The organism is Glycomyces sp. NRRL B-16210 (assembly GCF_000719515.1).
GTDB lineage: Bacteria > Actinomycetota > Actinomycetes > Mycobacteriales > Micromonosporaceae > Glycomyces.
The window spans coordinates 110,970-163,373 of record NZ_JOGR01000014.1; the positions used below are offsets into that span (position 1 = coordinate 110,970).

Genomic DNA, 52,404 nt, shown 5'->3' on the forward strand with positions numbered 1-52,404 from the left:
CGGGTTCAGCGGACTCGGTCGTAGAACATGGCCAGTTCTCCTTTCTCCCCTGCGGCTTGGCTCGTGAGGGTCCATTGGCCTGCCGGTAGGCCGTCTTCGAAGAGGCGGGGGCCGCCTCCCAGCGTCACCGGGAAGATCATCATTCCCAGGCGGTCGACCAAGTCCTCCGCCAAAAGCGCCTTGATGATGCTTGCGCTGCTCGGGACCAGGATGTCTCCTCCATCTGCGGCTTTCAGCTCGACCGCCACCTCAGCGGTCGGCCTGTCGAAGACCGTCGTTCGTTCCCACGGCGCTGCCGCAAGCGTGGAGGAGAGCACCACCTTCTCCGTGTCCACCAGCCACTTCGCGAATCCCTCGTCCCTGGGATCGACGCCTTCGGCGCCGATCACGGTCGGCCAGAAGCCGAGGAAGCCCTCCGCGTTGGTCCGGCCGAGCAGTGCCGTCGTCGCGTTCTCCCACAGGCTCGTCATGTGGTCCCGTGCGACATCCGTTACGGCGTACGGCTGCACCCAGCTCATGTCCACGGGGTTCTCGGGATCGGCGTAGCGGCCGTCGATGGAGAGGTTCATGTTGGCGATGACCCTGCGGCCACCGTTCAGCGTGTTCATTTCGAACTCCTTGTTCGCGTTCGGGTTTTCGCCTCGCCTGCTTCTGCTCCGAGGATCGTTGCGAGCTTGTCGAGGCTCTGGCCGAAGCCGATCTCGATGCCCGCGATGAAGTCCGCGGAATCGACCGTGCTGTCGGTGATCCGGTAGCGGACGTCCAGACCGGTGCCCTCGCCGGTGGACCGGACCGTGTACTCGACATTCGAGGTGAAGGCGATGCCGCCGTCCGGTAGCAGCGGCGAGAGCCGGTAGGTCAAGCGCTCGAAGGGGACCACTTCGTCGACCGTGCCTTCGGCCCGGCCGACCACCACACCGGACCCGTCGGTGTCCTCGACGTCGCGGTACTCCTGCACGATCCGGCCGCCCGGCTCCGGCTCGAACTCCATATCGCCGACCCGGAGGTCGTCGGGCGTCCACCATTCGGCGAGCAGCGCCGTCTCCGTCAGGTGCCGCCAGACCTGTTCCGGCTCGGCCGCCAGTTCGCGGGTGAAGGTGAAGGTGCGGCCATCGGCCCAGTGCGTCTCCGTGGCGGCGAACCGCTCCGCGTCGAGGCTGAGTCCGTACCGGTCGAAAGTCGAGTCCGGGCCGGTCGCCGCGTCGGCGAAGCGGCCCAGTTCGGCCGCCAGCGCCCGCAGCGGTTCGGAACGCAGCGCGTAGACGCGGCGCTGGCCGCTGCGTTGGGAGGTGACGATCCCGGCGCGTTCGAGCGCCTGGAGGTGCTTGGTCGTCTGCGGTTGGCGCGCCTCGGCGAGCCGCGCCAAGACGCCGACCGAGCGGGGTCGCTCGGCCAGCAGTGCCACGAGCCGCCAGCGGGTCGGGTCCGCCAGCGCGGTCAGAATCGCGTCCATGCGATCAAGTATTCCTCGGAGAGAATATTCTCGTCAAGGAATATGTTCGGCTATTTTCGCGGTGTCCGGTGGGTCCGTTCGAGTTGGTCGGGGCCGTTGCGGTTACAGAAGATCGCCGCAGAAGGACTTGATCGCCCGGTTGACCGTCTCGGGGCGCTCCCAGGGCATGAAGTGCCCCGCGCCCTTGACCCAGAACGGCCCGACCGCCTCGGGGAAGGCGAGCGCGCACTTCTCCTCGATGTGGTCGCCGACCGTGACCTGGTCCTCGCCGATGAGGACGAGCGTGCGGTGCGGGACGGGCCGGTCGATCATCTCCGGGGCCGAGAGTTCCCTGGTGCCCATGACCACCTCGTAGTCGGCGAAGGAGGCGCGCAGCCGGGCGGCGTCGCCGTACGGCTCGGTCAGGTAGGCGAGGTCGGTCTCGTCGAAGGCGTCCGGCGGGCACCACATGCGGTGGCCGTAGAACTCGGCGACATAGCGGCGCCGGCGCTCGGGTGTGTCCAGTTCGGCCACAAGCTCGTCGGCGTGGCGGCCTTGGCGGCGCTGGTAGTCGTAGACGGCGGGCTTGGGCCTGCCCGGCGGGATGCCGGCGGCGGTGAAATCCTCGCCCAGGTCGGGCATCGAGTCGTCCAGGATCACCAGGCGGTCGACGCGGTCGCCGTGGCGGTTGGCCATGTCGATGGCGATCATGGCGCCGAGGTCGTGGGCGGCGACGACCGCGCGTTCCCAACCGAGGACGTCGAACAGGCCGGTGAGGTCGGTGTTGAAGGCGTTGAAGTCGTAGAAGCCGTCGGGCGCGAAGTCGGAGTCGCCGTAGCCGCGCAGGTCGGGGGCGACGACGTCGAAGCCGGCCTCGGCGAGCGGCGCGAGGTTGCGCGACCAGATCCGGCTCGTGCACGGGAAGCCGTGGATCAGCAGCAGCGGGACGCCGCCTTCGCCGAGGCGGCGCACCGCGAGCCTGTGGGTGCCGTGGACGGTGATCATCGCGGGGTCGACGGCAGCGAAAGGAAGACTCATACGCACGTTCTACACGATCGAGCCGCCCGGCACCGCCGCGAATCGCGGGCGTGACCTCTGCGTCGGGTTCGTTTTCGACTGTTCTCGGTTCGATGTCCGGTGTGTCGGTGTTCGAGGTTCCGGTGTGCGGAGCCTCGGTGGGCATCCGATGCGCAGCGGACGTTGCGGGCTCGATGCCCGTGCGGTTCGCGTCCGGGCTCGGGCGATCCGAGGGAGCGCGTCGTGCTTCGTTGCGCCCCAGTGCCTTCGGGCACCGGCGGCCTCTGCAACCGCGCTGCGACCGAAACGGTTTTCGGTACCGATGTAGGTCCCGACCTGGGGAGGGAGTCGGAAATCGGGCGCGGATAGGCTGGGGTGCATGGATGCTGCGTCGTATTTGCGCCATTTCCGGCGCGAGCTTGATGCGTTCGCCGCCTGCCTCGCGGGCGGCGACCTGGACACGCCCATCGAGCACGGCGAGGACGCCGACGACCTGGCCGAGCTCGCGGCCCAGGTCGGTGCGTCCAACCTGTTCGCCGCCGCCGCGGTCTCCGACTGGGACGGCCGCAGCGAACCGCCCGACGGCACCCCGCCGGTGGTCCCCGAGGACCGCGGCGAGCTGATCCGGTGGGTCGACGGCACCGGCGAGGTGCTGCTCATGGCCCTCGACACGGACGCGACCTCGCCCGCCTGGGGCTACTACACGCCGCCGAACGTGGGCCACTGGCAGCGGGCGTGCGCGGTGTCGATGATGCTGCGCCGCTGGGACGCCGAGCGCGCCACCGGAACCGCCGCGCCGCTCGACCCGGAGCTGGCGGGCGCGGGGATCTCCGAGGTCTTCGAAGTGCTGGCGCCCAGGCAGATCGGGCGCGGCAAGGCCTGGCCGCCGGACGCGTGCATCCGGCTCGACGCGATCGACACCGGCGACTGGTGGGTGTTCGGGCCCGGCGACCCGGTCGCCCAGCTCGCCGGCATAGCCGAGGACCTGCTGCTGCTCTTGCGGGGCAGGCGGAGCGCGGACGACCCGGTGTTCACCTGGACCGGCGAGCGCGCCACCGCCCTGTCCGTCCTCAAAGGACCGTTGACCGACTGATCGCCTCGGCGGTCACCGCACAGTGATCACTCCGGGGCGCAAAGTCAGAAAATCCCGTCCCACCCGTATCCTCTGGTTCCCTTGCGTCCCATGCCTACCAGTTCAGGCTCCCACGACGTGCCCCGCTCGCCTATAGTCCGAAGATGAACCCGTCGACCATCCGGCAGTCCCCCTGCCGGCCTTCGGAACGGAGCATCGATGGACGACCCGCTCATGGACGTGGAGGGCGCCAGGGAGCGCCTCGAAGCGTGGAAGGCCAAGGCCGAGCAGCGAGCCGAGGAGACCCAGGCCGCGAGCCGCGGGCTCCAGGAACTGCGCGTCACCGCCTTCGACGACAACCGCATCATCGAGGCCACGATCGACCACGGCGGCAACCTCCTGCACGTCAAGGCCGACCCCCGCATCACCAGGCAGCCGCCCGAGTACACCGCCAATGCGATGGTCCAGGCCTACCGGAACGCCAAGGCGAAACTCGCCGAAGCCGCCGCCGAGGTCGTCCGCGACACCGTCGGCACCGACACGGCCACCGGCCGAGCCCTCCTCGCCGGATTCGCCGTCAAGGAGGAGGACCGGTAGATGAGCGACCGATCCGTCGACCCCGAGGAACTGCGCGACCACGCCAACCACCTTCGCGCCCTGCAAGACCGCTTCGCGGCCATCCGCGCGGCCAGCTCCCACATCGCGATGTCCGACGACGCGTACGGGCAGCTGTGCCAGATGCTCCCGCCGATCATGGAGTCGCGGCACCAGGACCAGGACGCGGGCATGGAGGCGCTGGCGGAGAACCTCGAACTCCTCGCCGAGGCCCTCGGCGACTGCGCCGCCGACTACGAGGCCGCCGACGCCGAGGCCTCCGACGAATTCGCCCAGCTCGAATCCGAACTCTGACACCCCTGGAGTGAGCCGCCTTGAACGACTTGATCGCCACCTCCGACCAGATCCAGCAGGGCCAGTCGGGCTACCGCGACGGCGGTACCGGCTTCGGTTTCTACGAGGACTACACCGGCATCCGCGACGCCGTCGCCGAAGGCAGCTGGATCGACGCCTCCATCGCCGGGCTCGGCGGCGCCATCAACATCGCCTCGACCGCCATCGACCCGTTCAGCAACCTGCTGGCGATGGGCATCGAGTGGGCGATGGAGCAGGTCCAGCCGTTGAAGGAGGCGCTCGACTGGCTCGCAGGCGACCCGGAGACCATCGAGACCGTGGCGATGACCTGGGACAACATCGCCGACGAGCTCTTCGCGATCGGCGAGGAGCTCCAAGGCGCCATCGACTCCGAGCTCGGCGACTGGAACGACGACGCGGCCGAGGCCTACCACGAGATGGCCGAGGTGAACGTCGACCTCCTGGGCGCCTTCGGCGGCACCGCGCTCGGCATGGGCGAGGCGGTGCGCGGCGCGGGCAACCTGGTGACGATGGTGCGCGAGTTCGTGCGCGGCTTCATCGCCGACTGCATCGCGAAGGTGGTCGTGTGGCTCGCCGAGGTGGTCTTCACCCTGGGCGTGGCCGCGCCGGTGGTCGCCGCCCAGATGGCCGCCGCGGTGGTCAAGTGGGTCGGCCGGATCTTCGGCTGGCTCATGGGCCTGGTCACCTCCCTCCAGTCCCTCCGCGCCCTCCTCGACGTCTAGGGGCCCGCGATGCGACGACGACTGGCGGCCGTCCTCACGACCGCGATCATGCTGGGCGCGCTCTTCGGCTACACCGGGCTGCACGCGACCAAACGCACCCCGTCCGGCTCCGGCGGCGGGCCGAGCCGCTCGCGCAAGAGCAACCCGCCGTCGCCGCCGACCGGCGCCGCGATGCGCGCGCAGGCCGCCCGCGCCCAAGGCCCGACGGCCCGGCCCTCGAAGAAGGCCGCCGCGAAAAAAGCCGCGGCCAAGAAGGCCGCGGCCAAGAAAGCCGCCAAGAAGGCGGCGAAGAAAGCGGCCGCCGCAAAGAAGCCGCGCAACAGTCACTTGGCGGGCGGCACCCACCCCAAGACCAACGTGCCCTTCGACAGCAACGGCTACCCCGACTTCTCGCAGTGGCGGCACCCGACCGTCGCCGACGTCACGATCACCCTCACCGGCAACCGCGGCAAGGACTTCACCGCCGCGAACCAGGCCGCGGGACTCAGCTCGACCCCCGCGGGGTACACCTGGCACCATCATCAGACCAAGGGCCTCATGCAGCTCATCGAGACCGGGGTGCACTCGAAGACCGGGCACACCGGAGGGTTCTCGAACTGACGCGCCGGCGGCGCGACGCGGCCTCGGATACACAGGAGGAATCTCAGGTGGCAGGCAGTCTCGACGGACTCTTCAACGAGGAGACCTACTACACCGGCCCCGCGCTCAGCGACGCCATGGTCGCGAGCGCCGAACGGGAGCTGGGGGTGACGCTCCCGGCCGCCTACCTGCGGGTGCTGCGGCTTCGGAACGGCGGTTCGCTCGCGCGGGAGACGTTCCCGACGCCGTTCGCGACCTCATGGGCGGACGACCACTTCGCGGTGCGCGCGATCCTGGGCATCGGCGGGGACAACGGCATCGACTCGCCCGACGGGGGCAGCCGGTACCTGATCGAGGAATGGGACTACCCGCGCATCGGCGTGGTCGTCGCCGAATGCCCCTCGGGCGGGCACGACACCGTGATGCTCGACTACACCAAGCGCAACGCCGACGGCGAGCCGACCGTGGCGTACATCGACGAGGACCGCGAGCCGCGCACCGTCGCGGACGGCTTCGGCGCGTTCGTGGAGGCCCTGCGCTCCGGCGAATGAGCCGAGGCGGCCGCTCGCGTCGTCGCGGCCCAGGCGGGCGTCTCAGGCCTTGAGCCAGGTCGCCCAGGTCGGCGCGGCGTCGAGCAGTTCGGTCAGGGCGACGACGGATTCGCGCACGATCGGGGCGTACTTCGCCTGCGTCGCGGCGTTGACGCCCCGGTGCCCGCAGGAGATCCACAGCTCCCAGGCCGTGGACGACAGCCGGCCGAGGAGCATCCCGGTGAAGGCCGACTCGTCGGCCGCGCCGAGCCGCCCTCCGGCGGCGGCGTACCCGGCCAGGCAGGCCTCGACGGTGCGCCGCTCGGGCCGCATGACGCCCAGGTCGGGGCCGGCGAGCTCGAAGGCGACCGCGACCAGTTCCCACCACGGCACCTTCGCTCCGGCGCTGTCGAAGTCCAGCAGCCGCGGCCCCTCCGGGGTGACCAGGATGTTCAGGTAGCTGAAGTCGCGGTGCATGACCAGGTCGGTCGGCTTCGACTCCAGCGCGGGCCGCACGATCTCGGCGATCCGCACCGCGGCGTCCTTGAGGGCGCGGGCCTGGGCGGCGTCGAGGACGCCCAGTTCCCTTCCCTCGCCGAGCCAGAGGTCCCAGTCGGACTGGAGTTGCAGCGTCTCGTACGTGTCGACGGCCGGGTCGGCCTCGATCCCGAGCCGCTCCAAGGCGGCGACGGTGCCGCCCGCCCATTCGGCGAGCGGCCCTTCGAGCGGCGGCACGGCGTGCGCGCCTTCGAGCAACCTCGCGGCCTTGGCGTAGAGGAGCTCGTCCACCTGGACCCACAGGCCGACCGCGTCGGTCTCGGGGAGGTACGGCTCGGGCATGTCGATGCCCGCCCGCCAGGCCGCGGCCTCGAAGGCCCCGGCCTGGGCGGCGACGCCGTACCAGAAGTCGCCCGCGGGCCGGATGGTCTTCACGACCCAGTGGCCCGATTCGGTCTCGACCTTCCAGACCGGTTGCAGTTCATCGACTTTGAGCGTCTCCACCGGTCGCAGCGGTCGCCCCAGTCCGAGCCGTTCGGCGATCAGCGCGGGATCCATGGACGCCATTCAACCGGTGCGGGCCCACGGGCACAACCGAATTCGCCGTGCGCGGCTAGGAGCGGCGGAGCAGCGCGAGGTCGGCGCCCCAGGCGTCGAGCACCGGGCCGTGGCCCGCAGCGCGGGCCTTCGCTTCGACCTGCTCGAACATGCGGCGCTGGCGCCCGAGGTCGCCGGTCGCGGTGATCGCCCCGACCGCCTCCAGCAACGCCTGAGCGTCCCAGTCCGGGAGCGGGTGCCGTGCCAGTTCCCATTCGAGGTACTTGTTGTACGGGCGCGGGCGCCGGTCCATGGCGAAGAGCAGTTCGAGCAGGGGCCCGACGCTCTCGGCCGCGTCGAGCCGGGACGCGAGCAGGCGGCCGTCGCGGTGGTTCTTGACCGACCGGTAGAGCGAGTTCACGTACGTGTCGAGGAGGTCGGCGGCGAGGCCCCGGGCCTCCTGTTCGCCGAGGCGCCGCTTGGCCGCGGCGATGGCGGCGATCTCGCCGTCGAGGCGGTCGAGGACCACGCGGCCGCGGGCCAGCGCGTAGCGCTCGAACCCGGGCATCCCCGCGGCCCTGAACCCGCTCAGGGGGATCACGACCAGGTCGAGCAGTGCGGTGCGGTGCCCGTGGAGGGCCTGGATCGGGCTGGAGGCGCCGTCGGCGAGCACGACCCACAGGTCGTGGTCGGAGCGCTCGGTGGCCAGGCCGTCGTGGGCGTGCGAGCCGATGAGGACGAGCCCGACGACCGCCGGATCGGCCCGGGCGGTGCGCACGAACTCGTCGTAGGCGAGGGGAGCGGCTTCACTCATGCGCGTCAATGTAGCCCGGCGGCCGAGGAGCGCGCCGCTGCTTAATTCCTCCGCGGGCGGGCGCCGCGTCGCCGATGATGGAGGCATGGCACCGAGTCGCAGCGCCGACATGTCCACCGCCGACGGCGATCCGTCCGGCGAGGGCCCGCGCGAGCCCGGACCGGGGCCGGGCGACGAACGCGCCGTCCTCACCGAATCCCTTCGCCGCCAGCGCCGCGCCTTCGCGGTGAAGTGCGAGGGCCTCGACGCGAGCGCCATGGCGCGCCGCGCCCTCCAGCCCTCGACCATGTCGCTCCTCGGCCTCGTGCGCCACCTCGCCGAGATCGAGCGCGGGACCTTCCGGGTCTTCATGGCCGGGCAGGACGCGCCCTGGCTGTTCTGCTCCCCCGCCGACCCCGACGGCGACTTCGCCGGCGCCGCCGCCGATCCGCGGCTCGTCGAGGAGGCCTGGGCCGCATGGAGGGCCGAGGTCGAGTTCGCGACGCGCTTCCTCGCCGAGGCCCCCGGACTCGACCTCCTGGCCGAGGACGAGCACAGCGATGGGGCGGTCTCGCTGCGCGAGGCGGTGGTCGGCATGATCGAGGAGTACGGCCGCCACCTGGGCCACGCCGACCTCCTGCGCGAGCACCTAGACGCCCGCCTCGGCCGCTAGCGCGGACCTCTCAGGTGAGGCTCTGGGTGACGTACAGGCAGGCGAGGCCCGCGGCCAGGGCGCCGAGGAGCTTGCGCAGCAATCGCTCGGGCAGGCGGGGCTGGATCGCGGCCCCGATGTAGCCGCCGATGAGTCCGCCTATGCCGCAGGCGATCCCGAGCGACCAGTCCGGCGCGACCGGGCCCGGCGCGTTCAGGCTGAGCACCGCGTACGTCAGGCACCCGACGATCGAGGTCACGAAGGTCGACAGCAGGGTCGCCGGCGCCACGAGCACCACCGACAGTCCCGCGCCGACCAGGATCGGGCCGAGGAGCGAGCCGCCGCCGATGCCGTAGATCCCGCCGACGAAGCCCGCGCCGACCGCCAGTGCGAACACCGTGCGCCGCCGCAGGTCGCGGGCCGGTCTCGTGCGCACGCGTCGCGGCAGGAGCAGCCAGAGGCCCAGGGGCAGGAGGATCGCGGCCGCGCAGAGGCGGAACAGGTCGGGGTCGGCGACGAAGTACACACGCGTGATGGCACCGGCGATCACGCCGGGGCAGGTGCCGAGGATGAGCACGGTCGCCAGCGGGGACCGGAGCGTGCCCTGGCGGCGGTAGCGCAGCAGCGCCCCCGGGCCGGCGATGACGTTGTACATCAGGTTCGTCGGCGTCACCGCGGGGTTGGGCACGTGCAGGACGCTGAGCTGCACCGGCAGCAGGAACACCGCTCCCGAGACGCCCGCGGGGGCGGTGACGACCGAGATGAGCAGTGCCGCGAGCAGCCCGATGAGGTCGGTCTGCCAGTTCGCCAAGTCTTCGATGACGAGAGCGTAATCGGAGCCGCGCGAGCACGCTCGCGACGTCTCACGCTCTGGATCGGGCTCGGCGGGCCGGGTGCGTCAGCGCCGCGCTTCGGTCCCGACGTCCGCGGTCTCTATCACCTCGTCCAGGATCTCCCTGGTGCGCAGCAGGTCCGCTATCTGCCGGTCGATGCGCTCGCGCTCGGCCCTGAGCTCCCGGGCGAGGGTGTGGGTCGTGCGCTCGTTCGGGCCGCCGTCGTGGTCGCTCATACACGGCAGCACGTCGTGGATCGTCGCCGAGTTGAGCCCGGCCGCGAACAGGACCTGGATGCGCACCACCCGGTCCACCGCCGCCTCGCCGAACTCCCGGTGGCCGCCGGGCGTGCGCTCGGCGTCCAGGAGGCCCTGCTGCTCGTAGTAGCGCAGGGACCGCTCGCTCACGCCCGTGCGCCGGGCCAGCTCACCGATCCGCATGGCCTGCCTCACATTCCCTTGAACCTGACATTGATGTGAAGTTCTACGGTACGCCCATGACGCACTCACGCGAGGCCGACAGCCTCTTCGCGCCGACCCGCCTCGGGGCCCTGGCGCTCCCCAACCGCCTGGTCATGGCCCCCATGACGCGCAACCGCGCCGAGGACGACGGCACCCCGCCGCCGCTCATGGCCGAGTACTACGCGCAGCGCGCGAGCGCGGGCCTCGTCATCACCGAGGCCGCGATCCCCAGCCGGGTCGGCGTCACCACGCCGAACGTCGCCGGGATCTACACCGCGACGCAGGTCGAGGGCTGGCGCGCGATCGCCGGGGCCGTGCACGCGGCCGGCGGGCGGATCGTCATGCAGATCGAGCACGGCGGCCGCGTCAGCCACCGCGACAACAGCGGCCTGGACCCGGTCGCGCCCTCGCCGATCGCCCTGCCCGGGGGCATCCACACCCCCAGCGGTCGCCGGGAGGCGCCGGTGCCGCGCGAGATGACCGCCGAGGAGATCCGCGCCACCGCGGCCGATTTCGCCGCCGCCGCGCGCAACGGCGTCCGCGCGGGCTTCGACGGCGTCGAGGTCCACGCGGCCAACGGCTATCTGCTGCACCAGTTCCTCGCCGACGGGACCAACCGCCGCACCGACGAGTACGGCGGGAGCGTCCCGAACCGGATCAGGTTCGTGCTCGAAGTCCTGCGGGCCGTCGCCGACGCCGTCGGCGCCGAGCGCGTGGGCATCCGGATCTCACCGGGCAACACCGTCAACGGCATCACCGAGTCCGACACCGAGGTGCTGTACCCGGCGCTGCTGGGGGCGATCGCCCCGCTCGGCCTCGCCTATGTGCACGTCGCCTACGCCGATCCGGACCTGCCGATCTTCGCCGCGATCCGGCGCCGGTGGACGGGCGCGCTCATCGCGAACCCGGTGCTCGGGCGCGACCTGCCGATCCCCGAGGACGGCGGACTGTCCAAGGCCCGCAAGCTCATCGACGCCGGCGCCGACCTCGTCTCGCTCGGCCGGGCGTTCCTCGCCAACCCCGACCTCGTCGAACGCCTGCGCACGGGCGCGGCCCTGAACCCGATGCGCGGCCAGGGACTGGAGTACACCGGCGGCGCCGAGGGCTACACCGACTACCCGACGCTCGACCGGGCCACCGCGCAGAAGGTCGACGCCTGACAACTCCGGGCATCGCAGACCGGCGCAAACCGCCAGGCACCCCGTCGACGCAGTCCCCGCGCCGCTCGGCGGCCGATCACTTGCCGAGCAGGCCCTTGAGCGACTGGAGACTCCGCGCCAGAGCGTTCAGGTGGGCCGCGACCGTCAAGGCCCACTTGGCGATCGCGGCCACCAACTGCTGCGGCACCGGGTCGCCGGAGACCTCCCGCACCGTGGCCCAGACCTTCAGGTGCGAGGCCAGCTCCGCGCCCTGCTCACGCACCAGGCGCAGCGTCGCGGCGATGACCGCGCCCGCACCGTCCACCGCCGCGGCGAGCGCCGCCGCGGTCACGGCGGTGCCGCCCAGCGCGTCGACGTTCTTGTCCATCAACGCCTTGTAGGAGGCATGCGCCTCGCCGGTCCACTCCGGCATCTCCCGGTCCAGATGGCGTTCGAGCGCGTCCGCCACCCGGCGCATCTCGGCAGAGGTCTCGTACCAGGCCCGCGTCTGGTCGGCCACGACCTGCGGGCGCCCCGCGAGCTTCGCCGCCAGCTCCCGCATCGGCGCGAAGTCCGCCAAGACCTCCTCGACCCCCGACGCCGCAACGGGATCGGCGACCAGAGCGGTGAGCCGCTCATCGGCCCAGGACAAGTTCGCGATGCGATCGACCAGCGGCTGGATCTGCTCGGCCAGCCGCGGGCCCGGGTTCGCCTCGGCCACCGGCGTCGAACTCCCCTCCGGGGCCCAGTACGCGGCGCTCGCCACCTCGTCGCGGCCGGGCGCCCCGGGACCGCCCTCGTAGGCGTCCGCCGAGAGCCGCAGCCGCACCGCCGCCTTCCGGAAGTTCTCCATCACGAAGTCGAGCAGCTCGTCCTGGCGCGCGAAGCGCTCCTCGATGAACTCCCCCAGCCAGGCGCACAGCGACCCGTACGTCAGATCGTCGCGGGCCATGAAGGTGCTGGTGAACCGCACGGCCTCGAGCCGGTGGCGGAGGTCTTCGAGCCCGTCGGCGTGGCCGCGCAGGGCCGCGGCCACGGCGCCGTCCTCGGGCGCGTCTCGTCGCTGCATCAGGGGTTCCCGGTGGGGTTCGAGGTCCGCCCGCGAGGGAGGACGGTGGTTCGGGACTGGTCCGTCTCCAATGGTCGGAAAAGGGAGGTCGAGCGGGTCCGCCGCGGACGCCCCAGGCGGGCAGGCGATCCTGGCGCGACGCCGAATGCGGACGGTGTCCGCGGAGGCTCCCCGCGGCGAGTCGGCGCCCGTCTTCGCGCCCGCTCCCGGCCGAGAGTCTATCGACCGCGGGCAAACCGGGCCGACCCCGCAATCGGGACACGTTGGAACGTGACCAGTATCGCGGGGTATCGGTGCTGCTCATTCCGGTTGCGTCGCAAACCACACCATATATACCGACCTGATAACAAATTCGGTCCAGTTCGGGTGTGGCGGCATCAAAATTCACTTTCACCGGCGAACATCCATCTATGCCTTCTGAATCGAGTCGGCCTGCGACCGCGCGCAGGAGCGCCGGCATCACCGACCGTGGCGTCACGGTCGGCGACAACGCGGTGGTCAGCCAGATCATCACGCCGCTGCGCCGGTATATCCCCGTGGGCTGGTTCGATTGGGAACCGTTTGCCAAGCGTCCGAAGAGCTGGTGGCCCGACATCTTCATGTTCCTGGGCTTCCTCGCGCTGGCGTTCTTCGTGAGCTACCCGTCCTGGCTGGTGCGCCTGGACTGGGAGGTGCGGCTGTGGGCGGTCGACGCCAACGACGTGGAGTGGCTGTGGGACCTCGCCAAGGCCGGGGCCGAGCTCGGCCAGGCCCGCACGGTCGCCACCGTCACGCTGTTCATCGCGATCTGGTGCGCGCTGCGGTCGCGCTCGATCCGGCCGCTGCTGATGTACGTGATCTCGTTCATCACCCTCGCCTCGATCCTGGGCATGAAGCACCTGCTGGGCCGCCCGCTCTCGCAGCACCCGTTCGCGCTGGAGAAGGTCTCCCCCGAGGGCCCGCTGCTGTTCACCTACCACCCCGAGGGCGGCGGCGGCATCCCCGACGCGACCGCGTTCCCCTCAGGGCACGCGGTGAACTCGATCCTGCTGTTCGGCCTCATCGTGATGCTGATCGGCGGTGTGCTGCCCGCCTGGGCCCGCTGGACGCTCCTGCTGGCCCCTCCGGTGATCGTCCTGTGCTCGCAGGTGTTCCTGGGCCAGCACTGGCTCTCGGACGAGCCGGCGGGCTTCCTGCTGGGGCTGATCATCATCCGCAGCGCCAAGCGGGTCGCGTGGCACCGGATCCCGCTGGGGCCGCTCAAGGTCTTCGACCCGGCGACGCGGCGGACGATCCTCATATCGACGCTGCTCATCGTGGGCGTCATGATCACGCCGACGCTGCACCTGATCCCGGCGCTGATCTCGGCGGCGGTGCTGCCGACGCTGGGCCTGATCTGGCTGTGGCTGAGCATCAAGGCCGCCGAGCGGCACGGGATTCAGGAGGCGGCGGCCCTGGAGGCGGCGCTGGAGGCGTCGGCGCCCGCACCGATGATCGATGCGGGCGCGGAAGCGGAGCCTGAGATCCCTATCCAGCCGTCAGATAGTCGCCGCTGAGCTTGACGCCCGCGCCGCCCTCGACGACCTCGCCGATGGTCCAGGCCTCGACGTGGCGCGCGGTGAGCACGGCCAGCGAGCGGTCGACCTGGTCGGGGGCGACGACGGCGACCATGCCGATGCCCATGTTGAAGGTCCGCTCCATCTCCTCGGCGCCGATGCCGCCGACGCGCTGCACGACGTCGAAAACCGGGTTCGGGGCCCAGGTGGAGCGGTCGACCTCGATCTGGAGGCCCTCGGGGAGGGACCGGACGAGGTTCCCGGCGATGCCGCCGCCGGTGATGTGCGCGAAGGCGTGCACGTCGCACTCCTTGGCGAGTTCGAGGCAGTCCTTGGCGTAGATGTGGGTGGGGGTGAGCAGTTCCTCGCCGAGGGTGCGCTGGGAGTGCTCGGAGGTGGCGAACTCGGGGACGACGGTGCCCAGGTCCATGCCGCCGACGCCGAACAGGGCCTCGCGCACGAGCGAGAAGCCGTTGGAGTGCAGGCCGGAGGCGCGCATGGCGATGGCGACGTCGCCGGGCTTGACGCGCTCGGGGCCGAGCAGCTTGTCGGCCTCGACGACGCCCACGCCGGTGGCGGAGATGTCGTAGTCGCCGGGGCGCATGACGCCGGGGTGCTCGGCGATCTCGCCGCCGATGAGGGAGCAGCCGGCCCAGCGGCAGCCGTCGGCGATGCCCGCGCCGATGTCGGCGATCTTCTCGGGCACGACCTGGCCGGTGGCGATGTAGTCGAGGAGGAACAGCGGTTCGGCGCCGCACACCACGAGGTCGTCGACGACCATCGCGACCAGGTCGATGCCGACCGTGTCGTGGATGTCGAGCTTCTGGGCGATGACGAGCTTGGTGCCGACGCCGTCGGTGGAGGAGGCCAGCAGCGGCTTCTTGTACTTCTCGGTGTCGAGGGCGAACAGGCCGGCGAAGCCGCCGATGCCGCCGACGACCTCGGGACGGGTGGTCTTGCGGATCGAGGGCTTGAGCGCCTCGACCGCCCGGTCCCCGGCGTCGATGTCGACGCCCGAGGACTGGTAGGAGATGGTCCTCTGAGTGGTGGAGCCGCTGCTCACGCTGTGGTCCCTTCCCGCACTGACGTGCTCGCTTCGGTGGTTCGCGGTGACTGGCGCTGGGGTTCGGGGAGAGGTTCCATGAGGTGCTTGCCAATGAGGTCGGCGGCGGGCAGCTCGATCGGGTACCGGCCGTCGAAGCAGGCCATGCACAGGCGCGAGGCGGGCTGCTCGGTGGCGCGCACCAGGCCCTCCATCGAGACGTACCCGAGCGTGTCGGCGCCGATCTGGGCGCGGATGCCGTCGGTGTCGAGCGAGCCGGCGATGAGCTCGGCCCTGGTCGCGAAGTCGATGCCGTAGAAGCACGGCCACTCGACCGGGGGCGCGGAGATGCGGACGTGGACCTCGACGGCCCCGGCCTCGCGCAGCATCCGCACGATCGCCCGCTGGGTGTTGCCGCGGACGATGGTGTCGTCGACGACCACGAGGCGCTTGCCGCGGATCTGGTCGACGAGCGGGTTGAGCTTGAGGCGGATGCCGAGCTGGCGCAGGGACTGCGAGGGCTGGATGAAGGTGCGGCCCACGTAGGCGTTCTTGGTGAAGCCCTGGCCGTAGGGGATGCCCGACTCCTCGGCGAAGCCGATCGCGGCGGGGATGCCGGACTCGGGGACGCCGATGACGAGGTCGGCCTCGACGGGGTGCTCGCGGGCGAGGACGCGGCCGACCTCGACGCGGGTGGCGTAGACGTTGCGCCCGGCCAGCTTCGTGTCGGGGCGGGCGAGGTAGACGTACTCGAACAGGCAGCCCTTGGGCTCGGGGTTGGCGAAGCGGGTGGAGCGCAGGCCGTGCTCGTCGACGGTGATGAGCTCGCCGGGCTCGACCTCGCGGACGAAGGTCGCGCCGATGGTGTCGAGCGCGGCGGTCTCGCTGGCGACGGCCCAGCCGGAGGCGAGGCGGCCGAGGACGAGCGGGTGCACGCCCTGGGGGTCGCGGGCGGCGTAGAGGGTGTTCTCGTCCATGAACACCAGGCAGAACGCGCCGCGGAGCTTGGGGAGGACCCGCACGGCCGCGGCCTCGACGGACTCGTCGGGGTGGGCGGCGAGCAGGGCCGTGATGAGGTGCGTGTCGGAGGTGGTGGCGCCCATGTCGATGCCGAGGTTGTCGACCTCCTTGAGGAGGTCGGCGGTGTTCACCAGGTTCCCGTTGTGGGCCAGGGCGATCGCGGTGCCCGTGGTGGTGGACCTGATGGTCGGCTGGGAGTTCTCCCAGGTGGGGGCGCCGGTGGTGGAGTAGCGGGCGTGGCCGATGGCCAGGTGGCCCTGGAGGGGTGCGAGCGTGGACTCGTCGAAGACCTGGGCGACGAGGCCGAGGTCCTTGTAGACGACGGTGCGCGCGCCGTCGGAGACGGCGATGCCGGCGGCCTCTTGGCCGCGGTGCTGCAGCGCGTAGAGCCCGAAGTAGGTGAGTTTCGAGACCTCTTCCCCGGGGGCCCAGATGCCGACGACGCCGCAGGCGTCGCGTGGACCAGGGTTGTCGGGATCGAGTTCCGTGGTGAGTCGACCGTCACCTCGGGCCACTGCAACTCCTCGGTTGGCTGGACTTGGTCATGGCACGGAGAAGTCGCCATGGGCGGCGGCGCCTCGGCTCGCGGGCCTCGCCGACGCGGATGCGTCGGAGCCGCCTTTCACAGTCTATCGGACCTGCGGGAAGTCGCCACCCGCCAAAACAGCGGGTGTGGGCCGTGACGCCCTGCCGGGTGGGGTGGGAATGCCGGGTGTGGCCGCAGTTGCGGTGCCTGTGGAGGGGGCCGTCCCAAACCCCCACCCGCCCAAGAGGGGAAGAACATAGCGCCCATCATGTCGCGCGGGTACGACAAGAACGGACCGCGCCGGCGATCGTGTCACCCGAACGTGTAGGACAAAGTGAGCGGGAAACGGACGCCGCGACGGGCTCTGCCCGTCGCGGCGTTCGTTGTCGCTGTTTCAGTCTCGTTCGCGGTTACCAGGATCGAGGGCGGTCGTCCCATTCGCCCCAGCTGCGGCGCTCGGTGCGCCGGGAGTCGGGCTCCTCGCCCTCCCCCTCGCGGTTCGGCTCGCTCCCGTACGGAGCGGCCGGCGGCTGCGACTGGTCGCCGTACTGCGGCATCGCACGCGTCGCGCCGAACTCACCGCTCGGCTGCGCGGGCTGCTCCGGCGGCGCGTACGGGTCGCGCCGCATCGACTGGCCCGGGTACTGGTCGCTCTGCGGCGCCGGGGGCTGCGCCGAGTGCGAGCCGTAACCGGTGCTCGGCTGGCTCCCCGGCTGCGACCCGAAACCTGCGTTCGGCTGGCTGCCCGCCTGAGGCCCGAAGCCCGTGTTCGGCTGGCTTCCGGCCTGCTGGCCGAAGCCCGCGCCGGGCTGGCTCCCCGGCTGGCCTCCAGGCTGACCTCCGGCCTGCGGGCTGTAACCCTGGGTCGGCTGCCCGCCCTGCGGGCTGTAGCTCTGCGAGCCCGGCCCGAACTGCGAGGCGCTCTGAGGGGCGCTCTGCGGCGCCGAAGGCGGCCCGGCCGGCGGGGCGCTCGGGGAGCCGTGCGAGCCGTATCGCGGCTCGGACGGCGCCCCAGGAGCGATCCCCGGGTTCTGCGGGTCGAACATCGAGCCGGTCGCCGGCGGCGGTGTCGGCGCCGGGTGCGGCCGGGTCGCGCCCGGGTCGGCGCCGTACGGGCTCGGCCCCGGGTGCGGACGGGTCGCGTTCGGGTCCGCATAAGGGCTCGGCGGGGCCGAGGGCCCCGGGTGCGGGCGGGTCGCGTTCGGGTCGGCGTACGGGCTCGGCGGAGCCGCCGGAGGCGGACCGCTGAGGTTCGCCTGCGGCATGATCTGCGTGGCGTCGGCCCCGCCGGGACCGCCCGGCTGCTTGACGACCGGAAGGATCGTGGTCGCGTCCGGGTTCGGGGCGGGCGGCGCGCCGAAACCGGCCTGCGGCATCACCTGCGTGGAGTCCGACTCGCCGCCGTAGGCGGGGCCGAACTGGGTCGGGGCCGCGTTGTCGACCAGGCCGCCGGGGTGGAGCATCGTCGGAGCGTCCGAGCCGGGCGCGGGCCCGGCCTGGTACACGCCGGGCGAGCCGACCTGGGCGGCCGTCGGCGTGTGGTCGGGCGGGCCGTCGGGGGCGAAGCTCTCCTCTTCGTCCTCGTCCTTGTCGTCCTTGCCGCCGCGCAGCAGGAACACGATGCCGACGATGCCGCCGATGACCAGCAGCGCGCCGACGATGATGAGGAACACGAGCGTGCCGGAGATGCCGCCCTCGTCGGCGGCCTCAGTGGGGCTCGGCGCGGCCTCGGTCGTGGCGGCCTCGGTGGTCGGCGCCTCCGTGGTCGCCTCCTCGGTCGCGACCTGCCTGAGCGTCAGGTTCGCGTTGAAGGTCGAGTTCGAGGAGACGTTGATGTCCTGGGAGGCCTCCTCGAAGCCCTCCTTGGTGACCTTGATGGTCATGTCCCCGGGCGCGATCGGGTTGTCCGAGGACCCGTCGAAGCGGAACCCGCCATCGCCGCCGGTGGTGGTCTCGTGGTTCTTGCCCTCGGCGTCGGTGAGGACGACCTTGGCGCCCTCGACCGGCTCGGCGTCGGAGGTCACGGTGCCGGTGATGTTCGCGGCGGTCGCCGTGACGGCGGCGCCGACCACGGTGACGGAGGTCGACTGGTCGCTGCCGCCGTTGAGCTTCGCCTTGAACTCGCCGGACTTCTGCTCGCCCTGCGGCAGGTCCGACTCGCTCATCGGGGTGACCGCGAACGTGATCGTCCGCGACTCGCCCGGCAGGATCCGGCCGCAGCTCACCGAGGAGTCGCCCGAGGGACTGCACCCGCCGCCGTCGGCGATGCCGACGTACGCGTAGTTGTCGATCTTGCGCAGGACGCCCTCGACGTTCAGGTCCTTGCCGTTCGGATCCTGGTGCGTGGCCACGACGGTGACCGAGATGTTCACCGGGGCGCCGCCGATGTCGATCCACGGGTTCTGCGTGTTGATCGTCATCGCGAAGTCGCCCTGGGCGAACGCCGCCTGCGGGAACGCGAGGACGCCGAGGAGCACGCCGGCCGCGGCCGCGAGGCCGGCCAGGCGCGCACGCAGGCCACCCCCTCGCCTGCGGCGGGACCCCAGGACGTTAGTCTGGGTCCCGCTCGGTTCGGCCGCTACGGTCATCTACATCCCCTCCTGGGCATGTGCCATCCAGCGCTCACTCGCGGCGTTCCGCCACGGACGGGCACGACGAACCCACGGAAGCGGGCCGTCGTCGCCACTATGCCTGGTCTCAATTCGGTTACGGGACCGGGGTGCGGACGCCGCAACGCACGGCCGAGCTAGGCGGACGGGCGCTCTGTCGTTCACGCACGGCCGCTCGCGCGGCGCTTTCGGCGATATGCCGCATCAGGAAGTCTAACGTGGTTCGGAGGTCTCCCCGTGAACGCTGTGGCCGACGCCATCGCCGCGATCGACGCCGGCGAGGTCCCCGACAAGGAGACCCTCAAGGCCGCCGTGCGAGTGCTCCTCAAAGCCCTGGCGGACAAAGCACCAGGTCACACCGTGGAAGTGCGGGTGCCGCCGTACGGCGCGGTGCAGTGCGTGGCGGGCCCCAGGCACCGCCGGGGCACTCCCCCGAACGTCATCGAATGTCAACCGCTCGTGTTCGTGGCACTGGCCGCCGGGCGGACCTCCTTCGCCGAGGCGGCGGCCGCCGGGAAGCTCGCGGCCTCGGGCCAGCGCGCCGACCTTACCGAGCACCTGCCTTTGACCACGCCCGAAGGCGAACTCCTCGTCGACGAGTGAGCGCAGCCGCAAGCGTCGGCCGGAGCGACCGGGGTTGACCTCGGTCCCTTGCGAACACGGCCGGGACTGCGAAGGACCGGGAATGACCACGGGCCCACGTAATCGCGGCCGGGTATGGGCACAGCGGCGAGCACAGCCCTGAGCGCGCTCCCCGCTATCGCGCACCTCTATATATGGCACTGCCCGGCAATGGCATCGCCCGGCACCGGCGCGATCCGGCACAAGCCCTCGCGCCCGACCGCGAACGAACGCATCAGGCAGGCGGGCGACGTTCCGGCCCTCACTCCCAGCCCTCGAACAAAGAACCGCCCCGGCGCCGAAGCACCGGGGCGGTCAAGCGAATCCGCTGGAACTACTCGCCGAGGCGAGCGCCGATCCGGCCCCTCCAGGCCGCTTCGAGCTCGGCGCGGCCGAGGTCGAAGTGGTCCCGCAGGTGCAGGCCGTCGGTGTTCGCGTCGGTGACGCCCAGCGGCGTGATCGGCAGGCCCCGCTGCTCGCACGCGGTGCGCACGGCCAGCTCCTGGCCCCGCGGGATCACCACGAGCACCCGACCCGAGGACTCCGAGAACAGGTACGTGAACGGGTCCACGCCCTCCGGCAGGAGGATCTGCGCGCCGAGACCGGAGTGGCAGATCGCCTCCACCAGCGCCTGCGCCAGGCCGCCTTCGGAGAGGTCGTGCGCGGCCGCGAGCTGCTCGGTCCCGGCGAGGCGGGCGAGCAGTTCGGCGAGCTTCATCTCGTGGTCGAGGTCGACCTTCGGCGGCACGCCGCCGAGGTGGCCGTGCTTCACCGCGGCCCACTCGGAGCCCGAGAGCTCCTCGGCGGTCGAACCGAGCAACGCGATCGTGTCGCCGGTGCGGCCCAGCCCGAGCGGGATTCGGCGCGCGACGTCGTCGAGCACGCCGAGCACGCCGATGACCGGCGTAGGGTGGATCGCGTCGCGGCCGGTCTGGTTGTAGAACGAGACGTTGCCGCCGGTGACCGGGATGCCCAGCTTCTGGCAGCCGTCGGCGATGCCGGTGACGGCCCGCTCGAACTGCCACATGACGTGCGGGTCCTCCGGCGAGCCGAAGTTCAGGCAGTCGCTGACGGCGATCGGGGTCGCGCCGGTGACGGCGACGTTCCGGTAGGCCTCGGCCAGCGCCAGCTGCGCCCCCGTGTACGGGTCGAGCCGCGCGAAGCGGCCATTGCCGTCCAGCGAGATCGCGATGCCCACGCCGGTGCGCTCGTCGAGGCGGATCACACCCGCGTCGTGCGGCGCGCCGAGCACCGTGTTCCCGAACACCGACGAGTCGTACTGCTCGGTGATCCAGGACTTGTCGCACAGGTTCGGGCTCGCGGCCATGTCGAGCACGGTCTGGCGGATCTCCTCGTCGGTGCTCGGACGCGGCAGCGTCTCGGCCCGGTCGACGGCGATGAGCGCGAGATCGTTCGGCTCCGCGATCGGCCGGTCGTAGACCGGGCCCTCGTCGGCGAGCGACTTCGGCGGCACGTCCACCACGGTCTGGCCGTGGAAGTCGATGACCAGGCGGCCCGATCCGGTGACCGTCCCGATCGCCGTGGCCAGCAGTCCCCAGCGGTGCGAGCGGGCCAGCACCTCTTCGGCCTTGGCCGGGTCGACGATGAGGAGCATCCGCTCCTGCGACTCCGAGGCGAGGATGTCGTGCGGTTCCATGCCCTTGGCGCGCAAGGGAACGAGTTCGAGGTCGACGTGCATGCCGCCGTCGCCGGCCGCCGCGGTCTCGCTCAGGGCGCAGGTCAGGCCCGCGCCGCCGAGGTCCTGGACGCCCACGACGAGCCCGGCGTCGAACAGCTCCAGGCACACCTCGATGAGCAGCTTCTCGGTGAACGGGTCGCCCACCTGCACGCTCGGGCGCGCGTCGCCCTCACCGGACTCGGAGAAGGTCGCGCTGGCGAGGACGGAGACGCCGCCGATGCCGTCGCGGCCGGTCTTGGCGCCCAGCAGGATCACGATGTTCCCGGCGCCGCTGGCCTGCATGGACTGGAGGCGCGAGCGGGGCATGACGCCGACCGAGAGCGCGTTGACCAGGGGGTTGCCCTGGTAGCACGGGTCGAAGTAGGTCTCGCCGCCGATGTTGGGCAGGCCCACGCAGTTGCCGTAGTGGCCGATGCCGTCGACGACGCCCGGAAGCACCCGGGCGGTGTCGGGGTGGTCGATGGCGCCGAACCGCAGCGAGTCCATGACGGCGATGGGCCGCGCGCCCATGGCGATGATGTCGCGGATGATCCCGCCGACGCCGGTCGCCGCGCCCTGCTTGGGCTCGACGTAGGACGGGTGGTTGTGGGACTCGACCTTGAAGGTGACCGCGATGTGCTCGTCGATGGCGACCACGCCGGCGTTCTCCCCGATCCCGGCCAGCAGGCGCGGGGTCCGCGGGTTCTTCTCGTTGAACTGGCGCAGGTGCACGCGGCTGGACTTGTACGAGCAGTGCTCGGACCACATGATGGAGTACATCGCCAGCTCGGACTGGGTGGGGCGGCGGCCGAGGATCTTGCGGATGCGCTCGTACTCGTCCTCCTTGAGCCCCAGTTCGGCCCAGGGCTGCTTCTCGTCCGGGGTCGCGTCGGCCACGCCGACGGTGTCCACGGTCATCGCGAGTTCTCGGGTCATCGGTTGGCTCCCTGCGGTTCGCCGGCCCCGCTGAGGTGGGCCAGCACTGAGGCGACCACGCCGAGCCCGTCGGTGGACGGCCCGGTGAGCGCCTCCACGGCGTGCTCGGGGTGGGGCATGAGGCCCACGACGTTCCCCGCCTCGTTGGCCACCCCGGCGATGTCGCGCATCGAGCCGTTCGGGTTGTCGAGGTAGCGGAAGACGACGCGGCCGCTTCGCTCCAGCTCGTCGAGGGTGGCCTCGTCGGCGACGTACCGGCCCTCGCCGTGCTTGGCGGGGAAGACCACTTCGGCGCCGGCCTGGAACCGCCGGGTCCACGCGGTCCGGTCGGTCTCGACGCGCAGCCGCGCGGGGCGGTTGCGGTAGCGCAGGTGCGCGTTGCGCACCAGGGCCCCGGGCAGCAGGTGCGATTCGCACAGCACCTGGAAGCCGTTGCAGACGCCGAGGACGGGCATCCCGCGCTCGGCGGCCTGCGCGATCGCGTCCATCACCTGCGAGAAGCGGGCGATGGCGCCGCACCGGAGCGCGTCGCCGTAGGAGAACCCGCCGGGCAGGAACACCGCGTCGACCCCCGCGAGGGCCGCGTCGTCGTGCCACAGGCCCACCGGCTCGGCCCCGGCCAGGTGCACCGCGCGGGCGGCGTCCCGGTCGTCGAGCGAACCGGGGAAGGTCACGATCCCGACGCGCGCCGTCACGGCGCCTCGATCGGGCTGGGCTCGATATAGATGGTGAAGTCCTCGATGACGGGGTTGGCCAGGAGCTGGTCGGCGATCACCCGCGACTGCTCCTCGACGTTCCGGGCGTTCTCATCGAACTCGATCTCGACGCGCTTGCCGATCCGCACCGACGCCACCTCGGTGACGTTCAGGCGGGGCAGCGCCCCGAGGACGGCCTCGCCCTGGGGGTCGAGGATTTCTGGTTTCAGCATCACGTCGACCACTACACGGGCCACGGTCGCACTCCTGTCGGTCACATGGACGGAACAGGCCAAGCATATTCACGGGGCGTGACCTGGGCCAGCGCCGCGCGGCGGGGACGGTGCCAGGTCACAGCCCGTCAGAGGATGTCGCCGGGCCGGTACGCGGCCGCCTCAGGGTGCGATTTCGCCGCCGCGGCGACCCGTTCGACGACCCGGTCGACCTGATCGCCTGCGGCACCGGTGAATTCACCCGTATTCGCGACGAGCGCGTCGAGGCCGGCCCGGTCCAGCGGCAGCCGCGGGTCGGCGGCGAGGCGGTCGAACAGGTCGTTCTCGCGCTGGCCGGACTCGCGCATGGCGCGGGCGACGGCGACGGCGTGCTCCTTGATGGCCTCGTGGGCGTCCTCGCGGCCGGCGCCCTGCTTGACGGCCTCCATGAGGACCTTTGTGGAGGTGAGGAAGGGGAGGTAGCGGTCGAGTTCGGCGTTGACGACGGCCGGGTAGGCCCCGAAGTTGTCGAGGACGGTGAGGAAGGTCTCATAGAGGCCGTCGACGGCGTAGAACAGGTCGGGCAGGGCGACGCGGCGGACGACCGAGCAGGACACGTCCCCTTCGTTCCACTGGTCGCCGGCGAGTTCGCCGAGCATGGCGGCGTAGCCGCGGGCGACCACGGCGAGGCCGTTGACGCGCTCGGAGGAGCGGGTGTTCATCTTGTGCGGCATGGCCGAGGAGCCGACCTGGCCGGGCATGAAGCCCTCGGTGGCGAGTTCGGCTCCGGCCATGAGGCGGATGGTGAGCGCGGCCGAGGAGGGGGCGGCGACGGTCTGGACGAGGGCGGTGCCGACCTCGTAGTCGAGCGAGCGCGGGTAGACCTGGCCGACGGAGTCGAAGACGCGCTCGAAGCCGAGGTGGGCGGCGACGCGGCGTTCGAGTTCGGCGAGTTTGGCGGTGTCGCCGTCGAAGAGGTCGAGCATGTCCTGGGCGGTGCCGACGGGGCCCTTGATGCCGCGCAGGGGGTAGCGGCGCAGGAGGTCCTCGAGTCGTTCGTAGGCGGCGAGGAGTTCCTCGGCCCAGGTCGCGAAGCGCTTCCCGAGGGTGGTGGCCTGGGCGGGGACGTTGTGGCTGCGGCCGGTCATGACGAGGTCGCGGTACTGCTCGGCGCGGGCGGCGAGGCGCACGAGCGCGGCGACGAGGCGGGCGCGGACGAGTTCGAGAGACTGCCTGACCTGCATCTGCTCGACGTTCTCGGTGAGGTCGCGGCTGGTCATGCCCTTGTGGATGTGCTGGTGGCCGGCGAGTTCGGAGAACTCCTCGATGCGGGCCTTGACGTCGTGCTTGGTGACGCGCTCGCGCTCGGCGATGGAGTCGAGGTCGATCTGGTCGATGACGCGCTCGTAGGCTTCGGCGACGCCGTCGGGGACGGTGACGCCGAGCTCGTGCTGGGCCCGGAGCACCGCGAGCCACAGGCGCCGCTCGGCCTTGATCTTGCCGACGGGGTCCCAGATCTCGCGCATTCGGGCCGAGGCGTACCGCTCGGCGAGCACATTCGCAGTCACGCGGCCCATCATGGCAGCAATCTCACTCGCCGGAGAGCCGAGCCCACCTGGTCAGGGCCTCGTTCACAGTCCGGGCCCCTGGAGCTTTTCTCGCGGGCAGGCGATGCGGCGCTCAGATCCGGCCGGCCGGAGGCCGGCCGGAGGCCGGCCGGGCCCTGCTCTAGCTTTGCTTTGCTCTGCTTTAACTTTTTTGCACTGCGCTGCACTGCACTGCCTTAGCTTTCTAGTGCTTAAGGCCGTAGTGCCATCCCTATCCCCCACCCTCCCAGAAGGGGACCGAAGTCTGGGGCCAAGCGTTGCTCGGGGGTGTGACAAAAACAGCGCTCAGCGACGGACTTGTCACCCGATCGTGCGTCGTCCCGCGTAATGAGTGCCACCCGGCGTGGCGGTTAACCAGCACGTATCCGCACCGTAAACTGGCGGGGTGCGAGTACTCCTGATCGGCTCCGGCGGCCGCGAGCACGCCCTCGCGGCGGCCCTGGCCGAGGACGAATCCGTCACCAAGCTCATCTGCGCCCCGGGCAACCCCGGCATGGCCGCACTCGGCGAGTGCGTGCCGGTGAACCAGACCGACCCGGCCGCCGTGGCCTCCCTGGCGGTGACCTCCGCGGCCGACCTCGTCATCGTCGGCCCCGAGGCCCCGCTGGTCGCCGGCGTCGCCGACGCGGTCCGCGCCAAGGGCATACCGGTGTACGGCCCCAGCGGCGCCGCCGCCCGGATCGAGGGCTCAAAGGCCTTCGCGAAGGAGATCATGGCCGCCGCCGGCGTCCCCACCGCCGCCGCCCGGGTCTGCAAGACCCGCGAGGAGGCCGAGGCCGCGCTCGACGAGTTCGGCGCGCCGTACGTGGTGAAGGACGACGGCCTCGCCGCCGGCAAGGGCGTCGTCGTCACCGAGGACCGCGAGCAGGCCCTCGCCCACGCGGTCGAATGCGAGCGGGTCGTCATCGAGGAGTACCTCGACGGCCCCGAGGTCTCGCTGTTCGTCGTCAGCGACGGCGCCACCGCGAAGGCGCTGCTGCCGGCGCAGGACTTCAAGCGCATCGGCGACGGCGGCACCGGCCCCAACACCGGCGGCATGGGCGCCTACAGCCCCCTGCCGTGGGCCCCGGACGACCTGGTCGCCGAGGTCATGACCCGCGTCGCCGAGCCGACCCTGGCCGAGCTGGCCGGGCGCGGCCTGCCGTTCGTCGGCACCCTGTACTGCGGACTAGCGCTGACCTCGAAGGGCCTCAAGGTCGTCGAGTTCAACGCCCGCTTCGGCGACCCGGAGATCCAGGCGGTGCTCGCGCTCCTGGAGACCCCGCTCGGCACGCTGCTGCACGCGGCCGCGACCGGGAGGCTCGACAGCGTCGGCTCCCTGTGGTGGCGCGAGGGCGCGGCCGTCTGCGTCGTGGTCGCCAACGAGGGCTACCCGGGCGAGACGGTGACCGGCCGCCCGCTGTACGGCGCGGACGCCGACGGCGTCTTCCACGCCGGGACCGCGATCGACGCCTCAGGGCAGCTCATCGCCACCGGCGGCCGGGTCCTCGGCTGCGTCGGCACCGGCGAGTCCGTTGCCCAGGCCCGCCAGGAGGCCTACTCGATCACCGAGAGCATCAAACTCGAAGGCGGCTACTTCCGCAAGGACATCGCCGCCAACCTCTAAGCAGCACAAACGGAAAGCGGCCGCGACCCGACGGGTCGCGGCCGCTTTCCGGTCCTGCGCGTCGTGTCAGAGGGCCTCTCGGATCGACGGGCAGGACATGCACCTGGGGCCGCCTCGGCCGGAGCCGAGTTCGGAGCCGGGGATGGTGAGGACCTTGATGCCGGCCCTTTCGAGGCGGGCGTTGGTGACCGTGTTGCGCTCGTAGGCGACCGCGATCCCCGGCGAGAGCGCGAGGGTGTTGTTGCCGTCGTCCCACTGCTCGCGCTCGGCCGTGACCACGTCCCGCTCCCCGGTGTGGATGATCTCGATGCGCTCAACGCCGATCGCCTCGGCCGCGGCGTCGAGGAACCGCCTGGGTGCCTTGATGTCGAGGCTCGCGCCGCCGTCGGCGCTGGTGAGCGTGTACGCCTCCAGGCGCTGCTCGGCCGGGGCGTACATGACCATCCGGTCGCGGTCGACCATCGTGCAGACCGTGTCCAGGTGCATGGTGGCGCGGCGCTGGGCGATGGGGACGGCCAGGACCGTGCGGATCGTGCCGCGTTCGAAGACCTTGCGCGCCAAGCGCTCCGCTCCCGCGGGCGTGGTGCGCTCGCCCACACCGACGGCCAGGACGCCCGGCGCGAGCGCCAGCACGTCCCCGCCTTCGAGGTGCTCCAGCGACGGGTCGTAGAGCTTCGGGACGGCGGCGAAGCGCGGATGGTGGTGGTAGATGATCCCGGTCAGAGTCGTCTCGCGGCGGCGGGCCGGCATCGCGAGGCTGGTCACGGCCACCGCGTCGCCGATCCACACCGAGGAGTCCCGGGTGAACATCATGTTCGGCAGCGGGTCGATCACGAAGTCGGTGGGGCGCATCATCTTGTGCCGCAGGCTCCGCGAGCGCCCGAACTCCTCTTTGGTCAGTCCTTCGATGAGGACCGCGGCGAGCCGTTCGGGTTCGAGGTCGGCGAGGTGGGCGGCCAGCTCGCGTCCGAGGGTCTGGCCCAGGCGCGGGTCGGCGGTGACCGAGACGGTCACGGCCTCACGGGCTTCGGGCGACTCGAAGCACTCGGCGAGGAGCGCGGCGACGTAGAGGACCTCGACGCCCTGGTCGAGGAGCGTGGCGGCGAACCGGTCGTGTTCGGCCTGGGCCCGCTCGACCCACGGGATGCCGTCGAACAGCAGCGCGCCGCTGTTGCGGGGGGTGAGGCGGCGCAGCTCCCCTCCGGGGCGGTGGAGCATGACACTGCGCAGGCGCCCCACCTCGGAATCGACACCGAAAGCGGGCGCGTCGTTGGCACTCATGACCCGAGGGTAGACGCGCGGGGGACGAAGATCAACTTTTCTCTGTTAACGTGGACCGACTGAGCGTTACGACTACCCCCGGGACGCCCATTGACGCAACTCGAACTCGTCATCCCGCTCCGCGCGAATCTGCCCGGGCCCGACGGCAGGAGGCTCGACCCCGCGCTGTCCACGTGGCGCACCGCGGTGATCGCGAGCGCCGACGCGTGCCTGCTCCTCGCGGCCGACACGCGGATCGTCGCGATCTCTCGCGAGGCGAGGCAGCTGCTCGGGTTCGGACCCGAGGTCGACACGGCGATGCCGCGCTTTCTCGATGCGGGCCTTCGGTTCCTGGACTTCACGGCCGGCGGCTATCCGCTGGTGGACGCGGAGCTGGCGCGGCTCGCGCCGGTGCAGGCGCTCCAGACGGACGCGCTCGAGCGCAGCCTGATGCGTATCGAGGGCCGCGGCGTGCACCGGACCTTCGACGTCACGGCCTCCCCGCTCCACTCCCCGCCGCGGCTCGACGCGGTGGGATCGCTGGCCTTCTTCACGCCGATGGGACCGATGTGAGGATTAATCGCGTTTCGGGCGATGTCGTACCCCGCGGGTATTTTTGAACCAGGGGTCCCCTAGGGGACATATCCGTAATTTACGGAATATCAGCTCTTAGTCGGCGGCTCAGGGGTTGAGGTCGTAGACGATCGCCGTTTCGGTCCGGAGGACTTCCACGCCGAAGGGATCGGTCTCGGTGTCGATGCCCGCCCAGTCGCTTCCCGACAGCGCACCGGGTTGCACCACCACGGTCTCGATCCCCGCCTCCCGCAGCGACGCGATCGCGTCCGGGTCGGGGAAGTCCATCGACATCGACCGCAGGCCCGCCTGCTCGTTCGGCGTGAACGCCGCGACCCCGTTCGCGACCTCCACGAACCCGTCGATGCTCCAGTACTGCACCTTCGTGTCGCCACCGCCCGAAGGCAGGAACAGCACCGGACCCTCCAGTTCGGACATGTCCACCGGCGCCTGCGGCACCGCCACATACGGCGCCACCGTCAAACCCTCCCACAGGACCAGCGCGACCGGCAGGAACAGCAGCGCGTGCACCCGCCTGGGCGCCTTCACCGTCAGGCGCTTGTCCACACGGGCGCGGTGCGCCACCTCGTCGGCCTCGTCGGCGATCCGCGTCAGCGTCCCCGCCGCGAGCACCGCCAGGATCAACGTCAGATACAGGACCAATCGCCCTGGCGTGCGGATCGCGTCCCACCCCGGCGCGTACGCGTACAGCAGCGCCCACGCCCACGAACCGTGGTCGAGGAAGTTGGGGCCCATGCTGATCGCGAACACCACCGCGCCGCCGAAGGCCAGCCAGAACCGCTGCCACCCCGACCAGCACGACCAGATCAGACCCGCCACCGCCAGCGCCATGAGCGTGAAGCCCACCAGCAGCGCCTGCTCGGGCGCCCACGTCAGGTCCGCGCGCGCCGCCTCGTGCGCCGCGCCCCAGGCCCGCGACTCCTGCGGCGCGATGATGAAGCTCTGCCAGGTCGGGCTGAACCACGCGATGTAGTCGGCGTCGCGCACCGACTCCGGATAGGTCTGGGCCACGACGGCGTGCTTGTCGGCGATCCACAGCACCCCGAGGCTGAAGACGCTGCCGCCGAATCCGTTGGCGGCGAGGGTCTGCCAGCGCAGGCGCGGGCGCAGCACGAGCCAGTGGAGGCCGACGACCACGCCGATCCCCAGGAGCAGGTAGACGAACGGGATGCCGAGCCCCGCGCCGATCGTGAACTGCCACAGGGCGGTGAGCCAACCGGCGATGATCCAGCCGGGGCGCTGGCGGTCGGCCCGGAAGCCCTCGCGCATGGACCAGCCGTGGCCGCGGGCGAGCATGGCCAGGGCCAGGGCGATGCCGCCGCAGGAGAGCACCTGGAGGTGTCCGGCCTGGCCGAGTTTCCAAGGGGCGTAGGCGAAGGCGGCGGCGCCGAGGGCGGAGCCGGCGACGCGGGCGCCGAGTTGGCGCAGGAGCGCGTAGGCGCCGAGGAAGGCGAGGGCGAAGGTGCCCATGTAGAGGACGTTGTAGACGATGAGCGCGTTCTGTGGGGTGGTGGCGAAGAGCGCGGCGGGCGCGTAGCCGAGGAGGGTGTCGGTGAAGAGGTAGGCGTCGGTGAGGGGCCAGAAGCTGTTGGTGTCCCAGATCCCTGCCGGGTCGTTGACCAGGGCGTGCCCGACCCAGCCGAGGATGTAGGTGAGCAGGAGCGGGTCGCCGGTGTCGTGGGGGATGACCGAGTCGAGGTCTTTGGCGAGTGGCCAGGTCATGGCGACGGCGAGGAGGGCGCTGAAGAGTCCGGCGAGGGTCCATTCGGAGCGGGCGGCGCGGCGCAGAGCGCGGCCCGCGGCGCGCAGGCGTCCGGGCGGGGCCGCCTCGGGGGTCGCGGGGTCGCCCGCGGCGAAGCGCCGCCAGCGTTCGGGGTCGTCCACTGCGGGGGCGGCGGGGTCCGTTGCGGGCGCAGCGGCGGGGCCGGGCGCGGCCGGGTGGGCCTCGGGCTCGCGCCCTTCCTCGGATTCGGACTCAAGTGTCGCCATGGGGTACTCGCGGTCTCGCTCGGTGCTGTCTGCGCACATCCTACGGACGGTCGGCACGGGCGGTATCGGGGCATGTGCGCGGCGGGGAATCGGTCGGGGCGCGAACCGTCACCTTTCGCGCGCCGGTTCGTTGAACGGGGTTGAGACCTGATTCGCGCGGCCCGTCGGCCGTGGCCCGCATCGAAGACGCAGTTGGAGAGACGAAGGCATGGGAAGACACAACACGAAGCTCGGTCACCAGTCCCGGGCTCAGACGCGTCCTCCACTGCCGTACCCGGTGAACGACGGCCGGGTCGCGCCGGCGGTGCAGGAGGCGGCCGAGCGCCGCTCGCAGCGGCGCCGTTCGCGTCTGGCGGCGCTGTCGGCGGCGACGGTGCTGGCCATCGGCGGTGCGGCCGGGATGAGCATGGCGACCGCGGACGAGCCTGAGGCGAGCGGCGGGGGCGAGATCGTCTTCAGCGGCAGCTGCGGCACGCTGGGCCTGCTGTCGGCCACGTCGAGCCCGGACTCCTCCGAGGTGACGGTGGTGCAGGGCTCGCAGGTGCGCTACCGCAACGAGCTCGGCACGAAGGCGAAGCTGCATGTGGGCGACGAGGTGTACGACATCGGGTCGGGCGCGACGCAGGTGTTCGTGATGAACCGGTCGGCCGAGGTGGCGATGGTCCCCGCGTGCGCGGGCCTGTTCGCCGATTACGAGTCGGCGCAGGTGCGGGTGGTCGAGCCGCAGTCGGAGGGCGTGCCGGCCGACGAGGAGGAGCCGGCAGCCGAGGCGCCCGCGGTGCACGATCTTCCCGCTCCGGACGAGGGCGGCGCGGAGCTCGAAGCGCCCAGCGGCGACCGTCCGGCCGGCGGCGGCGACTCGGCCGCGGGCCGGCAGGGCCACGGCGAGGACGCGGCGGCGCTCGACGAAGCGGAGGACGCCGAGGACGAGGCGGCCGCCGAAGACGAGGTGAACGCGTTCGGTCCTCCCGCCGGTTCGGAGGAGGACACGGCGGCCGGCGGTGACTTCGCGGGCGCCGACGAGGAGTTCGTGGCGGTGGACCCGAAGGCGGTGGCCGACGGGGCGAACGGCCTGCTGGCGCTGGTCGCGATCATCTGCCTGGTGGGTGTGGCCGCGGCGGTGGCACGCACCCTGCTCAAACAGCGGGCGATGGCATGAGTGCCGTCGCCGCACAGACCCCGGCGCCGCGAGCGGTCGCCGCGTCCGGTCCCGCGCACGGCTCCCCGGCTTGGCCGGGCGGGCGGGTGCGGAACCGGCGCGACCGGCCGCGGGCGGCGCGGGCTGCATTTCACGGTGCAGTACCGGGCTCGTTCCCGGCCCGTCCGGCGCGTGAAGCGCGCGTGAGGCGTTCGGATCAGCAGGCGGTGTCGCCGCGGCCACAGTCGCTCGAAGCACATGCTTCCGAGCGGCCGCGTCCGCCGGCGAAGGACCCTGCGGCGGTGTCGGCGGTCAAGGCCGGCGTGCCGTCTCCGGAGGCCGCCTCGCGGGGCGAGTCGGGGCCCGGCTCGGTGGAGTCTCCGTGAGGCACTGCGGATCGGGCGGTCGTTGCTGGATATTTCCTCCCCAGGTCCCACATCGACGACCCGGACCAGTGCCTCACGGCCTCAACTGAAGGCCCTCGACCGCGACCGCGTCCCCCGCGGTGTCCAGGACGGCGCCCGCCGGTCGGCGGGCGCTTCGTCGTTTGCGGCGGCGGTCCATTCGAGGGACGATTGGGGCGGCAGGGGCGTAGCGGCGCTCACACGGTATGTGTTGTGGAACCGTTACCGAACTCTCGTTTGACCCTGCTTGTGGTCACTTAGGTGACTGCTTTAGCGTGGGCCGCAGCACTTAGTCCGCGTCCCCCCGCATTCAAGAGTCAGGTTCATGCCGTGTCCTCCACGCCCACCACCTCGCGGCGGCTTTGGCCGTACCTCGCCGTTCCGGCGTTCGCCGTGCTCGTGGCCGCGACGATCTACCTCGGCGACTTCTCGCGCGCCGACGGCGGCACGGGCGGTTCCGCGGACGAGAGCCTGCCCGGTTCGCAGGCCGGGGAGTCGGAGCTGAGCACCTCCACGTTGCAGCCCACTGACGAGGAGCTGCGGCTGGCCGCCCAGGCCCAGTTGCAGACGGCGCTCGACCGGGCGGTCGGCGAGTACGTCGCGGGCCTGGAGGACGAGAACTTCTACGCGGCGGTCGCGGTCGACGACGGCGAGTTCCGCCTCGACGTCGAGGGCGAGACGCAGTACGACACGGCCTCGATCGTCAAGGTCGAGATCCTCACGATGGTGCTCCAGGAGTACGGGACGCTCGATGAGGTGCCCGGCTGGCTGCTGGCGCGCGCCGGGCAGATGATCCGCGACTCCGACAACGACGCCACGAACGAGATGCTCTACGGCGGGACCTTCGACGACGGCCATGAGGCGATCGCCCAGGCGCACATCGACTTCGGGCTCGAGCACACGAATCCGAACGAGACCGAGCAGTGGGGCAAGACCCAGACCACCTCGGTCGACCAGCTCCGGATGCTGGAGCTCGCGCTCTATGAGGGCGTGCTCGACGCCGAGCAGGTCGAGTTCACCCGTTCGCTCATGGGCGACCTGTCCGAGTCCCAGCAGTGGGGCGTGTCGGCGGCGGCCGGCGAGGGCGAGACGGTGTGGATGAAGAACGGGTGGGACACCCGCGACGTCATGGGCGGGGAGTGGATCGTCAACTCGATCGGCGTCATCGGCGGGGACACCGAGCAGCCGATCTCGATCACGATCCTCACCGGCGGCTCGTACTCGCTCTCCGAGGGGATCGAGCGGGTCGAGGAGCTCGCGCGGATCATCCGCGAGGTCATCGACACCGACCCGTACGCGTGACCCTCGCGTTCCCTCACGCGATCGGCTGACCTTCACGCCTTCCCGGGCGCTGAGGGCCGCTTTTTGTCGTACCCGCGCGGCATTGTGGGCGCAGGTCCCCTGGGTGGGCGGGGGCTCGGGATGGCCTTACCCTTCCGGAATGAGCGATCCGATCTCCGCCCTCACCGAGGCGGGCCTGGCGCCGGTCACCGATCCGGACGTCCTGGCCGCCCACGCGGTCGACCACGCCGGGCTCGTGCCGCCCGGCCGCGCCCTGGCGCTGGTGCGCGCCCGATCGACCGAGGAGGTCGCCACGACCGTGCGCGTCGCCGCCGAGTACGGCGTCCCCGTCGTGCCCCAAGGGGCCCGCACCGGCCTGGCCGGCGCGGCGACGGCGGTCGACGGCGCGCTGCTCCTCGACCTCTCCCCCATGGACCGGATCGTGTCCATCGACCCGGTCGACCGGCTCGCGGTCTGCCAGCCGGGGGTCCTCAACGCCGCCGTCTCGGCAGCCGCCGCCGAGTTCGGCCTGCGCTACAGCCCCGACCCCGGGTCCTGGCAGATCTCCACGATCGGCGGGAACATCGCCACGGCCGCCGGCGGCATGTGCTGCGTCAAGTACGGCACCACGCCCGAATACGTGCTCGGCCTCGAAGTGGTCCTCGCCTCCGGCGAGGTGATGCGCTGCGGACGGCGCACCGCAAAGGGCGTGGCCGGGTACGACCTGGTGCGGCTGTTCTGCGGTTCCGAAGGGACCCTGGGGATCATCACCGAGGCGACTTTGAAGCTCGCGCCGATCCCGGCCGAGCGGCTCACCCTCGCGGCGGTCTTCGACACGACCGCCGACGCCGGGCGGGCGGTCACCGACATCATGGCCTCGGGCGCGCAGCCGAGCCTGCTCGAACTCATCGACAACACCCACCTGAGGGCCCTCGAAGCCCTGCGGCCCATGGGACTGCCGACCGAGGCCGCGGCGCTCCTGCTGGTCTGCGCCGACGCGAACCCCGTCGAGGAACTCGCGGCGGTGGAGCGGTTGTGCGCGGCCGCGGGCGCCTCCGAGGTGCACCGCGCCACCGACGCAGAAGAGGCCGACGCGCTCCTGGAGTCGCGGCGCAGCGCCTACCACGCCATGGAGAAACTGGGAACCGTGCTGGTCGACGACGTGGCCGTGCCGCGCTCGCGACTGGCCGAGGCCCTCGACGGCGTCCAGGCCGCGGCCGAGCGCCACGGCGTGCTCATCGGCGTCATCGCCCACGCCGGCGACGGGAACCTCCACCCGAACATCATCGTGCACCCCGAGGACCCCGCCTCGCTCGCGGCGGGCAGGGCCGCGTTCGACGAGATCCTGGAGATGGCGCTCGCCATGGGCGGCACCATCACCGGCGAGCACGGCGTCGGACTGCTCAAACGCGACTGGCTCGAAAGGGAACTGGACCCGGTGAACCTCGCGGCGCAGCGGCGCATCAAGGACGCGTTCGATCCGCTCGGCATCCTCAACCCCGGCAAGGTCCTCACGCGCTGAAGAAACGAAAGTCGTTGCGCGCCAATGCGAAATGGAATCGGTGCGGCGTGCGGATACGCGGCTCGAACGGCCCGGGAAATGCGCCGGGGCGCGAACGCCACTGGCGCCGATACGGTTTCGTGTCGGTCCTGTGACACATTAATGGGGCCGCAGCGCTTGCCCATTCGCTGCGGCCCCGATAAAGTGGAGGAGCTCCACTTTTCATTGGCACCAGTAGGGCTGTGCCCGATTGCCCTTACTGGCTTGTGCCCCCGGATTGTTCCGTGCCTCCCGGAAGACTGCCCATGTCGATCCGTTCGGCTTGTCGGCGTGACCGGAACACTCATTACTATGAGGACCGTCTCTGAACGTGGCCTGTGCCGAGCCTGGGAACTACCTGGGAATCGATGCCGAACCGTTACGATGGCACTGCGAAACCCGCGAGTTTGTCCAGCTCAGCCGTGACGTCCGGGCGCTGCGCGAGCGGCTCCCCGTCGATCTGAGTGATGAAGGCCACACCCCGGACCGAGGAGCTGAGCCAGGCCGCCTCGGCGTTCTTCAGGTCCGCCACCGCGATCAGCCGCTCGGCGGTCCGCAACCCGGCCTTCGGCGCCTGCTCCAGCAGGTGCGCGCTCGTCGTCCCCGGCAGGATCCCGGTCGCGACCGGCGTGGTGCACAGCGTGTCCCCGTCGAGCCACAGCAGCGAGGACGTGGGCCCCTCCAGCGCGAACCCGTCGGCCGAGACCCACAGGGCGTCGTCGGCGCCCTGGGACTTCGCCCAGCGGGTCACCGCCATCATCGAGGCGTACGAGAGCGCCTTCACCCCGCCTAGAAGCCACGGGGCTTCGCCCCGCGCGTCGGCATTCACCCCCAGGCTCGCCGTGGCGATCCTCAGACCGTCCCGGCGCGGCAGGATGCGCTCGCGCGGAACGGGATCGACCGTGGCGTAGACGGTGAGCGGCCCGCCGTGCTCGCGGCCCCTCGTGGCGACCAGGCGCAGCGCGCCCTCACCCTCGGCCCGCTCGCGCCAAGCGGCCAGCGCCTGCTCGGCGAGGCCGGCCATGTCCGCCTTCGCGGGCAGTTCGAACTCCATGCGGCGCGCCGAGTTCGCCATCCGGTCGAGGTGCTCCGACAGCAGGAACGCCTGGCCGTCGCGGACGTTGATCGTCTCGAAGACGCCGTCGCCCCGGAGGACTCCGAGGTCGTCGGCGCACAGGAGCGGCTCGTCGGAGTCGACGACGCCGCGGTGCAGTACTGCGGTTACAAGTGCCATGCGGTCATTGTGCCCCTCGGCTCCGAGCGGGCGGCGCAGCACGCGTCCGCTCGCGTGCGGGCGCAGTACCATGCAGACATGCCCACCGAAGCCGAGGCGGAAACCGAACTGGCCGCGGTCCTGCGCTCCAAGGGCCTGCGCATGACCGCGCAGCGCCAACTCGTCCTGGAGGCCGTCCGCACCCTCGGGCACGCGACGCCCGAGCAGATCCACGAGCAGATCCGCGGGCAGGTCGAGGGCGTGAACATCACGACCGTCTACCGGACCCTCGACCTGCTCGAGGAGCTCCTCCTCGTCTCCCACACGCACCTCTCCCACGGCGCCCCCACCTACCACCTGTCCGGCGACAGGGGCCACGCCCACCTGGTGTGCCACCGCTGCGGCCGGATCACCGAAGTCGAGCCGTCGCTGTTCGCGAACGCACGCGACGACGTCGCCGACGCCACCGGTTTCGTCATGGACGTCGGCCACGTCGCCCTGTTCGGAACCTGCGCTGAATGCCTGGAGAAGCACGCATGACCGAGAACGCACCGTCCCCGCTCCTGTCCCTGCCCGGCGCCGTCGCGACCGAGGCCTCCGAGACGCAGACCGGGCGCACCGCCTGGCACTACGGCGGTCCGCTCGCCGAGCAGAAGAAGGCCGTCGAGTCCGGCGCGCTGTTCGACCGCTCCGACCGCGACCTCATCGCGATCACCGGCGCCGCCCGCCTCGAATGGCTCCACTCCCTCTCCACCCAGCACCTGACCAGTCTCAAGGCCCACCAGGGCACCGAGACGCTCATCCTCTCCCCCACCGGGCGCATCGAGCACCACGCGAACCTCTTCGACGACGGCGCGACCGTCTGGCTCGACACCGAGCCCGGACGCGGCGAAGCCCTGCGCAAGTACCTGGAGCTCATGAAGTTCCGCACCGAGGTCGACGTCCGCGACGCCTCGGGCGAGTGGGCGCTGTTCACCCGCACGCTGCCCGAGCCGGCCGACTCCGAAGCACCGGTGACGCAGCCGGTCCCGGTGGCCAAGTTCGCCGCGAAGGACCTCCTGGCCGTCCCGACCTCGGTCCACCCCGGGTCCGCGCTGGAGGCGAGCCCCGGCTGGACGCGCCGCACCGACGCGCTCGGCCTGCCCACCTACGACCTGCTGGTGCGCCGCGAGGACATCGAGTCGGCGCTGCTTCGCGGCGACGCGGTCCCCGCCGGCACCTGGGCGTACGACGCGCTCCGCGTCGCCGCGAAGGTGCCGGCCTTCGGCCGCGACACCGACGAGAAGTCCGTCCCGCATGAGGTCGCGCACTGGCTCGCGGCCGCCGTCCACCTCGACAAGGGCTGCTACCGGGGCCAGGAGACCGTCGCCAAGGTCCACCACCTCGGCCAGTCGCCCCGGCGGCTCGTCCAGATCCACCTCGACGGCTCCAGCGAACAGCCGCCCGCCCACGGCACGCCGGTCACCTTGGACGGCAAGGAGGTCGGCTACATCGGCACCGCCGTGCAGCACTACGAGCTGGGCCAGATCGCCCTCGCGGTGCTCAAGCGCTCGGCGGCCGAGAAGACCGACGCGGATCTCATCGCGGGCGATCAGGCCGCGCGCCAATAACGACCGCATTAGCCTCGCGGTATGACAGCTTCCTACCGCGGCGGCGAACCCGTCGCCGAGATCGTCCGGTCCGGGTTCGCCGAAAGCCTCCACCGGGGCAGCGTGGCCGTGACCGACCCCGCGGGCGAGCGCACCGCCGCGATCGGCGACGCCGACGCGCCGGTCTTCCCCCGCTCGTCCAACAAGCCCATGCAGGCGGTCGCGATGCTCCGCGCCGGATGGGAGCCCGACAGCGAGGCCGACCTGGCGATCGCCGCCGCGAGCCACCGCGGCGAGCCGTTCCACCTCGCCCGGGCCCGTTCGGTCCTCGACCACGCGGGGGTCGGCGAGGACCGCCTCCAATGCCCGCCCGACCTGCCCGGCGACCCGACCGCCCGCCGCGACGTGCTCGCCGCCGGCGGGGAGCCGCGGCGCCTGTACATGAACTGCTCGGGCAAGCACTCCGGGATGCTCGCCGCGTGCGCGGCCGCCGGATGGGACCTGGACACCTACCGCGACATCGACCACCCGCTCCAGCGGCTCATCACCGCCACCGTCGAGGAGCTCACCGGCGAGACCGTGGCCGCGGTCGGCGTCGACGGGTGCGGCGCACCGGTCCTGGCCCTGTCCCTCACCGGCCTCGCCCGCGCCTTCACCCGCCTCGTCGAAGCCCCCGAGGGCACCCCCGAGCGGCGCGTCGCCGACGCCATGCGGGCGCACCCGATCCTCGTCGACGGCACCGAAGGGCCCGACCACCGGTCCATGACCGCCCTGCCCGGCCTGCTCGCCAAGGGCGGCGCCGAAGGCGTCCACGTCCTGGCCGCACCCGGCGTCGGCGCGGCCGCCGTCAAGATCGACGACGGCGGCGGGCGCGCCTCCACGCCCGTGGCCCTGCGCGCGATGACCCGCCTGGCCGGGCTCCCGATCCCCGACGAGGCCAAACCCGAGGTCGAGCGGCTCTCCTGGCCCGAGGTCCTCGGCGGCGGGCGGCCCGTCGGGCGCCTGCGCACCCTCCTGTGACCGGGCCCCGCCGAGTGGCCTGAGACTCAAGCGGCCCAATACCCCGTGGCGGGCCGAACCCCAGGCAGGGTAATATCGTCGCGTCGCAAGTACTGACACTCGCGCGAGTGGCGGAATGGCAGACGCGCTGGCTTCAGGTGCCAGTGTCCGAAAGGACGTGGGGGTTCAAGTCCCCCCTCGCGCACGCAGGGTTCCTCAATCGAACCCGTGGCAATCGCAACCGGTGGCGGCGATCCTCTCCGAAGGGTCGCCGCCACCGGCGTCTCCAAGGTCGAATCCACGATCGAACCGCCCGATAACCTCCGGGCCGGCCGCGATCTCCTCGGGGATCGAACCGATCCGGGTTGAGGCTGCGGGAAGACGTTCGACTGTCGGGTCAGACGCATTCCCTTCCGATCGGCGGTCAGCGCACCGCGACTCATCTCGAGAACTGGTCTGGTCCCCGAAGAGCGAGAGGGGCTTCGCCGGGTCGGCCAGTGTCTCGGAGTTCTGGGCGAGCCATGGGCTGCGGCCGCACGCAGCAGTCCGGCGGCGTCGTCCCCGTCGCGGTCGCAGCCGGCGCGCGGTCACACCGCCGTTTCGAGGTCGCCGATGATGAGCCACCGAACCGTCGTCGGCGGGTCCTTGGAATCACTCCGTCGTCGGGCTCGCCGGTTCGGTCGCGAACGGGTCGACGGCCTCGGTGGTGTCAGCGGTCGGCGGGTGCATGAGAGCTCCCGCAAGCGCGTCGTCGATCGTGACCGATCCGCCCGCCGGCGGGAGGTAGTCGGGTTTGTCGAAATCAGGGGTCTGCGGCACGCAACCGGTCTGGAGTGTCAAAGAGACCCCCTTCGCGGCAGTCCACCAGAGGTTCACGCCGTCAGGTCGTTCAGCCTCGATGCTGCCGACTCCGGTGGTCTCGTCGATGTCGTCCCGGTGAACGTCGTACCCGGCCTCCTGCCACGACTCGCGCAAGAGGTCGGCGTATTCGGTGCGGACGAGAGGCAGTGCCGAGTCGGCGCCGCTGAATCCGTATCCGATCTCTATCGCCACCCAGCCCTCGTACCGGCTGCCGAGCGCTTCGCCGCAATCCTGAGGCCTCATGTACCACCGGGTGTTGAATCCGGGGAAGTCGGGCAGACCGGCGACGATCTCGGCCGCCGCCTGCTCCAGGACCAGGTACGCCTCGGCTTCGTCGAACTCGGTTGCGGGAGGCGGATCCTGATCCATGAGACTGCATCCTCCGAGAGCCAGTGCGGCGAGGGCGATGGAGACGACGGCGGACAGCACACGTGTGATCATGAGGCGAGACCTGTTGGTTTGACCGGTGATGATGAGCGCCATGGTGTCCCGGGCGGTGTTCGGCTCGTTGCCGTCGGACTTGAAGTACGCGCTGTCGTCGATCTCGACGGCCTGCTCGGCGCAGACGGCCAGGTACTCGCCGAGGTCGCCGACCAGGCTGGTGAAGCCCTTGACCCGCTGATGGGACCAGAAGTCAAAGGCCGTCGTCAACGCCGCACCGACAGCGCGTTCGAACATCCTGGCATATTCGCGGCCGATGCGGGGAACCGCTCCGTTCGTCGCCATTGTGGGATCTTGTCGCGATGCGGCGACCAGGCGGCCTTTTCGCTGTTCGCGAACGGCCGTGCTCACTTCGGGGGCATGGGGCCGAGCGGGAACAGGGGCCGTGGGGTTCGCGTTAGGCTCGTGGAAGAGGAAACGCGGCGGGCGCCGGTTCCGGCGCCGCCGAGACGACCATCCCATCGACACGACAGCGGGGTCACGCCGACCATGAGCGAAGCGAACACCAGCCCGGAGCAGGACGGGTACGAGGAGCGGCAGTCCGAGGACGACCCGCTCATCGTCGACGCCGACGGCAACCCGATCACCGCCGAGGACGCGGCCGCCCACGAGGCCGAGGACCGCTACGAGTCCGACCCGACCAAACTGGTCCCCGAACCGGCCAAGGTCATGCGCGTCGGCTCCATGATCAAGCAGCTCCTCGAAGAGGTCCGCGCCGCCGACCTCGACGACAAGGGCCGCCAGCGCCTGCGCGACATCCACGCCCGCTCCATAGCCGAACTCGAGTCCGGGCTCGCGCCCGAACTGCGCGACGAGCTCGAGCGGCTCTCACTGCCGTTCAGCGCCGACGAGATCCCCACCGAAGCGGAGCTGCGCATCGCGCAGGCCCAGCTCGTCGGCTGGCTCGAAGGCCTGTTCCACGGCATCCAGGCCGCCCTGGTCGCCCAGCAGATGGCCGCGCGCCTCCAGCTCGACTCGATGCGCTCGGGCGAGCTGAAAGCGCTGACCGCGGGCGGGGAGGACCTCCCGCCGCAGCTCCGGGCCGTGATGGCCGAGCGGGCCGCGCGCGGTGACGACCGCGACCACCATCCCGGGCAATACCTGTAGCGCAGGCAGATGCCTTAGACTCGGCCCGGGCATGGCGACGCTTGCGAGCCGTGGACGACCTTCCTCCCGCCGCCGGGGTGAGACCACTGGAGAGCTGAACACGGTGCTGTACAAGACGCTGCAATGGACGGCCGCGCCGACCATCAAACTCATATGGCGGCCGTGGATCGACGGACGGGAGAACATCCCCGAGACCGGACCGGTCATCCTGGCGTCCAACCACCTCTCCGTCGCCGACCACTACTTCCTCGCGCTCGCCACCAGGCGACACATCGCGACCATGGCGAAGATCGAGTACTTCACCGGCGCGGGCCTCAAAGGGAAGCTCATCTCCTCGACGGTCAAAGCGCTCGGGCAGGTGGCCGTGGACCGCTCGGGCGGGCGCAAGAGCGCCTCGTCCCTGGAGCCGTCGCTGGAGGTCCTCGAGGAGGGCCGGGTGTTCGCGATCTTCCCCGAGGGCACGCGTTCGCCCGACGGGCGCCTCTACCGGGGCAAGCCGGGGGTCGCGCGGCTCGCGCTGGCCTCGGGTGCGCCGGTGATCCCGGTGGGCCTGATCGGGACCGAGAAGGTCCTGCCGATCGGCGAGTCGCGCCCGCGCGTCGCGCCGGTGGGCGTGCGGGTGGGCAAGCCCCTGGACTTCACGCGGTACAAGGGCCTGGAGAACGACCGGGTGGTGATCCGCGCGGTGACCGACGAGGTCATGGACGCGATCCGGCGCCTGACGGGCCAGGAGTACGTCGACAAGTACGCCAAGCGCAGCGCCGGCGACAAGGACAAGGGCGACGACTGACCGTTCTTAGGAGGCCGTCTCGCTCGGGGTCTCCCCCGCCGTCGTGGTCGCATCGGTCGGCGTCGTTCCCGCGGCTTCCGTGGGGGTTTGGCCGATCGTGTCGGGCCCGGTGGGCAGGTCGGCCAGTTCGGTGACCTGCACCCCCCAGATCTCGACCGGCACCGGCGGGGCGCCGTCGGATTCGACGGTCTCGGTGAGCGCGGCGATCGCGTCGAGCACCTCGTAGCCGTCCACGATGCCGCCGATGACGCTCACGCCCGCGGTCGGCACGGCCGCGCCCCGGATGAGCGCGAAGGCGCTGCCGGCGCGGCCGCGCTCGTCGGTGACCAGCGCGAGCACGTCCGCCACGTCGTTGCCGGCCATGGCCGTCTCGGCCTGGAAGCGCCAACCCGGACCGAAGGTCGCACCGGACTGAGCATCGGATTGGGCATCAGACTGGGCATCGGATTCGGGGTCGGCGCCGGGGCTGCCGCAGCGCAGGATCGCGGTCGGATCGACCGCCCGCGTGGTCAGCCGGTCGCACTCGTGCGCACTGTAGAACCCCGACTGCGCCAGGTGCGCGAAGGCCTCCACGCCGCAGGGGGCCACATCGCCCCACAGCAGGACGGCGATGTCGCCGTAGTTGGTCTGGACGGTGGCGATCAACCGGTCGGTCGGCGCGCCCGGCTCGAACGGGTCGACCCGCGGCCCCGCGTCCTCGGCCTCGGTGACCGTGCACCGCTCCGAGAGCACCTCGCCGTCGGCGTCGGCCGCGGCACCGGTTTCGCGGAAGGCCAGCCAGACCATCGCCGCGATCGAGGCGGCCGTCAGCAGCACCGCGCCGATCCCGGCCAGGCCCCGCCTCCATCCGCTGCCGCGCTGCCACGGCGGCGTGCCGCGGTAGGGGTTGGCCGCGACCGCCTCGCCTGTCAGGCGCTCGTGCTCGGTCTCGCTTCGGGGGCGGCTGGGCTCCATGCCTGTGCATCGTACGGTGCCTCGTCTCGCGCCAGGTAGGCGTATGCGACACAGATCAGACCGTAAGAGAGCGCCACGCCGACGAGCGTGCCCGGCGCGTACCCGTTCTTGGGGACCACGAGCGCGGCCGCGAACAGCCCCGCGAGGTACCCCACGTTGTACACCGTGTCGTTGACGCTGAAGACCCGCCCGCGGTAGGCGTCCTCGATGCCGTGCTGGATCCCGGTGTCCACGGTGATCTTGAGCCCCTGCGAGGCGATGTTCACCAGCAGGACCGCGACGGCGAACATGACCGGCTTCATGGTCCCGGCCAGGGCCGCGACGACCACCGCGCACAGGGCCATGAGCACGACCACCCAGTTCTTCGGCCCCCACACGCGCGTCGCGCGCGGGGTGGCGATCGCCGCGGCGAGCACCCCGACGTTGCCCAGGACCGCGAGCACCAGCAGCCAGGAGATCGTCGTGGTGCGGGTCGGATCGGACTCGATGTCCCAGAAGAAGCCCATGAACAGGGCGATCGCGATGATGAACACGATCCCGTACAGGAACCGGTGCAGCCCCTGCACGGCCATCGCGAGCGCCGGCCCGCGCCGCCGGCCCAGGTGCTTGAACCCCTCCCACATGCCCTCGGTGGTCGCGGCGATCCCCCGCCACAGGCCCCCGCTCTCGGCCTCGTCCTCGGCCGGCCCCAGGTCGGAGCGGCGGAACGAGGCGCTGACCAGCAGCGCCGAGGCGAGGTACCCGACCCCGGCCGCGAGCGCCAGCATCGAGTACGAGACGCCCGAGTCGATGAGCTTCGCGACGCCGGTCGTGGCGAGCCCGAGCCCGTAGGCGAGCGCCCCGAGCGTGGAGGCCAGCGAGTTCGCCGTCACCAGGTCCCGCACCGGCACGACCTGCGGGTGGGCGGCGGCGAGCCCGGCGAGCACGAACCGGTTGGCCGCCAGCACCAGCATCGCGCACAGCACCCACGTCCAGTTGAAACCGGTGACGAGCGTCAGGCAGATGACGATCATGAGCGCCGCCCGCGCCAGGTTCGCGCCCGCGATGAGGTTGCGGCGGCTGAACCGGTCGAGCACCGTCCCGACATAAGGGCCCAGCAGCGAATAGGGACCCAGGAGGACCGCGACGGCCGCGGCGTAGCGGAACGGGTCGCTCGCCTCGCCGAGCGCGGGGTTGAAGAACACCGACAGCGCCAGCGAGGCCTGGAACATGCCGTCGGCCGCCTGCGAGGTGAGGCGCACGGCGAGCAGGTGCCTGAAGCGGCGGTTGCCGGCCAGGTTCCTCACGTGCCCTTCGGTGCGCATCGTCCGAGGATAACTCCGGCGAATGCCAAGGGGGACCCCATTTTGCGTGACACTCGATCACCATGGGGTCCCCCTTGCGGTGGGCTGCTTCGCGTTCTTACAGGCCCGCGATGAAGTTCTCGACCAGGAGGCGGGCCTCTTCGTCCGAGTACTGCTTGGCCGGGGACTTCATGAAGTAGCTCGACGCGCTCTCCACGGGGCCGCCGTGGCCGCGGTCGAGGGCGATCTTCGCCGCGCGCACCGCGTCGATGATGACACCGGCGGAGTTCGGCGAGTCCCACACCTCGAGCTTGAGCTCGGCGTTGAGCGGCACGTCGCCGAAGGTGGTGCCTTCCAGGCGGATGTACGCCCACTTGCGGTCGCTCAGCCACGGGACGTGGTCCGACGGGCCGATGTGGACGTCCGCGCCGCGCATCTCGTGCGGGATCTGCGAGGTCACCGACTGGGTCTTGGAGATCTTCTTGCTCTTGAGGCGGGTGCGCTCCAGCATGTTCATGAAGTCCATGTTGCCGCCGAAGTTCAGCTGGTACGTGCGGTCCAGGCGCACGCCCCGGTCCTCGAACAGCTTCGCCAGCACGCGGTGCACGATGGTCGCGCCGACCTGCGACTTGATGTCGTCGCCGACGATCGGGATCCCGGCGTCGGTGAACTTCTGGGCCCATTCGGGGTCGGAGGCGATGAACACGGGGAGGGCGTTGACGAACGCGGCGCCCGCGTCGATCGCGGCCTGCGCGTAGAACTTCGCGGCGGTCTCGGAGCCGACCGGGAGGTAGCAGACCACGACGTCGGCCTTGGCGGCCTTGAGCGCGGCGACCACGTCGACCGGCGCCTCGGAGGACTCGGTGACCATCTCGGTGTAGAACTGGCCGAGGCCGTCGTGGGTCGGGCCGCGCAGGACGTTCACGCCGGTCGGGGGCACCTCGGCGAACTGGATGGTGTTGTTCTCCGAGGCGTTGATGGCGCTGGCCAGGTCCTGGCCGACCTTCTTCGCGTCGACGTCGAACGCGGCGACGAACTCGATGTCGTTGATGTGGTAGTCGCCGAACTGGACGTGCATGAGGCCCGGGACGCGGTCCTCGGCATGGGCGTCACGGTAGTACTCGACGCCTTGAACCAACGAAGAGGCGCAGTTGCCCACGCCGACAATGGCTACGCGCAGCTTACCCATCGCGCATGCCTCCTTTGCCTTGTTTATTTGAGTCTCCGGCACTCTCAGCCGGATCGGGTGTTCCCTGGACCGGGGCGGCGCCAGGCCGCCCCGTCTCGGCGAAGGGCTCGCCGAAATCGGTGTGCTGCCGCGGGCGGCGGCCCTCCTCGGAGGCGATGAGCTCGTTGAGCCAGCGCACTTCCCGCTCGGCGGTCTCCAGCCCGTGCCGCTGGAGTTCGAGCCCGTAGGCGTCGAGCCGCTCGGCAGTGCGGGAGAGGGCCTCCCGGATCCGCTCGCGGCGCTCCTCGACGCGGCGGCGCCGCGCCTCGAGGATCCGCAGGCGGGTGGCCGGGTCGGTGCGGGAGAAGAACGCGAAGTGCACTCCGAACAGGGCCTCGTCGGCCGCGTGGGCGGAGTCGGCCCCGGCCATGAGCTGGGCGAAGTGCTCTTTGCCTTCGGGTGTGAGCCGATATACCTTCCGGGCCCTGCGGCCCGTGAGCAGCGGTTTCTCGGGCGGGGCCTTCGCCGCGGCGCCCTTGTCGACGCCTCCGCCCGGGGTCTCCTCCACGATGAGTCCACGCTGACGCATCCGCTTGAGGGTGGGGTAGAGGGAGCCGTAGCTGAACGCGGCCCGGATGGCCCCCAGGAGGGCCAGCAGGCGTTTGCGCAGCTCGTAACCGTGCATGGGGGATTCGTGCAGGAGTCCTAGAATTGCCAGCTCGAGCATCGCGTCCCTCCTCTCACACGGCGATCTAACCAGTCGATGTATCGGGGCGATACATCAGGACAACCTTAACCTCAGGTACAGATCACGTCAAGGTGCGGGTTCGCGCCCTGGTCAGCGCTGTTCAGATCCGATAGGCTCGGCCCCACCAAGCGATCTCGCAGAGATCGCTCAGATTCGGTGTGCGAGACTGCGAGGCGACCGGCCACCCCCCATGCCGGGAGTAGACCTTTGCGAGCGCCGGTCTGCCGGGCGCGTCCCCCTCGGGATGCCGCGTGCCGGGCGCGCCGGTCCGACCGGCGGGCTCCGGCCCCCGTCCGGGTTACACATCACGTGGATGGTTGAGCATGAGCGACTACGGTTATCGTCCGGCCCCGCCCCCCGAGGACGGGCGGGATCACGGCCGCGGCGCCGGTCGGCAAGGCGGCCGCGCCTACGGCAACGCGCCCGCCGACGGTGGCCGGAGCGGCTCGGGCGATCCCGACTACGGCTGGGGCGGCGGCCGCCAGCAAGGCGGCCCCGCGCCGCGCTCCCGTTCCGGACAGTACGGCACCCCGGCCTCGGGTTCGGCCTCGGTCGGGCGCGCCTCCGGCAGCGCCTCGGTCGGCCGGGCCTCGGGCTCGGCGTCGGTGGGTTCGGCCTCGGTCGGCGGCCCCGGACGGCCCGGCCGCGCCTCGGTCGGCTCCGCTTCCGTCGGCTCGGCCTCGGTCGGGAGCGCTTCGGTGGGCAGCGCCTCGGTCACCGCCCCCGCCCCCGCGCGCACCCGGCCCGGCACCTCGGGCCCGGGCGACGCGGGCGAGCGCGGCGGACGCCGCCGCGCCGGCAAGGGACCGCTCAAGGACCCCGAGACCGGCAAGAAGAAGAAGCGCCGGTTCGGACGCAAGATGCTCGCGGTGGTCATCGCCCTGGGCATCCTCTTCATCGCCGCCGTGACCATTGTCGGCTCCTACTTCTTCGTCGACGTCGAGCAGCCGGGCAACCTCGCCCGCGCGGGCGAGTCGAGCTCGTTCACCTACGCCGACGGGGACACCGAGGTCGGCGGCTACGGCGAGTCCCTGCGCCTCCAGGCCGACCCCGACGAGATCCCCGACACCGTCAAGAAGGCGCTGGTCGCCACCGAGGACCGCAAGTTCTACGACCACGGCGGCGTCGACGTCACCCGCACCCTCGGCGCGTTCGTCAACAACCTCGGCGGCGGCGACACCCAGGGCGCCTCGACCATCACGCAGCAGTACGCGGGCATGGTCATGGCCATCCGCGACGAGATCTCCTACGACCGCAAGGCCCGCGAGGCCGCCATGGCCATCAAGATCGAGTCCAAGTTCGAGAAGGACGAGATCATCACCGCCTACCTCAACCTCGCCTACTTCGGGCGCGGGGCCACCGGCATCGAGGCGGCCGCGAAGGTCTACTTCGACAAGGAGCTCCTCGACCTCGACTACGACGAGGCCGCCTACATCGTCATGCAGGTCAAGTCGCCCAACGGCCTCTACGACCCGTACTACGGCGAGGGCAACGGCGACATGTACAGCGAGGAGGCCACCGTCGACCGGTGGAACTACTCGATGCGGTCGATGGTCGAGACCGGGGCGCTCACGCAGGCCGAGCGCGACGCGTACGAGATGCCCGTCCCGATCGACTCGTTCAACTCCGCCGGCTCCTGGGGCGGCAACACCGACCTGGGCTTCATCGTCAACGAGCTCGACGGCTACGTCTTCGACGAGTTGGAGGCCCGCTACGGCATCACCGCCGACATGCTCGGCGGCAAGAACGGCGAGAACGGCGGCTACAAGGTCGTGCTCACCATCGACGAGGACATCCAGGACTCCCTGGTGAGCACCGGTTCGCGCGGCGACGTCAAGCTCAAGCAGGACGACGAGGGCAACTACCTCGACAAGGAGGGGAACCCCGTCGACTCCGCCAACGAGGCGGCGATCGACGAGACCTCCGAGGGCTACGCCCAGTTCGTGAACGACAATCCCGACGCGGCCCTGGTCGACTACAAGGCGTACATGATGACGGCCATGGTCGCCATCGACCCCGAGACCGGCGCGGTCCTCGGCTACTACGGCGGCGACGACGGCTTCGGCGTCGACAAGGCCGGCGCCGAGTCCCCGCACCCGCCGTCCTCGACGATGAAGCTGGTCACCGCCGCGACCGCCATCGAGAACGGCGACTCGATCGAGTCCTGGTTCAACGCCGGCTCCCCGCGTGAGTTCGACTCGCTCGTGCTGGAGGAGTCCGAGTCGTGCATCGGCGGCGGCACCTACCCCAAGTGCACGCTGCGCAACGGCGACCAGACGCAGACGAGCCTGGAGATGCAGCTGTCGGACGCGGTGGTCAACTCCAAGAACACCCCGATGTACTCGATCGCCGAGCAGTACGGGGCCGACGCGATCCTGCGCTACGCCACCGCCATGGGCCTGAGCACCATGAACCAGCCGCTCCAGGTCCGCGACGACGAGGGCGAGTTCCACTCCCCGCAGGTGAACTACGAGTTCATCCAGGACGAGGCGGGCGAGTACCGGTACATCCTGCACGGCTTCGCGGTCGACGCCGAGGGCAACAACGTCACCAACGTCTCGGGCAACCTCGACGACTGGGCGCTGGTCGAGGTCGACGAGAACTGCAACCCGAAGATCCGCACCGACGGCATGTTCGTCGAGGACACCGACGGCGTGCCGACCTCGTGCCCGATCGGCGGGACGAACCACGACAAGAAGACCGACCCGTTCTACTACCACCTGTCCTTCGGCCAGTACCCGACGAGCGTGAAGGACATGGCCGCGATCTACGCGACCATCGCCAACGACGGCTACTTCCACGAGACCCACTACGTCGAGAAGGTCTACGACTACCGGGGCGAGGAGGTCCCCGAGCTCAACCCGCTCGCCGAGGGCCAGGTCATCGCCACCGAGACCGCCCGCGACCTCCAGTGGGTCGGCTCCCAGATCAAGGGCGAGTCGAAGGTCGGCGAGGACCTCACCCGCGACTTCTTCGGCAAGACCGGGACGTGGGAGGCCGCCGGCAAGGACGAGAACGGCCAGGACTACCCGTCGGGCTGGAACGCCCACGCCTGGTACGTCGGCGCGATCCCGCAGCTCTCGATCGCCGCGTGGGTCGGCAACCTCTCCTCCGAGTCCGATCCGATCGCCGGTCCCGACGGCAGCAACAACAACGTGTTCGGCGGCAACACCGCCTACCCGGTGTGGCTCACCGCGATGGACCGCATCCTTTCGGCCAAGGGCGACAACGACCACTGGAAGCCGGTCGACTGGGAGGGCCCGGTCAAGAAGGGCTCGGCGACGACCTGGGACCTCGAGAAGTTCGGCGGCCCCTCGGACGGCGGCGCGTTCTGCGCGGCCAACCCCGAGGACGCCCTGTGCGAGGGCCAGGCGCTCCAGCAGGCGCAGGAGGAGTGCGAGGCCGGCGGCGGCACCTGGGACGGCCAGGCCTGCCAGCAGGAGCAGGAAGAGGACGACAACGACTGGGACCCGCCGACCACCGATCCCACGACCGATCCGGGCGAGGGCGAGTCGGGCGAGGAATGCGACACCTGGCCGTTCAACTGCCCGGACGACCCGACGACGGACCCGGGCGACGGCACCGAACCGACCGAGGAGGAGAGCACCCGGGGTTGGGGCGGTTAGCGCGCCACTCGGCCGGTAACGACTCGACGGCGGCATGGGCCACAATAAGGCCCATGCCGCCGTCTTCATCTGAGCCGCCGCCCTCCCCCGGGCGTCCCCCCGCCCGGGCGTTCGCCGCCCCCAGCCGCACCGACCCCTTCGTCCGCTTCGCCTCGGGCTTCATCGGAGGCCCGTTCGGCGACCACGCCGTCGCGCCGCCCAGGCGCCGATTCTGGTCGGCGTTCGTGGTCATCACCTTCGTCGGCCTCGTCGTCTTCGCGATCAGCTGGCTCCAGAAGTACCCGTGCTCGGCGGGCGGCTGGATCGACTACCAGCAGTACACGAACGCCTGCTACACCGACATCCGCGCCCTGTGGGGGGCCGAGCGGCTCAACGAGGGCGCCGTCCCCTATCGCGACCACCCGGTCGAATACCCGGTACTGACCGGATGGTTCATGGGGATCCTCGGGCAGATCGCCTACCGCCTCGGCTCGGTCTTCGACACCGACGGCGGCCCGATCTTCTACCACCTCAACGCCGTCGTGCTCTTCGCCTGCGGCGCCGCCGCCATCGCCGCGCTGTTCGCGATCCGCAAGGACAACCGCCGCACCGACCTTCCCGATACCGAACCGGCCGCATCCACCGCTCGCGAGGATCACCGAAGGGACCCGGCCCTGGTCTACGCCCGGCCCTCCCGGCCGTGGGACGCGATGATGCTCGCCGCCGCGCCGGTCATGCTCGTGACCGCCACCGTCAACTGGGACCTGTTCGCCATCGCCCTGTCGATGCCGTTCTTCCTGTACTGGCAGCGCGGCAGGCCCGTGCTCGCCGGGCTGTTCCTCGGCCTCGCGGTGGCCGCGAAGTTCTACGCGCTCCTGTTCATCGGCCCGCTGCTGATCCTGGCCCTGCGGCAGCGGAAGCTCCTGCCCTCGCTGTACACGACCGCGACGGCGGCCGTGGTGTGGGCGGCGATCAACGCGCCCGTCGCCTACCTGTGGCCCGAGTCGTGGCTGCGGTTCTTCGAGCTCAACTCCGAACGGCCCGTGGACTGGGGCACCGGCTGGTACGTGCTGCGCGGCCTCACCGGCTGGGACCGGCTGTGGGACGCCGACTTCGTCAACGACCTCTACCTGGTCGGGTTCGCCCTGTCCTGCATCGCGATCGCCTTCCTCGGCTACTTCGCGCAGCGCAAGGTCGCGAGCGGCGACGGTCCGGCCTGGACCGCGGACGCGGCGCCGCGCCTGGCGCAGCTGTGCTTCCTCGTGGTCGCCGCGTTCCTGCTGTTCGGCAAGGTCTGGTCGCAGCAGTACGTGCTGTGGCTCATCCCGCTGGTGATCCTCGCCCGCCCCAAGTGGGGCTACTTCCTGGTGTGGCAGGCCGCCGAGGTCGGCTACTTCCTCGCCTTCTACGGCAAGATGCTGCAAGTGTCGGCCGAGGACGGGCGCGGCATCCCCGAGGAGCTGTTCCTCCTCGCCGCCGGGGCCCGGTGGATCGCCGTCGCGATCATGTGCGCCCTGGTCGTCCGGGAGGTCCTCAACCCGCGTCTGGACGTGGTGCGAGCCCTTCCCGCGCCGCCCAGGCCAGCAGCTCGGCCTCCGCTTCCTCGCGGGGCATCGGACCCCGCTCCAACCGCAGCTCCTTGAGATGGGCCCACGCCCGGCCCACCTCGGGGCCGGGCGCCAGGCCCAGCAGCTCCATGATCGCGTTCCCGTCGAGGTCCGGGCGCACCGCGCGCAGATCCTCGGCGGCGCGGATCCGCGCGATGCGCTCCTCGAACGCGTCGTAGTCGCGCCGCAGCCGGTCGGCCTTGCGGCGGTTGCGGGTCGTGCAGTCCGAGCGCACCAGCGCGTGCAGGCGGTCGAGCTGCGCGCCGGCGTCGGTGACGTACCGGCGCACCGCCGAATCGGTCCAGCCCGTCTCACCGCCGCGGCCGCCGTCGCCGTACCCGTAGAACCGCAGGTGCAGGCTGATGAGCAGCGACACGGCCTGGACGTCGGCCTTGGGGAACTTGAGCTCGCGCATCCGCCTGCGCGCCAACCGGGCCCCGGCCACATCGTGATGGTGGAAGGTCACCCCTCCGGCGGCGGTGACGTCCTTGGTCTCGGGCTTGCCGATGTCGTGCAGCAGCGCCGCGATCCGCAGCAGCAGGTCGGGGCCGTCGGTCTCCAGGTCGATCGCGTTGCGCAGCACCTGGAGCGAATGCTCGTAGACGTCCTTGTGCTGGGCGTGCTCGTCGATCTCCATGCGCAGCGCCGGCAGCTCGGGCAGGAACCGCTCGGCCAGGCCCGTGTCCACCAGCAGGCGCAGCCCGGCGACCGGGTCGGGGGCGAGCATGAGCTTCACGAACTCGTCGCGGATCCGCTCGGCGGTGATGCGCCCCAGCTCGGGCGCCATGCGCCGCATCGCGTCGAGGGTCGCCGGCTCCACCGCGAAGCCGAGCTGCGCGGCGAAGCGCGCGGCCCGCAGCATCCGCAGCGGGTCGTCGGCGAAGGACGACTCCGGCGAGGCCGGGGTGCGGATGGTGCGCCGCGCGAGGTCCTCGATGCCGCCGAACGGGTCGGTGAACTCGTGGCCGGGCACCGACACGGCCATCGCGTTCACCGTGAAGTCGCGCCGCTGGAGGTCATCGACCAGATTGTCGCCGTAGCGGACGATCGGGTTGCGACTCACCCGGTCGTAGGCGTCGGCCCGGAAGGTCGTCACCTCGACCTGCTCGCCGCGGAACCGCCCGCCGATCGTCCCGAAGTCCGCGCCCGTGGTCCACACCGTCGAGCAGCACCCGCGCAGGATCGCCTCGGTCGCCTCCGGGCGCGCGTCGGTCGTGAAGTCCAGATCGCTCACACTCCGGCGCAGCACGGCGTCCCGGACCGGGCCGCCGACCAAGTGCAGCCCGTAGCCCTCGCCGGCGAAGACCCGACCCAGTTCATCGGCTATCGGCGGGACCGTGATTTCCTTACCGCTACTGTTGTCAGACATCGCCGGGCAAGCTTAGCGGAGAGTGCGAGAATGGCCGAACCTAGCGCGAGACCGGGACCGGGCCCCGCCTCCTCGCCGTCTGGCCCCCTTCGAGGCCCCCACCCCCACGCGAC

General features: G+C 71.1%; 46 protein-coding genes and 1 tRNA gene. 23 read left to right on the forward strand and 24 right to left on the reverse strand.

The annotated features are described in order from the left end of the window. Positions 1–5: 5 nt before the first annotated feature. From IF12_RS0120350 to IF12_RS0120360, 3 genes are all read right to left on the reverse strand, one after another. On the reverse strand, positions 6–608 hold the full coding sequence (locus tag IF12_RS0120350; RefSeq protein ID WP_030161749.1) for a dihydrofolate reductase family protein: 603 nt from the start codon (positions 606–608) through the stop codon (positions 6–8). Beyond that, on the reverse strand, positions 605–1,453 hold the full coding sequence (locus tag IF12_RS0120355; protein WP_030161751.1) for a metalloregulator ArsR/SmtB family transcription factor: 849 nt from the start codon (positions 1,451–1,453) through the stop codon (positions 605–607). The genes IF12_RS0120350 and IF12_RS0120355 overlap by 4 nt, the downstream gene beginning before the upstream one ends. A 102-nt stretch (positions 1,454–1,555) precedes the next feature. Then, on the reverse strand, positions 1,556–2,470 hold the full coding sequence (locus tag IF12_RS0120360; RefSeq protein WP_081913790.1) for an alpha/beta fold hydrolase: 915 nt from the start codon (positions 2,468–2,470) through the stop codon (positions 1,556–1,558). Positions 2,471–2,828: 358 nt separating this feature from the next. Here IF12_RS0120360 and IF12_RS0120365 point away from each other — a divergent pair, with 358 nt between their 5' ends. The 6 genes from IF12_RS0120365 to IF12_RS0120390 all read left to right on the forward strand — a co-directional run bounded on the left by IF12_RS0120365 (position 2,829) and on the right by IF12_RS0120390 (position 6,303). Further along, the gene (locus IF12_RS0120365) at positions 2,829–3,542 is read left to right on the forward strand and encodes a hypothetical protein (protein WP_030161753.1); all 714 of its coding nucleotides are present in this window, start codon (positions 2,829–2,831) and stop codon (positions 3,540–3,542) included. 198 nt (positions 3,543–3,740) lie between these two features. Beyond that, positions 3,741–4,118 (forward strand): YbaB/EbfC family nucleoid-associated protein, encoded by a 378-nt coding sequence (locus IF12_RS0120370; protein WP_030161754.1) that lies wholly within the window; start codon positions 3,741–3,743, stop codon positions 4,116–4,118. After that, on the forward strand, positions 4,119–4,430 hold the full coding sequence (locus IF12_RS0120375; protein WP_030161755.1) for a type VII secretion target: 312 nt from the start codon (positions 4,119–4,121) through the stop codon (positions 4,428–4,430). Positions 4,431–4,450: 20 nt separating this feature from the next. After that, positions 4,451–5,173: a WXG100 family type VII secretion target gene (locus IF12_RS0120380; protein ID WP_051704670.1), complete on the forward strand. Its 723-nt coding sequence runs from the start codon at positions 4,451–4,453 to the stop codon at positions 5,171–5,173. A gap of 9 nt (positions 5,174–5,182) precedes the next feature. Next, the gene (locus IF12_RS25875; protein WP_035749782.1) at positions 5,183–5,773 is read left to right on the forward strand and encodes an HNH endonuclease; all 591 of its coding nucleotides are present in this window, start codon (positions 5,183–5,185) and stop codon (positions 5,771–5,773) included. Positions 5,774–5,820: 47 nt separating this feature from the next. Then, positions 5,821–6,303, forward strand: a complete 483-nt coding sequence (locus IF12_RS0120390; protein WP_030161758.1) for an SMI1/KNR4 family protein — start codon at positions 5,821–5,823, stop codon at positions 6,301–6,303. A gap of 42 nt (positions 6,304–6,345) precedes the next feature. On the opposite strand, the gene IF12_RS23400 is transcribed toward IF12_RS0120390, so the two are convergent. Together IF12_RS23400 and IF12_RS0120400 are read right to left on the reverse strand one after the other, a co-directional pair. Next, complete coding sequence (locus IF12_RS23400) at positions 6,346–7,338, reverse strand: phosphotransferase (RefSeq protein ID WP_035749785.1); 993 nt, start codon at positions 7,336–7,338, stop codon at positions 6,346–6,348. Positions 7,339–7,393: 55 nt separating this feature from the next. After that, positions 7,394–8,131: a hypothetical protein gene (locus IF12_RS0120400; RefSeq protein ID WP_030161761.1), complete on the reverse strand. Its 738-nt coding sequence runs from the start codon at positions 8,129–8,131 to the stop codon at positions 7,394–7,396. Between the two features lie 85 nt (positions 8,132–8,216). Here IF12_RS0120400 and IF12_RS0120405 point away from each other — a divergent pair, with 85 nt between their 5' ends. Next, the gene (locus IF12_RS0120405; RefSeq protein WP_081913792.1) at positions 8,217–8,783 is read left to right on the forward strand and encodes a DinB family protein; all 567 of its coding nucleotides are present in this window, start codon (positions 8,217–8,219) and stop codon (positions 8,781–8,783) included. 10 nt (positions 8,784–8,793) lie between these two features. Here the strand turns inward: IF12_RS0120405 and IF12_RS0120410 are convergent, their stop codons facing one another. Then, positions 8,794–9,573: a sulfite exporter TauE/SafE family protein gene (locus IF12_RS0120410; RefSeq protein ID WP_030161766.1), complete on the reverse strand. Its 780-nt coding sequence runs from the start codon at positions 9,571–9,573 to the stop codon at positions 8,794–8,796. Between the two features lie 87 nt (positions 9,574–9,660). Beyond that, positions 9,661–10,035, reverse strand: coding sequence for a MerR family transcriptional regulator (locus tag IF12_RS0120415; RefSeq protein ID WP_030161773.1), 375 nt, complete (start codon positions 10,033–10,035; stop codon positions 9,661–9,663). Positions 10,036–10,091: 56 nt separating this feature from the next. Between IF12_RS0120415 and IF12_RS0120420 the strand changes: the two genes are divergently transcribed. Beyond that, positions 10,092–11,216: an alkene reductase gene (locus tag IF12_RS0120420; RefSeq protein ID WP_030161775.1), complete on the forward strand. Its 1,125-nt coding sequence runs from the start codon at positions 10,092–10,094 to the stop codon at positions 11,214–11,216. Positions 11,217–11,292: 76 nt separating this feature from the next. On the opposite strand, the gene IF12_RS24430 is transcribed toward IF12_RS0120420, so the two are convergent. Further along, positions 11,293–12,264, reverse strand: a complete 972-nt coding sequence (locus IF12_RS24430; protein WP_051704671.1) for a hypothetical protein — start codon at positions 12,262–12,264, stop codon at positions 11,293–11,295. Between the two features lie 410 nt (positions 12,265–12,674). Here IF12_RS24430 and IF12_RS0120435 point away from each other — a divergent pair, with 410 nt between their 5' ends. Beyond that, on the forward strand, positions 12,675–13,799 hold the full coding sequence (locus IF12_RS0120435) for a phosphatase PAP2 family protein (protein ID WP_030161777.1): 1,125 nt from the start codon (positions 12,675–12,677) through the stop codon (positions 13,797–13,799). Here the strand turns inward: IF12_RS0120435 and purM are convergent. The 3 genes from purM to IF12_RS27075 all read right to left on the reverse strand — a co-directional run bounded on the left by purM (position 13,771) and on the right by IF12_RS27075 (position 18,975). Beyond that, the gene (gene purM, locus IF12_RS0120440) at positions 13,771–14,862 is read right to left on the reverse strand and encodes a phosphoribosylformylglycinamidine cyclo-ligase (RefSeq protein ID WP_030161779.1); all 1,092 of its coding nucleotides are present in this window, start codon (positions 14,860–14,862) and stop codon (positions 13,771–13,773) included. The genes IF12_RS0120435 and purM overlap by 29 nt on opposite strands. Continuing rightward, on the reverse strand, positions 14,859–16,376 hold the full coding sequence (gene purF / locus IF12_RS0120445; RefSeq protein WP_030161781.1) for an amidophosphoribosyltransferase: 1,518 nt from the start codon (positions 16,374–16,376) through the stop codon (positions 14,859–14,861). Before purF ends, purM begins: the two co-directional genes overlap by 4 nt. A 421-nt stretch (positions 16,377–16,797) precedes the next feature. Further along, entirely contained in the window at positions 16,798–18,975 is a 2,178-nt protein-coding gene (locus IF12_RS27075) for a carboxypeptidase-like regulatory domain-containing protein (RefSeq protein WP_030161783.1), read from the reverse strand. 267 nt (positions 18,976–19,242) lie between these two features. On the opposite strand from IF12_RS27075, the gene IF12_RS0120455 reads away from it, so the two are divergent. Next, entirely contained in the window at positions 19,243–19,599 is a 357-nt protein-coding gene (locus IF12_RS0120455) for a sterol carrier family protein (RefSeq protein ID WP_133884468.1), read from the forward strand. A gap of 352 nt (positions 19,600–19,951) precedes the next feature. Here IF12_RS0120455 and purL read toward each other — a convergent pair whose 3' ends face one another. The 4 genes from purL to purB all read right to left on the reverse strand — a co-directional run bounded on the left by purL (position 19,952) and on the right by purB (position 24,706). Beyond that, positions 19,952–22,231, reverse strand: coding sequence for a phosphoribosylformylglycinamidine synthase subunit PurL (gene purL, locus IF12_RS0120460; protein WP_051704672.1), 2,280 nt, complete (start codon positions 22,229–22,231; stop codon positions 19,952–19,954). Then, the gene (gene purQ / locus IF12_RS0120465) at positions 22,228–22,926 is read right to left on the reverse strand and encodes a phosphoribosylformylglycinamidine synthase subunit PurQ (protein WP_030161789.1); all 699 of its coding nucleotides are present in this window, start codon (positions 22,924–22,926) and stop codon (positions 22,228–22,230) included. The genes purL and purQ overlap by 4 nt, the downstream gene beginning before the upstream one ends. Next, positions 22,923–23,183, reverse strand: coding sequence for a phosphoribosylformylglycinamidine synthase subunit PurS (purS, locus tag IF12_RS0120470; RefSeq protein ID WP_030161790.1), 261 nt, complete (start codon positions 23,181–23,183; stop codon positions 22,923–22,925). Before purS ends, purQ begins: the two co-directional genes overlap by 4 nt. Before the next feature lie 104 nt (positions 23,184–23,287). Continuing rightward, positions 23,288–24,706 carry an adenylosuccinate lyase gene (gene purB / locus IF12_RS0120475; RefSeq protein ID WP_369807740.1) on the reverse strand — a complete coding sequence of 473 codons (1,419 nt, stop codon included), beginning with the start codon at positions 24,704–24,706 and terminating at the stop codon, positions 23,288–23,290. Positions 24,707–25,130: 424 nt separating this feature from the next. Between purB and purD the strand changes: the two genes are divergently transcribed. Beyond that, positions 25,131–26,351 carry a phosphoribosylamine--glycine ligase gene (purD, locus tag IF12_RS0120480; RefSeq protein ID WP_030161794.1) on the forward strand — a complete coding sequence of 407 codons (1,221 nt, stop codon included), beginning with the start codon at positions 25,131–25,133 and terminating at the stop codon, positions 26,349–26,351. Positions 26,352–26,417: 66 nt separating this feature from the next. On the opposite strand, the gene IF12_RS0120485 is transcribed toward purD, so the two are convergent. Then, the gene (locus IF12_RS0120485; RefSeq protein ID WP_030161796.1) at positions 26,418–27,632 is read right to left on the reverse strand and encodes an arginine deiminase; all 1,215 of its coding nucleotides are present in this window, start codon (positions 27,630–27,632) and stop codon (positions 26,418–26,420) included. Between the two features lie 90 nt (positions 27,633–27,722). Here IF12_RS0120485 and IF12_RS24435 point away from each other — a divergent pair, with 90 nt between their 5' ends. Further along, the gene (locus tag IF12_RS24435) at positions 27,723–28,184 is read left to right on the forward strand and encodes a hypothetical protein (RefSeq protein ID WP_051704673.1); all 462 of its coding nucleotides are present in this window, start codon (positions 27,723–27,725) and stop codon (positions 28,182–28,184) included. A 108-nt stretch (positions 28,185–28,292) separates the two neighbouring features. Here IF12_RS24435 and IF12_RS0120495 read toward each other — a convergent pair whose 3' ends face one another. Then, positions 28,293–30,194 (reverse strand): hypothetical protein, encoded by a 1,902-nt coding sequence (locus IF12_RS0120495; RefSeq protein ID WP_051704674.1) that lies wholly within the window; start codon positions 30,192–30,194, stop codon positions 28,293–28,295. A 208-nt stretch (positions 30,195–30,402) separates the two neighbouring features. Between IF12_RS0120495 and IF12_RS0120500 the strand changes: the two genes are divergently transcribed. From IF12_RS0120500 to IF12_RS0120510, 3 genes are all read left to right on the forward strand, one after another. Next, positions 30,403–31,353 (forward strand): hypothetical protein, encoded by a 951-nt coding sequence (locus IF12_RS0120500; RefSeq protein WP_156036869.1) that lies wholly within the window; start codon positions 30,403–30,405, stop codon positions 31,351–31,353. A 713-nt stretch (positions 31,354–32,066) separates the two neighbouring features. Beyond that, positions 32,067–33,038 carry a serine hydrolase gene (locus tag IF12_RS24440; RefSeq protein WP_051704675.1) on the forward strand — a complete coding sequence of 324 codons (972 nt, stop codon included), beginning with the start codon at positions 32,067–32,069 and terminating at the stop codon, positions 33,036–33,038. Between the two features lie 139 nt (positions 33,039–33,177). Beyond that, positions 33,178–34,539, forward strand: a complete 1,362-nt coding sequence (locus IF12_RS0120510) for an FAD-binding oxidoreductase (protein WP_051704676.1) — start codon at positions 33,178–33,180, stop codon at positions 34,537–34,539. A 397-nt stretch (positions 34,540–34,936) separates the two neighbouring features. On the opposite strand, the gene IF12_RS0120515 is transcribed toward IF12_RS0120510, so the two are convergent. Next, the gene (locus IF12_RS0120515; protein WP_030161807.1) at positions 34,937–35,791 is read right to left on the reverse strand and encodes an aminotransferase class IV; all 855 of its coding nucleotides are present in this window, start codon (positions 35,789–35,791) and stop codon (positions 34,937–34,939) included. Between the two features lie 78 nt (positions 35,792–35,869). On the opposite strand from IF12_RS0120515, the gene IF12_RS0120520 reads away from it, so the two are divergent. The 4 genes from IF12_RS0120520 to IF12_RS0120535 all read left to right on the forward strand — a co-directional run bounded on the left by IF12_RS0120520 (position 35,870) and on the right by IF12_RS0120535 (position 38,563). Then, on the forward strand, positions 35,870–36,310 hold the full coding sequence (locus tag IF12_RS0120520; protein ID WP_030161809.1) for a Fur family transcriptional regulator: 441 nt from the start codon (positions 35,870–35,872) through the stop codon (positions 36,308–36,310). Next, entirely contained in the window at positions 36,307–37,380 is a 1,074-nt protein-coding gene (locus IF12_RS0120525) for a folate-binding protein YgfZ (protein ID WP_030161810.1), read from the forward strand. Before IF12_RS0120520 ends, IF12_RS0120525 begins: the two co-directional genes overlap by 4 nt. A gap of 21 nt (positions 37,381–37,401) precedes the next feature. Continuing rightward, a complete protein-coding gene (locus IF12_RS0120530; protein ID WP_030161812.1) occupies positions 37,402–38,379 on the forward strand; it encodes an asparaginase in 978 nt (325 codons plus the stop codon). 101 nt (positions 38,380–38,480) lie between these two features. Beyond that, positions 38,481–38,563 (forward strand) — tRNA-Leu (locus IF12_RS0120535). 446 nt (positions 38,564–39,009) lie between these two features. Here IF12_RS0120535 and IF12_RS0120540 read toward each other — a convergent pair. Further along, positions 39,010–40,128, reverse strand: coding sequence for a hypothetical protein (locus IF12_RS0120540; RefSeq protein WP_133884092.1), 1,119 nt, complete (start codon positions 40,126–40,128; stop codon positions 39,010–39,012). Positions 40,129–40,149: 21 nt separating this feature from the next. Between IF12_RS0120540 and IF12_RS23405 the strand changes: the two genes are divergently transcribed. Next, a complete protein-coding gene (locus tag IF12_RS23405; protein ID WP_035749794.1) occupies positions 40,150–40,767 on the forward strand; it encodes a bacterial proteasome activator family protein in 618 nt (205 codons plus the stop codon). A 103-nt stretch (positions 40,768–40,870) separates the two neighbouring features. Beyond that, positions 40,871–41,557 (forward strand): 1-acyl-sn-glycerol-3-phosphate acyltransferase, encoded by a 687-nt coding sequence (locus tag IF12_RS0120550; RefSeq protein ID WP_030161818.1) that lies wholly within the window; start codon positions 40,871–40,873, stop codon positions 41,555–41,557. Between the two features lie 6 nt (positions 41,558–41,563). Here the strand turns inward: IF12_RS0120550 and IF12_RS0120555 are convergent, their stop codons facing one another. The 4 genes from IF12_RS0120555 to IF12_RS0120570 form a co-directional block, all read right to left on the reverse strand. Beyond that, positions 41,564–42,511, reverse strand: a complete 948-nt coding sequence (locus IF12_RS0120555) for a peptidylprolyl isomerase (RefSeq protein ID WP_030161820.1) — start codon at positions 42,509–42,511, stop codon at positions 41,564–41,566. After that, positions 42,466–43,815 carry an MFS transporter gene (locus IF12_RS0120560; RefSeq protein WP_051704677.1) on the reverse strand — a complete coding sequence of 450 codons (1,350 nt, stop codon included), beginning with the start codon at positions 43,813–43,815 and terminating at the stop codon, positions 42,466–42,468. The genes IF12_RS0120555 and IF12_RS0120560 overlap by 46 nt, the downstream gene beginning before the upstream one ends. 97 nt (positions 43,816–43,912) lie before the next feature. Beyond that, positions 43,913–44,983 (reverse strand): inositol-3-phosphate synthase, encoded by a 1,071-nt coding sequence (locus IF12_RS0120565; RefSeq protein ID WP_030161824.1) that lies wholly within the window; start codon positions 44,981–44,983, stop codon positions 43,913–43,915. Continuing rightward, on the reverse strand, positions 44,976–45,689 hold the full coding sequence (locus IF12_RS0120570; protein WP_081913793.1) for a PadR family transcriptional regulator: 714 nt from the start codon (positions 45,687–45,689) through the stop codon (positions 44,976–44,978). Before IF12_RS0120570 ends, IF12_RS0120565 begins: the two co-directional genes overlap by 8 nt. Before the next feature lie 344 nt (positions 45,690–46,033). Between IF12_RS0120570 and IF12_RS0120575 the strand changes: the two genes are divergently transcribed. Continuing rightward, complete coding sequence (locus tag IF12_RS0120575; protein WP_030161829.1) at positions 46,034–49,336, forward strand: transglycosylase domain-containing protein; 3,303 nt, start codon at positions 46,034–46,036, stop codon at positions 49,334–49,336. A gap of 53 nt (positions 49,337–49,389) precedes the next feature. Further along, on the forward strand, positions 49,390–50,958 hold the full coding sequence (locus IF12_RS0120580) for a glycosyltransferase family 87 protein (RefSeq protein ID WP_051704678.1): 1,569 nt from the start codon (positions 49,390–49,392) through the stop codon (positions 50,956–50,958). Here the strand turns inward: IF12_RS0120580 and IF12_RS25255 are convergent. Beyond that, complete coding sequence (locus IF12_RS25255; protein WP_030161834.1) at positions 50,849–52,291, reverse strand: CCA tRNA nucleotidyltransferase; 1,443 nt, start codon at positions 52,289–52,291, stop codon at positions 50,849–50,851. The two genes, IF12_RS0120580 and IF12_RS25255, sit on opposite strands and share 110 nt — an antisense overlap. Positions 52,292–52,404 lie beyond the last annotated feature (113 nt).

Coding starts and splice junctions, on each gene's coding strand:
- IF12_RS0120350 (WP_030161749.1), bottom strand. CDS start 608: ATGAACACGCTGAACGGTGGCCGCAGGGTCATCGCCAACATGAACCTC.
- IF12_RS0120355 (WP_030161751.1), bottom strand. CDS start 1,453: ATGGACGCGATTCTGACCGCGCTGGCGGACCCGACCCGCTGGCGGCTC.
- IF12_RS0120360 (WP_081913790.1), bottom strand. CDS start 2,470: ATGAGTCTTCCTTTCGCTGCCGTCGACCCCGCGATGATCACCGTCCAC.
- IF12_RS0120365 (WP_030161753.1), top strand. CDS start 2,829: ATGGATGCTGCGTCGTATTTGCGCCATTTCCGGCGCGAGCTTGATGCG.
- IF12_RS0120370 (WP_030161754.1), top strand. CDS start 3,741: ATGGACGACCCGCTCATGGACGTGGAGGGCGCCAGGGAGCGCCTCGAA.
- IF12_RS0120375 (WP_030161755.1), top strand. CDS start 4,119: ATGAGCGACCGATCCGTCGACCCCGAGGAACTGCGCGACCACGCCAAC.
- IF12_RS25875 (WP_035749782.1), top strand. CDS start 5,183: ATGCGACGACGACTGGCGGCCGTCCTCACGACCGCGATCATGCTGGGC.
- IF12_RS23400 (WP_035749785.1), bottom strand. CDS start 7,338: ATGGATCCCGCGCTGATCGCCGAACGGCTCGGACTGGGGCGACCGCTG.
- IF12_RS0120400 (WP_030161761.1), bottom strand. CDS start 8,131: ATGAGTGAAGCCGCTCCCCTCGCCTACGACGAGTTCGTGCGCACCGCC.
- IF12_RS0120405 (WP_081913792.1), top strand. CDS start 8,217: ATGGCACCGAGTCGCAGCGCCGACATGTCCACCGCCGACGGCGATCCG.
- IF12_RS0120415 (WP_030161773.1), bottom strand. CDS start 10,035: ATGCGGATCGGTGAGCTGGCCCGGCGCACGGGCGTGAGCGAGCGGTCC.
- IF12_RS0120420 (WP_030161775.1), top strand. CDS start 10,092: ATGACGCACTCACGCGAGGCCGACAGCCTCTTCGCGCCGACCCGCCTC.
- IF12_RS24430 (WP_051704671.1), bottom strand. CDS start 12,264: ATGCAGCGACGAGACGCGCCCGAGGACGGCGCCGTGGCCGCGGCCCTG.
- IF12_RS0120435 (WP_030161777.1), top strand. CDS start 12,675: ATGCCTTCTGAATCGAGTCGGCCTGCGACCGCGCGCAGGAGCGCCGGC.
- IF12_RS27075 (WP_030161783.1), bottom strand. CDS start 18,975: ATGACCGTAGCGGCCGAACCGAGCGGGACCCAGACTAACGTCCTGGGG.
- purL (WP_051704672.1), bottom strand. CDS start 22,231: ATGACCCGAGAACTCGCGATGACCGTGGACACCGTCGGCGTGGCCGAC.
- IF12_RS0120485 (WP_030161796.1), bottom strand. CDS start 27,632: ATGAGTGCCAACGACGCGCCCGCTTTCGGTGTCGATTCCGAGGTGGGG.
- IF12_RS0120495 (WP_051704674.1), bottom strand. CDS start 30,194: ATGGCGACACTTGAGTCCGAATCCGAGGAAGGGCGCGAGCCCGAGGCC.
- IF12_RS0120500 (WP_156036869.1), top strand. CDS start 30,403: ATGGGAAGACACAACACGAAGCTCGGTCACCAGTCCCGGGCTCAGACG.
- IF12_RS0120510 (WP_051704676.1), top strand. CDS start 33,178: ATGAGCGATCCGATCTCCGCCCTCACCGAGGCGGGCCTGGCGCCGGTC.
- IF12_RS0120515 (WP_030161807.1), bottom strand. CDS start 35,791: ATGGCACTTGTAACCGCAGTACTGCACCGCGGCGTCGTCGACTCCGAC.
- IF12_RS0120520 (WP_030161809.1), top strand. CDS start 35,870: ATGCCCACCGAAGCCGAGGCGGAAACCGAACTGGCCGCGGTCCTGCGC.
- IF12_RS0120525 (WP_030161810.1), top strand. CDS start 36,307: ATGACCGAGAACGCACCGTCCCCGCTCCTGTCCCTGCCCGGCGCCGTC.
- IF12_RS0120530 (WP_030161812.1), top strand. CDS start 37,402: ATGACAGCTTCCTACCGCGGCGGCGAACCCGTCGCCGAGATCGTCCGG.
- IF12_RS23405 (WP_035749794.1), top strand. CDS start 40,150: ATGAGCGAAGCGAACACCAGCCCGGAGCAGGACGGGTACGAGGAGCGG.
- IF12_RS0120555 (WP_030161820.1), bottom strand. CDS start 42,511: ATGGAGCCCAGCCGCCCCCGAAGCGAGACCGAGCACGAGCGCCTGACA.
- IF12_RS0120560 (WP_051704677.1), bottom strand. CDS start 43,815: ATGCGCACCGAAGGGCACGTGAGGAACCTGGCCGGCAACCGCCGCTTC.
- IF12_RS0120565 (WP_030161824.1), bottom strand. CDS start 44,983: ATGGGTAAGCTGCGCGTAGCCATTGTCGGCGTGGGCAACTGCGCCTCT.
- IF12_RS0120570 (WP_081913793.1), bottom strand. CDS start 45,689: ATGCTCGAGCTGGCAATTCTAGGACTCCTGCACGAATCCCCCATGCAC.
- IF12_RS0120575 (WP_030161829.1), top strand. CDS start 46,034: ATGAGCGACTACGGTTATCGTCCGGCCCCGCCCCCCGAGGACGGGCGG.
- IF12_RS0120580 (WP_051704678.1), top strand. CDS start 49,390: ATGCCGCCGTCTTCATCTGAGCCGCCGCCCTCCCCCGGGCGTCCCCCC.
- IF12_RS25255 (WP_030161834.1), bottom strand. CDS start 52,291: ATGTCTGACAACAGTAGCGGTAAGGAAATCACGGTCCCGCCGATAGCC.